The sequence below is a fragment of the Nocardia ninae NBRC 108245 genome (assembly GCF_007990755.1).
GTDB classification, from domain to species: Bacteria; Actinomycetota; Actinomycetes; order Mycobacteriales; family Mycobacteriaceae; genus Nocardia; species Nocardia ninae.
Genome location: NZ_BJXA01000041.1, coordinates 1 through 57,671, shown reverse-complemented (window position 1 = coordinate 57,671; position 57,671 = coordinate 1). Strand labels below are relative to the sequence as shown.

The 57,671-nt window shown below is 65.5% G+C and carries 55 protein-coding genes and 1 tRNA gene (1 of these 56 running past the window's edge); 25 read left to right on the top strand and 31 right to left on the bottom strand.

What is annotated here, in order from left to right:
* Positions 1-519: the 3' portion of a crotonase/enoyl-CoA hydratase family protein gene (locus tag NN4_RS26210; protein WP_147136700.1), read on the top strand. It extends 498 nt beyond the left edge of the window; 519 of the gene's 1,017 nt are visible here — the last part of the coding sequence; its start codon lies beyond the left edge, outside the window; its stop codon occupies positions 517-519.
* Positions 520-607: 88 nt separating this feature from the next.
* Here NN4_RS26210 and NN4_RS26205 read toward each other — a convergent pair whose 3' ends face one another.
* Positions 608-1,342 carry an AraC family transcriptional regulator gene (locus NN4_RS26205; protein WP_147136697.1) on the bottom strand — a complete coding sequence of 245 codons (735 nt, stop codon included), beginning with the start codon at positions 1,340-1,342 and terminating at the stop codon, positions 608-610.
* 55 nt (positions 1,343-1,397) lie between these two features.
* Here NN4_RS26205 and NN4_RS26200 point away from each other — a divergent pair, with 55 nt between their 5' ends.
* A complete protein-coding gene (locus tag NN4_RS26200; protein WP_246181084.1) occupies positions 1,398-2,561 on the top strand; it encodes an MFS transporter in 1,164 nt (387 codons plus the stop codon).
* A gap of 5 nt (positions 2,562-2,566) precedes the next feature.
* Here NN4_RS26200 and NN4_RS26195 read toward each other — a convergent pair whose 3' ends face one another.
* The gene (locus tag NN4_RS26195; protein ID WP_147136690.1) at positions 2,567-3,064 is read right to left on the bottom strand and encodes an HIT family protein; all 498 of its coding nucleotides are present in this window, start codon (positions 3,062-3,064) and stop codon (positions 2,567-2,569) included.
* Between the two features lie 49 nt (positions 3,065-3,113).
* A complete protein-coding gene (locus NN4_RS26190) occupies positions 3,114-3,584 on the bottom strand; it encodes a GntR family transcriptional regulator (RefSeq protein ID WP_147136686.1) in 471 nt (156 codons plus the stop codon).
* 273 nt (positions 3,585-3,857) lie between these two features.
* Between NN4_RS26190 and NN4_RS26185 the strand changes: the two genes are divergently transcribed.
* The 5 genes from NN4_RS26185 to NN4_RS26165 are packed head-to-tail and all read left to right on the top strand — an operon-like array spanning position 3,858 to position 6,709.
* On the top strand, positions 3,858-4,190 hold the full coding sequence (locus NN4_RS26185) for a WXG100 family type VII secretion target (RefSeq protein WP_147136683.1): 333 nt from the start codon (positions 3,858-3,860) through the stop codon (positions 4,188-4,190).
* Positions 4,187-4,654: a WXG100 family type VII secretion target gene (locus NN4_RS26180; protein ID WP_147136680.1), complete on the top strand. Its 468-nt coding sequence runs from the start codon at positions 4,187-4,189 to the stop codon at positions 4,652-4,654. Before NN4_RS26185 ends, NN4_RS26180 begins: the two co-directional genes overlap by 4 nt.
* Entirely contained in the window at positions 4,591-5,226 is a 636-nt protein-coding gene (locus NN4_RS26175; RefSeq protein ID WP_147136677.1) for a hypothetical protein, read from the top strand. Before NN4_RS26180 ends, NN4_RS26175 begins: the two co-directional genes overlap by 64 nt.
* A 50-nt stretch (positions 5,227-5,276) precedes the next feature.
* Positions 5,277-6,209, top strand: coding sequence for a lytic transglycosylase domain-containing protein (locus NN4_RS26170; RefSeq protein ID WP_147136674.1), 933 nt, complete (start codon positions 5,277-5,279; stop codon positions 6,207-6,209).
* 32 nt (positions 6,210-6,241) lie between these two features.
* Positions 6,242-6,709 (top strand): hypothetical protein, encoded by a 468-nt coding sequence (locus tag NN4_RS26165; protein ID WP_147136671.1) that lies wholly within the window; start codon positions 6,242-6,244, stop codon positions 6,707-6,709.
* Positions 6,710-6,931: 222 nt separating this feature from the next.
* Here NN4_RS26165 and NN4_RS26160 read toward each other — a convergent pair whose 3' ends face one another.
* The 4 genes from NN4_RS26160 to NN4_RS26145 all read right to left on the bottom strand — a co-directional run bounded on the left by NN4_RS26160 (position 6,932) and on the right by NN4_RS26145 (position 15,209).
* The gene (locus NN4_RS26160) at positions 6,932-8,779 is read right to left on the bottom strand and encodes a DUF262 domain-containing protein (RefSeq protein WP_147136667.1); all 1,848 of its coding nucleotides are present in this window, start codon (positions 8,777-8,779) and stop codon (positions 6,932-6,934) included.
* Between the two features lie 207 nt (positions 8,780-8,986).
* Positions 8,987-12,382, bottom strand: coding sequence for a DEAD/DEAH box helicase family protein (locus NN4_RS26155; protein WP_246181083.1), 3,396 nt, complete (start codon positions 12,380-12,382; stop codon positions 8,987-8,989).
* Positions 12,383-12,483: 101 nt separating this feature from the next.
* Positions 12,484-13,683, bottom strand: a complete 1,200-nt coding sequence (locus NN4_RS26150; RefSeq protein WP_186818643.1) for a restriction endonuclease subunit S — start codon at positions 13,681-13,683, stop codon at positions 12,484-12,486.
* Positions 13,680-15,209, bottom strand: a complete 1,530-nt coding sequence (locus tag NN4_RS26145; protein WP_147136659.1) for a type I restriction-modification system subunit M — start codon at positions 15,207-15,209, stop codon at positions 13,680-13,682. Before NN4_RS26145 ends, NN4_RS26150 begins: the two co-directional genes overlap by 4 nt.
* Positions 15,210-15,548: 339 nt before the next feature.
* Between NN4_RS26145 and NN4_RS26140 the strand changes: the two genes are divergently transcribed.
* From NN4_RS26140 to NN4_RS45175, 3 genes are all read left to right on the top strand, one after another.
* Positions 15,549-17,885 (top strand): N-6 DNA methylase, encoded by a 2,337-nt coding sequence (locus NN4_RS26140; protein ID WP_147136656.1) that lies wholly within the window; start codon positions 15,549-15,551, stop codon positions 17,883-17,885.
* Positions 17,882-18,151: a hypothetical protein gene (locus tag NN4_RS26135; protein ID WP_147136653.1), complete on the top strand. Its 270-nt coding sequence runs from the start codon at positions 17,882-17,884 to the stop codon at positions 18,149-18,151. Before NN4_RS26140 ends, NN4_RS26135 begins: the two co-directional genes overlap by 4 nt.
* 1,035 nt (positions 18,152-19,186) lie before the next feature.
* Positions 19,187-19,327 carry a hypothetical protein gene (locus tag NN4_RS45175; RefSeq protein WP_186818642.1) on the top strand — a complete coding sequence of 47 codons (141 nt, stop codon included), beginning with the start codon at positions 19,187-19,189 and terminating at the stop codon, positions 19,325-19,327.
* A gap of 67 nt (positions 19,328-19,394) precedes the next feature.
* Here NN4_RS45175 and NN4_RS26130 read toward each other — a convergent pair.
* Together NN4_RS26130 and NN4_RS26125 are read right to left on the bottom strand one after the other, a co-directional pair.
* Positions 19,395-19,467 (bottom strand) — tRNA-Asn (locus NN4_RS26130).
* 78 nt (positions 19,468-19,545) lie between these two features.
* On the bottom strand, positions 19,546-20,442 hold the full coding sequence (locus tag NN4_RS26125; RefSeq protein ID WP_186818641.1) for an endonuclease/exonuclease/phosphatase family protein: 897 nt from the start codon (positions 20,440-20,442) through the stop codon (positions 19,546-19,548).
* Between the two features lie 180 nt (positions 20,443-20,622).
* Between NN4_RS26125 and NN4_RS45170 the strand changes: the two genes are divergently transcribed.
* Positions 20,623-20,763, top strand: a complete 141-nt coding sequence (locus NN4_RS45170; RefSeq protein ID WP_186818640.1) for a hypothetical protein — start codon at positions 20,623-20,625, stop codon at positions 20,761-20,763.
* A 94-nt stretch (positions 20,764-20,857) separates the two neighbouring features.
* Positions 20,858-21,103, top strand: a complete 246-nt coding sequence (locus tag NN4_RS26120; protein ID WP_107654933.1) for a hypothetical protein — start codon at positions 20,858-20,860, stop codon at positions 21,101-21,103.
* 72 nt (positions 21,104-21,175) lie between these two features.
* Here NN4_RS26120 and dnaG read toward each other — a convergent pair whose 3' ends face one another.
* The 4 genes from dnaG to NN4_RS26100 all read right to left on the bottom strand — a co-directional run bounded on the left by dnaG (position 21,176) and on the right by NN4_RS26100 (position 26,160).
* Positions 21,176-23,101 carry a DNA primase gene (gene dnaG, locus NN4_RS26115; protein ID WP_147136646.1) on the bottom strand — a complete coding sequence of 642 codons (1,926 nt, stop codon included), beginning with the start codon at positions 23,099-23,101 and terminating at the stop codon, positions 21,176-21,178.
* 379 nt (positions 23,102-23,480) lie between these two features.
* The gene (locus NN4_RS26110; RefSeq protein ID WP_147136642.1) at positions 23,481-24,740 is read right to left on the bottom strand and encodes a deoxyguanosinetriphosphate triphosphohydrolase; all 1,260 of its coding nucleotides are present in this window, start codon (positions 24,738-24,740) and stop codon (positions 23,481-23,483) included.
* Positions 24,740-25,420 (bottom strand): YdcF family protein, encoded by a 681-nt coding sequence (locus NN4_RS26105; RefSeq protein WP_147136639.1) that lies wholly within the window; start codon positions 25,418-25,420, stop codon positions 24,740-24,742. The genes NN4_RS26110 and NN4_RS26105 overlap by 1 nt, the downstream gene beginning before the upstream one ends.
* Before the next feature lie 62 nt (positions 25,421-25,482).
* A complete protein-coding gene (locus NN4_RS26100; RefSeq protein WP_147136636.1) occupies positions 25,483-26,160 on the bottom strand; it encodes an MBL fold metallo-hydrolase in 678 nt (225 codons plus the stop codon).
* 185 nt (positions 26,161-26,345) lie between these two features.
* Here NN4_RS26100 and NN4_RS26095 point away from each other — a divergent pair, with 185 nt between their 5' ends.
* Together NN4_RS26095 and NN4_RS26090 are read left to right on the top strand one after the other, a co-directional pair.
* A complete protein-coding gene (locus NN4_RS26095; RefSeq protein WP_147136633.1) occupies positions 26,346-28,325 on the top strand; it encodes a TPM domain-containing protein in 1,980 nt (659 codons plus the stop codon).
* A gap of 45 nt (positions 28,326-28,370) precedes the next feature.
* Positions 28,371-29,189 carry a MerR family transcriptional regulator gene (locus NN4_RS26090; protein WP_147136630.1) on the top strand — a complete coding sequence of 273 codons (819 nt, stop codon included), beginning with the start codon at positions 28,371-28,373 and terminating at the stop codon, positions 29,187-29,189.
* 24 nt (positions 29,190-29,213) lie between these two features.
* Here NN4_RS26090 and NN4_RS26085 read toward each other — a convergent pair whose 3' ends face one another.
* Both NN4_RS26085 and NN4_RS26080 read right to left on the bottom strand, forming a co-directional pair.
* Positions 29,214-30,665 (bottom strand): molybdopterin-dependent oxidoreductase, encoded by a 1,452-nt coding sequence (locus NN4_RS26085; protein WP_147136627.1) that lies wholly within the window; start codon positions 30,663-30,665, stop codon positions 29,214-29,216.
* A 351-nt stretch (positions 30,666-31,016) separates the two neighbouring features.
* Entirely contained in the window at positions 31,017-32,288 is a 1,272-nt protein-coding gene (locus tag NN4_RS26080; RefSeq protein ID WP_246181082.1) for a phthiocerol/phthiodiolone dimycocerosyl transferase family protein, read from the bottom strand.
* A 62-nt stretch (positions 32,289-32,350) separates the two neighbouring features.
* Here NN4_RS26080 and NN4_RS26075 point away from each other — a divergent pair, with 62 nt between their 5' ends.
* Positions 32,351-32,959: a TenA family protein gene (locus tag NN4_RS26075; protein ID WP_147136625.1), complete on the top strand. Its 609-nt coding sequence runs from the start codon at positions 32,351-32,353 to the stop codon at positions 32,957-32,959.
* Positions 32,960-33,113: 154 nt separating this feature from the next.
* Here NN4_RS26075 and NN4_RS26070 read toward each other — a convergent pair whose 3' ends face one another.
* Positions 33,114-34,034 carry an NADP-dependent oxidoreductase gene (locus NN4_RS26070; RefSeq protein WP_147136622.1) on the bottom strand — a complete coding sequence of 307 codons (921 nt, stop codon included), beginning with the start codon at positions 34,032-34,034 and terminating at the stop codon, positions 33,114-33,116.
* A gap of 246 nt (positions 34,035-34,280) precedes the next feature.
* Here NN4_RS26070 and NN4_RS26065 point away from each other — a divergent pair, with 246 nt between their 5' ends.
* Together NN4_RS26065 and NN4_RS26060 are read left to right on the top strand one after the other, a co-directional pair.
* Positions 34,281-34,991: a DUF899 domain-containing protein gene (locus NN4_RS26065; RefSeq protein WP_222595165.1), complete on the top strand. Its 711-nt coding sequence runs from the start codon at positions 34,281-34,283 to the stop codon at positions 34,989-34,991.
* Between the two features lie 43 nt (positions 34,992-35,034).
* On the top strand, positions 35,035-35,484 hold the full coding sequence (locus tag NN4_RS26060) for a DUF1707 SHOCT-like domain-containing protein (RefSeq protein WP_246181081.1): 450 nt from the start codon (positions 35,035-35,037) through the stop codon (positions 35,482-35,484).
* 83 nt (positions 35,485-35,567) lie between these two features.
* On the opposite strand, the gene NN4_RS26055 is transcribed toward NN4_RS26060, so the two are convergent.
* Complete coding sequence (locus tag NN4_RS26055; RefSeq protein ID WP_107654921.1) at positions 35,568-36,959, bottom strand: glycine--tRNA ligase; 1,392 nt, start codon at positions 36,957-36,959, stop codon at positions 35,568-35,570.
* 223 nt (positions 36,960-37,182) lie between these two features.
* Here NN4_RS26055 and NN4_RS26050 point away from each other — a divergent pair, with 223 nt between their 5' ends.
* From NN4_RS26050 to NN4_RS26040, 3 genes are all read left to right on the top strand, one after another.
* Positions 37,183-37,533: an ArsR/SmtB family transcription factor gene (locus NN4_RS26050; RefSeq protein ID WP_107654920.1), complete on the top strand. Its 351-nt coding sequence runs from the start codon at positions 37,183-37,185 to the stop codon at positions 37,531-37,533.
* 3 nt (positions 37,534-37,536) lie between these two features.
* Positions 37,537-37,983, top strand: a complete 447-nt coding sequence (locus NN4_RS26045; protein ID WP_147136613.1) for a Fur family transcriptional regulator — start codon at positions 37,537-37,539, stop codon at positions 37,981-37,983.
* A gap of 125 nt (positions 37,984-38,108) precedes the next feature.
* Positions 38,109-39,092: a hypothetical protein gene (locus tag NN4_RS26040; protein ID WP_147136610.1), complete on the top strand. Its 984-nt coding sequence runs from the start codon at positions 38,109-38,111 to the stop codon at positions 39,090-39,092.
* A gap of 119 nt (positions 39,093-39,211) precedes the next feature.
* On the opposite strand, the gene NN4_RS26035 is transcribed toward NN4_RS26040, so the two are convergent.
* Positions 39,212-40,186 (bottom strand): hypothetical protein, encoded by a 975-nt coding sequence (locus NN4_RS26035; protein ID WP_147136607.1) that lies wholly within the window; start codon positions 40,184-40,186, stop codon positions 39,212-39,214.
* A 102-nt stretch (positions 40,187-40,288) separates the two neighbouring features.
* On the opposite strand from NN4_RS26035, the gene NN4_RS26030 reads away from it, so the two are divergent.
* Positions 40,289-40,894: a TetR/AcrR family transcriptional regulator gene (locus NN4_RS26030; RefSeq protein WP_147136604.1), complete on the top strand. Its 606-nt coding sequence runs from the start codon at positions 40,289-40,291 to the stop codon at positions 40,892-40,894.
* Between the two features lie 83 nt (positions 40,895-40,977).
* Here NN4_RS26030 and NN4_RS26025 read toward each other — a convergent pair whose 3' ends face one another.
* Positions 40,978-41,253, bottom strand: a complete 276-nt coding sequence (locus tag NN4_RS26025) for a YggT family protein (RefSeq protein ID WP_147136601.1) — start codon at positions 41,251-41,253, stop codon at positions 40,978-40,980.
* A 282-nt stretch (positions 41,254-41,535) separates the two neighbouring features.
* Here NN4_RS26025 and NN4_RS26020 point away from each other — a divergent pair, with 282 nt between their 5' ends.
* Positions 41,536-41,961, top strand: a complete 426-nt coding sequence (locus NN4_RS26020) for a hypothetical protein (RefSeq protein ID WP_135235600.1) — start codon at positions 41,536-41,538, stop codon at positions 41,959-41,961.
* Positions 41,962-42,006: 45 nt separating this feature from the next.
* Here the strand turns inward: NN4_RS26020 and NN4_RS26015 are convergent, their stop codons facing one another.
* The 7 genes from NN4_RS26015 to recO form a co-directional block, all read right to left on the bottom strand.
* Entirely contained in the window at positions 42,007-42,612 is a 606-nt protein-coding gene (locus NN4_RS26015; RefSeq protein WP_147136598.1) for a response regulator transcription factor, read from the bottom strand.
* 57 nt (positions 42,613-42,669) lie between these two features.
* Positions 42,670-43,848, bottom strand: coding sequence for a sensor histidine kinase (locus tag NN4_RS26010; RefSeq protein WP_147136595.1), 1,179 nt, complete (start codon positions 43,846-43,848; stop codon positions 42,670-42,672).
* Between the two features lie 207 nt (positions 43,849-44,055).
* Positions 44,056-44,841 (bottom strand): ABC transporter permease, encoded by a 786-nt coding sequence (locus NN4_RS26005; protein ID WP_147136592.1) that lies wholly within the window; start codon positions 44,839-44,841, stop codon positions 44,056-44,058.
* 1 nt (position 44,842) lies between these two features.
* Positions 44,843-45,808, bottom strand: a complete 966-nt coding sequence (locus NN4_RS26000) for an ABC transporter ATP-binding protein (RefSeq protein WP_147136589.1) — start codon at positions 45,806-45,808, stop codon at positions 44,843-44,845.
* Between the two features lie 82 nt (positions 45,809-45,890).
* Positions 45,891-46,319 (bottom strand): YbjN domain-containing protein, encoded by a 429-nt coding sequence (locus NN4_RS25995; protein WP_107654913.1) that lies wholly within the window; start codon positions 46,317-46,319, stop codon positions 45,891-45,893.
* Positions 46,316-47,134, bottom strand: coding sequence for an isoprenyl transferase (locus NN4_RS25990; RefSeq protein WP_147136752.1), 819 nt, complete (start codon positions 47,132-47,134; stop codon positions 46,316-46,318). The genes NN4_RS25995 and NN4_RS25990 overlap by 4 nt, the downstream gene beginning before the upstream one ends.
* A gap of 50 nt (positions 47,135-47,184) precedes the next feature.
* The gene (gene recO, locus NN4_RS25985; RefSeq protein WP_135235594.1) at positions 47,185-47,937 is read right to left on the bottom strand and encodes a DNA repair protein RecO; all 753 of its coding nucleotides are present in this window, start codon (positions 47,935-47,937) and stop codon (positions 47,185-47,187) included.
* A gap of 141 nt (positions 47,938-48,078) precedes the next feature.
* On the opposite strand from recO, the gene NN4_RS25980 reads away from it, so the two are divergent.
* Positions 48,079-48,459: an Aca2/YdiL-like domain-containing protein gene (locus NN4_RS25980; RefSeq protein ID WP_159080204.1), complete on the top strand. Its 381-nt coding sequence runs from the start codon at positions 48,079-48,081 to the stop codon at positions 48,457-48,459.
* A 15-nt stretch (positions 48,460-48,474) separates the two neighbouring features.
* Here NN4_RS25980 and NN4_RS25975 read toward each other — a convergent pair whose 3' ends face one another.
* Both NN4_RS25975 and NN4_RS25970 read right to left on the bottom strand, forming a co-directional pair.
* Positions 48,475-49,074: a TetR/AcrR family transcriptional regulator gene (locus tag NN4_RS25975; RefSeq protein WP_147136584.1), complete on the bottom strand. Its 600-nt coding sequence runs from the start codon at positions 49,072-49,074 to the stop codon at positions 48,475-48,477.
* Complete coding sequence (locus NN4_RS25970) at positions 49,061-49,927, bottom strand: alpha/beta fold hydrolase (RefSeq protein WP_147136581.1); 867 nt, start codon at positions 49,925-49,927, stop codon at positions 49,061-49,063. The genes NN4_RS25975 and NN4_RS25970 overlap by 14 nt, the downstream gene beginning before the upstream one ends.
* Positions 49,928-50,076: 149 nt before the next feature.
* Here NN4_RS25970 and NN4_RS25965 point away from each other — a divergent pair, with 149 nt between their 5' ends.
* On the top strand, positions 50,077-51,522 hold the full coding sequence (locus NN4_RS25965; RefSeq protein ID WP_147136578.1) for an amidase: 1,446 nt from the start codon (positions 50,077-50,079) through the stop codon (positions 51,520-51,522).
* A gap of 624 nt (positions 51,523-52,146) precedes the next feature.
* Here NN4_RS25965 and NN4_RS25955 read toward each other — a convergent pair.
* The gene (locus tag NN4_RS25955) at positions 52,147-52,992 is read right to left on the bottom strand and encodes a hypothetical protein (RefSeq protein ID WP_147136576.1); all 846 of its coding nucleotides are present in this window, start codon (positions 52,990-52,992) and stop codon (positions 52,147-52,149) included.
* A 336-nt stretch (positions 52,993-53,328) separates the two neighbouring features.
* Here NN4_RS25955 and NN4_RS25950 point away from each other — a divergent pair, with 336 nt between their 5' ends.
* Positions 53,329-56,433: an NACHT domain-containing protein gene (locus tag NN4_RS25950; protein ID WP_147136573.1), complete on the top strand. Its 3,105-nt coding sequence runs from the start codon at positions 53,329-53,331 to the stop codon at positions 56,431-56,433.
* Between the two features lie 32 nt (positions 56,434-56,465).
* Here the strand turns inward: NN4_RS25950 and era are convergent, their stop codons facing one another.
* A complete protein-coding gene (gene era / locus NN4_RS25945) occupies positions 56,466-57,383 on the bottom strand; it encodes a GTPase Era (RefSeq protein WP_147136570.1) in 918 nt (305 codons plus the stop codon).
* The coding region (locus tag NN4_RS25940; RefSeq protein WP_147136566.1) for a cytidine deaminase-like protein at positions 57,376-57,671 on the bottom strand (296 nt) is incomplete at its 5' end. The genes era and NN4_RS25940, both read right to left, overlap by 8 nt.

Below are 57,671 nucleotides of genomic sequence, written 5' to 3'. Positions count from 1 at the left end.
GCCAAACTGCATGGCTTCGCCGTCGCGGGCGGCACCGATATTGCGCTCTATGCCGACCAGATCATCTGTGCCGACGACACCAAGATCGGGTATCCGCCCACCCGCGTGTGGGGCATCCCGGCCGCGGGGATGTGGGCGCACCGCCTCGGTGATCAGCGTGCCAAAAGGCTGCTGTTCACCGGTGACTGTTTGTCCGGTAAGCAGGCCGAGGAATGGGGCCTCGCAGTCGAATCCGTCCCGGCCGACGAACTCGATGAGCGCACCGAGGCGTTGCTCGAACGGATCGCGCGGATGCCGATCAATCAGCTGATGATGGCGAAGTTGGCGCTCAACAGTGCGTTGCTTGCCCAGGGCGTGGCCAATTCGGGGATGATCAGCACGGTTTTCGACGGGATTTCCCGGCATACTCGTGAGGGTTATGCCTTTCAATTACGTTCGGCCACTGAGGGTTTCCGGGAGGCTGTGCGTGAGCGGGACGAGCCGTACGGGGACTGGAAGCGGGCGCAGTTCGAGAAGTAGTGGTCTTGTCGCGGGTGAGCACGCGGCGGGTTTCGATCGGGCGGCGAGCCTCTCGGGATTCGCTCGCAGTGCAACCACTTTCGGTGGCCTACTTCAAGCCTCGGCTCGCGCCCGGAGTGTGGCCGAGTGTGCGGCGGTAGACCTCGATGAACGCACTGGCCGATGACCAGCCGCACCGATACGCGACCGTGGTGACCGGTACTTGCTCGGCGAGTAGTTGCACGGCGTGGTGCAGCCGTAGCTGAGTGCGCCACTGCGGGTAGGTCATTGCGAATTCGGTGCGGAACAGGCGGGTCAGTGTCCGTTCGCCGGCACCGACCCGGCGGCCTAGTCCGGCCAGTGTCCACACCTCGGTGAGGTCGGATTCGACCAGCGCGCAAGCCTTTCGGAGTCGCTCGTCGCGAGCGGCCGGCAGCCGCAACGGTTGTTCGGGGCTGCGGCGCAGTTGATCGAGCAGGACCTGGCGCAGCCGGATCAGTTCGGCATCGGGCAGGACCTGGGCCGTCGAGCAGGTGATGATGAGCTCGCGGACCAGCGGCAGTGCCGCGAGCACCGCCGGGGATGTCCAGTCGGGGGCCAGCTCACGCGGGAAGCCCACCGTGTGGAAGCGCGTCGGGCCGTAGAAGTGGTGTTCGTGCCAGCTGCCCGCGGGGATCCAGATCGCGCGGTCCGCCGGGGCGATCCAGCTGCCCGCGTCGGTGCGGACCTCGGCCACACCGGAGCTCGGATAGACCACCTGATGCTCGGCATGCCGATGCCGATCGATGCGCGCTCCGCCGGTCAGCGTCTTCGCCACCGTGGTGTCCTGGCGGAAGATCGACATAATCAGGCAGTTTATCGGAATCCTGCTGGTGCCCGCCGTCCATAGGCTGCCGGACATGGCGAGCACAGATGTTGTGATGGTGAGGTCTGCATGGAAACGCATGCGGTACTGGGTGATTGCCCACGCGGTCGACGACTTCTATCAAGGTTTGGTGCCCGCGAGCATTCCGTTCTTCGTGCTGGAGCGGAACTACAGTTATGTCGCCGCGTCGGGACTGGCGCTCGCCGCGGCGTTGGGGAGTTCGCTCCCCCAGCCGGTGCTCGGCCTGCTCGCCGATCGGTGGCGGTTGCTCTGGCTTGCGCCCGCCGGGGTGGCAGTGGCCGGACTCGGCGCCGGATTGTCCGGGCTGGCACCGACCTACCCCATGGTGTGGATCTTGTTGCTGCTCTCCGGGATCGGCGTTGCCGCGTTCCACCCGTCGGCAGGCCGGGATGCCCGTCGGGACGCGGGAAACAGCGCGTCAGCTATGAGTTTGTTCGCCGCCGGTGGCAGCGTCGGATTCTTCTTGGCCCCCGCACTCGCCACACCGGCGCTCGTTTCCTACGGCGTCGGCGCCACCGCATTCTTCATTCCCCCAGCGGTTTTGCTGGGTTTCCTGCTGTGGCGGCACCAACTGCGGCAAGCCGTCGGCTCGATCGACCCGACTTCGACCGACGGCCACGACCGGTGGATTCCGTTCCTCGTGCTCACCGCCGTCGCCGTCGTCCGCGCCATCATCTCCTTCGGCCTCAGCACCTTCCTCGCGCTGTACTGGATCAACACCCTCGGAGGCTCACGCGCACTCGGCGGCGCCGCCCTGACAGCGTTCATGGCCGGAGGCGTGGCAGGCACACTGCTGGGCGGCCGTATCGCCGACCGCATCGGCACGCTGCGCACCATCCAAATCGGCAGTGTCGCAGCCATCCCCGCGCTGATCGCGTTACGTCTAATGCCTAGCCCGCTCCTGGGCCTAGCCCTGGCCGCGCTCACCGGCATCACGGTGAACATCCCCTTCGCAGTGCTCGTCAAACTAAGCCAAGACTACCTACCGAACCGCCCCGGCACCGCCGTCGGCGTCACCCTCGGCCTAGCGGTCAGCGCCGGCGGACTGTTCGTGCCGCTGCTCGGCATGCTCGCCGATCACCGAGGGCCACAAGCAGTCCTGACGGCTCTGTGTTTCGTTCCTGTCCTCGCGGTTGCCCTGGCCCTACTCCTCCCCCAACCCGCCCATCGCGATTGACAGTTTCACGAGAGCTCGGCCAACGCCGACCGCAGTTTCCCGGCCATCTCGATTGCTTGCGCGAGTGACCACGGCAGCACTCCGTTCTCCGACATCAGCGCGTGCAACTGTTGCTCGCGATACGGGACGCCCGGTGGGAGCGGCGCGATATGCCAGTGCAGATGCGAATTGCCCTGCTGGCTACCAAGACTCAGCAGGTAGGTGCGCTCCGTCGGCACCACCATCTCCACCGCGCGGGCGACCCGATAGACCAGCGACATCAACCGGAGATAGACATCCTCGGGCAAGTCACGCACCACATGTTCGCGATGCGCCTTCGGCGCCACGAGCACATAGCCGTCCAGCAACGGATAGCGCGGGAGGAACACGAGGTTCTCATCGTCCTCCACGACGACCTGCTCCAGGTCGGAGTCGTGCTCGCCGGCCACCATCGCGCAGATGAAACAGGGGCTCGACTGCACCCGGCGCACGTATTCGTCAACATCGAAAGGAACTCGCTCCATCCCGATGATTCTTGCCGCCGTCGCTCGGGAACACAGGGGGAACTGGTCGTTAGGCGTCCATTCGCCCCAGCCCGCCGATGCGACCGTTCGCCAGACCGAGGTGTTCGCCGATGTCGGCGATGCTCATGCCGTGGTCGTGGGCGTCTTCGATGGCGGTCTGGCGGATGCCGGAAAGCTCGGCGATACGGAGTTGGTAGTGGGTGATCAGGTTGGCGGCCAGTTGCGCTCGGCGGATCGGGTGCGCCACGGCACGAATCTCGTCGACGTCATCGTCGACCGTAGGACTCTCGGGTTGAGCCACCGGCGATTGATCGATGACGAATGTCCCGCGCCGTGGCACGGTGCGCACAAGTTGCCGAGTAGCCAACAGCTGAATGGCCTGCCGGATCACCGACCGCGACACACCATGCCGCTCAGCCAGTTCCGCGTGACTAGGCAGCTGTGTGCCGCCGGCAAGGGTTCTGTTCCGGATCCGCCGCGCATAGTCGTCCGCGATGGTGACGTAAGCCGGTTCGGCCATCGCTCGATCCCTTCATCTGCGGTCGCTCCGTTCGAGGGTACGGCGGCGAATCGGATCACGCGGAGGTCGCCGATGGAACCTGTTGTGTTTCAACGGTTCCTGAAGGTGAGGAGAACAGCTTGTTCAGCGGCAGCTAACAATGCGTCGGAAGGTCATCGGGCGGACGCAGGTGGAGTCAGTGGTGCTGGATCACAGCACCTGGTCCATACGGGACAACATCCAGCGGCTAAGCGACCTTGGACATCGCATCGGGCGCCGATAGAATCGTGTCGCATGAGTGAGAGTGGGGGGACTCCGAATATCAGTGGAGAGCCGTCCGTCGTACCCGACGAGGTACGGGCGATCGGTCGCTACGTCTACAGCCTGGCACAGACATTTCGATCGGCGCTGGACTCCGCCGGGCGTGAGGTAGACGAACTGACGTCCAGCGGCTGGAGCGATACCGCGGCAACAGCTTTCGCCGAAGGGTGGCGGGAATCCCGCGATGGCGGCGGCAAGATAGTTGACGCATTGGCGGTCATGGCAGACAAGCTCGGTGTAAGCGCCGAGAACTATCAGGCTCAGGACACCGCGGCCGCGTCACGAACGTCGAGCCTGAACCTGTGACCGACGAATTCCACGTCGATCTCGATCACCTCGATCAGCTCGTAGCACGGCTGTCGGGACTCGCCGGGTTCTTGCGCGACCACCTCGCCGAACTCGAGCGCAAGGTCGCAGACTTGGACGCCGGAAGCTGGGACGGCATCGCCGCGGCGGCTTATACCGAGGCCCACCGCCAGTGGGCGACCGGCGCACTAGAGTTCGTCGACGGAGTCAGCGATATGAGCGATGCCGCAAAACGCGCACACGGTCACTACACCGAAGCAATGGCGCTGAATTTGAACATGCTGCGGGGAAATAGCAGGCATGCCCGCAGTAGCGGTCAGGTGGCGGCCGTCATGTCCACGAAGCCCACTGCGGGCGCGCCTCCACGGCCACGCATCGACATCAGAAAGGCGGGCGTTCAGTGGCACCGATCACGATTGACCCCAACGCCTACTACAGCGCGGCCAAAGGGTTGTTCGAACTGACGACCGATTTGGTGTCCGCCGTAACAGAGACAATGACACCCGCGCTGAAGGACACCTTCGGCACGGGCGGCCACTATCCCGCAGTGGTCAACTGGAACACAGCTTACAAGCAACACACTGCTGACCTGCTCGCCACCATCACCGCCTACGCGGGCGCAACGCAGCAGCTCGGAGACGTACTCCACCTCGCCGGACACAACTGGCAAACCGCGAACTACAACGCCAACCGGGACCCCAACAAAGGCGCGGCGCCGGTGAAGCCAGCTGTGACGGCGGCACCATCGCTCGGTACGACCGGGATTCCGCCGATTCCGGGCCCAGGAACCTCTAGCCCCAGCGAAGCCCGACTGACATTCTGGCCGGACAGCGCAGAGCTTCTGTTGCTGTCGACGTTGACGACCATGGCCGTGGAAATACCGGACGGAAACACTGAGACATTGAATCGTGCAGGATCAGGCTGGCGGGCCTTTGCTCAGCATCCCGCCGTCGCCGAGGCCAACACAAGGCTGAACACCATCGCGGCGCCATTCGATAGGCTCCAAGCACCGGATGTGCCCGAATCCGCGATCTGATCGGCGCGCTGAAGACAGGCGCCAGCGCAATAGCCGCCGCAACTGCAGGCTTGGCCAGCGCCACCACCAACCATCACGACGCTCTCGCCGATCTGCGCACTCAGATCATCAATGCGACCTCACGGGCGTTCCCCGATCTGGGCGCGAAAGCCACAGTGCGCTCGATGGGGGTCAATGTCATGCCCCAAAGCGAAGCGTCCGACAGCGAAGTCGTCGCCGCTGCGGCCGTGTACCAAGACACCATCAACACTCACCCACTCTTCACACTGCTGCGCAAGGCTACCTTCGAAGGCATGGACGGACTTGGCATCAAGACGAGACTCATCGAGATCGCCGGGCTACGCGATGACGCGATCGTCCGACTGGACTCCTATTCTGCCGAGCCGGTCAAGTGCAGCTTGAATCCGAATTGCGAAAGCGAATTGGAGAAGATCGATCCAGATGTGCGGCCGTGGGTGGGATCGGCAGTGAAATATGGAAACACCGCAGGCATAGATCCCCGTCTGGTTCTGGCCATCGTGTACAACGAAGGCGGATATCGATCCGACTCGTTCATCGAGAGAGAAATGAGTTACGCGTACGACGTCTTCATTCGCGAGGGAGGGAATCTCATACGGCCGAACTCCCTAGGGTTGACCAATATGAAGGAATACACTTTCAACGAGCTCAAGAGCAAATTTCCGGCCGAGTTCGCAGGCAAGAACTGGTCCGACCTGAAGGACGACCCCGATCTTGCGATCATGGCTGCCACATACAATCTCAAGCGAATTCAAGACCAGTACGCAGGCGAAGTACCGGACGAGCTGAAGGAAAAGTACACACTCGACCAATTCCTAGCCGCCGGATACAACGCTGAGCGAAATATTCCCGACTATTTCGAGGCAGGCGACCTCGGCCCAGTGGTACAAGGGTATGTTCGGATGACGAATACTGCGCTCGACAAGGCGCAGCAGTTGCTCAGCGGGATGTACACATGCAAATAAGCTGGACACGGACCCCCTCGAAACGAGTCGCGATGCTCGTCGTCGGCCTCGTGCTGCTCGGAGCCGCCATCTGGGGCATTGCCTCCTGGCTGACCAGGCCCAATGACGCCGAGCGCTGCTTGAACCAGCTAAGCGTGCCCGGCTTCACGAAGGTGACCCAGAAAGCGGATACCGCTGACGCCGGCCCATGGGCGGAAGCAGTATTCGTGGGATCGCCGGTGCAGGACATCAAAGCAATCGTCACGGGGCCGGGACTGCAGCCCCGATTGCCGCGCTCCGCCAAACAGACCACCAGTCCGCCGCCGAGCCAACCTGCCGCCATTCTTCCGGTCGAAGAGTGGGTAGCTTACGGAGATGCTGCGGACAACTGCCATGTTTCCATATACAAAGTGCTCGACAATCGCGGCGCTTCATGGAAACTGACCGAGGCGCAGACTACGGGCATGAAGGATGGAACCATGAATGTTTTCAGGTTTCAAGTTACCTGCGGTGATGGATGAGCGCCTGCGAGGAATGACCTTCCGAAGAACCTGGTCTACCCAGCGGTATGTTCTGTGGAATACGCGCCCGACAGAGTAATGTGATCATCCCCGCTCCTTTCTGACCCCCTGCGGCGTACAACACCATTCGCAAGGTTGCAGTTCTACGGGGTCTACCGCGTGCCACGCAACCGGAACGATGTCATGCGCCGTCCGTCGCTGCCGCGCCGATGCCGCCTGTTATTACGCAGGCACGATGAGATCCTCTGGGTTCCAGATCCTCTTCGCGATGTCTCGGTACAGGTAGCCTCGTTCGAGGATGTCGGAGGCCTTGAATTCCTCGCAGGGTTTGAAGGGCAGCCCGCTACTCCCGGCGAAGGTGATGAAGCCGGGGTTCTTCTCGTAGCTCAGTGGATTCAGGCTGGCCGCCAACAAATTCTGGCCGAAATAGTGGGGCAGTTTCTCCTCGTACGGCGCATCACCGTAGCTCGCGTTGAACTGTTTTGGGAGGAGAACGAGGTCGCCGATCCGGTTGCGGTGCCCGTAGAACTCAGTCTCGTGAGTGAATTCCTCGATGTGGCGTTCGGGGTGGTTTGCCCAGATGTGCTCGACCTCATAGCGCACCTTGGTGCCGTTGATCAGTTCGACATAGTTCGGAGCCGAACCCGATTCGACGGTTATGTAATCGGTGATTCGGGCAAGAAGCTTGTGGAGCTGCCCGCGGTTCTGCTGGTGGACGTACAAGTCGTCGTTGCTGTCGAAGGTCTCGCGGATGCCCTTCAACTGATTGTACAGCGTCTCGGCCAGCGATTCGACGTCGAGCCCCCGGATATCTCGCATGACGTTAAACATGGCGTATTGCATGGTGGAGTACGCGGTGGATCGGAAATTCCAGATGCGCCAGTACAGCAGAATGTCGATGTAACGCCCCACTATCTCCAGCTTGCGTTCGATTGTCGGCCGATCGTCGCCGACTCGCAGAGGCGCGAGCAGCAACTGATCCTGGAGAGTGAAGCCCAAATCCGCGTTGTACCGGATGAATCGCAGCGCGCTGTCGGACACGAGCTGACCGGAGGCGGCTTCGAGAATTTGCTGGTATTGCCAGCTGAAGAAGTCGAAGTCGCGAGTTATGAAGTCGTAGTAGTCCTGATGTGCCCTGAGCCCTATACGTTCGTGATCGCTGCGGAGCCAGCGATGAAATTCGGTGCCGATACGGTCCCAGTCCTCCGGACGGGCGCCCTTCCTGCGCTCGCGAATTTTGGTGGAGTACTGACTACGCAGCCATGTCTTGACGAAATCCGACCCACCGTCGTCTGCCTGCTCGTCCAGATCTCGCAGTCGCTTGCGCCAGATGTCGTTCGCCTTCGTACGCGCCTCACCGTCCCTCATGTTCGCCAACAGATAGCCCTTGAGCATGTCCGCCGGCGTCAGTTTGAGACCACGATCGTTCATCGTTTCGAAAATCGCATAGGCGTCATCGTCGGTGTACGCGGTGATCTGGACGAGCTGGACCCGATCCTTGAGCCAATCGATGAAGAACGGCAGTGCCGTACTTCGCAACTCGTCGGGAAAAAGCGCGTCGAGTTCGTTGTACCGGTTCACGAGGGTGTGTACGGATTCCACAGCGTCCGTCGGCGGCTCGTAAACGCCGTTCTCGAACAGGGCCTCCATACACGCGGCCCGGTCGTGGACATCAAGATTGAAGGACTTCTCACCGAACTTCTCCGAGAAGATCAGGTTGTCGATCTCGACCGCGTCGTCACGCCCCTGTTGCAGGCGGCGAAGGAATGTGAGCAATAAAGTCAGGCTGGTCACGCGCTGCTGGCCATCCACGATGAAGGGCTGACTTCCCTTCTGTGACACGATAATCGAACCGAGGTAGTAGCCCGGGTAGCCAGCGACGTCCTTGCGTACATGGGTGCTGTCGTACAAGTCGGAGAACTTCGTCGTAAGGTCCGCGACGAGCTCGGCGAGCTGTTTGGACTCCCATTTGTACTCGCGCTGGTAGTAGTCGATGGCGTACTTCTTCTTCTCGAGGATCTCGGCGACGGTCTTCGCGACTCCATCGATGCTGCGGTCGTTCTCGATCACCCTGCGCTCCCTGCGATTTCGATATCGAACCTGAGACCCTCGACAGTCGACGCGCTGAAATGCGTTGTGTGGCGAGGCACCATCGCGCCAACTGTTCCCCCCCTATGCCGATGCCACTCGGAGATCCTACGCGGCGATCGTGGAACGCATTGCGCCACTCAGGGAGTTGTTATCCATACCTCCGAATCAGTCCTCAAGGAACTCCGTCTAGGAGGCGTGCGCATCAGAAGGTACTGCTGTCGTACGGAAATTCTTCACGATCGCAACAAGGTCCGCGACCTCGTCGCTGGTGAACAACTCTTCCGGGCCGGTCGGGGCCAGCGCCCGGAATGGTTGCTTCCACAAATCCTTCACCTCGACGATGCCGTTCCGGGCAACGACCTCGACAAGCATGTTGAGGAAATGCAACTGGTTGGCAGAGAGGTTCTTGCCGGACTGGAACTCGTCGAACGCCTCGGATGCGGCTTCACGCTCGAGGCCGGTGAGCTTGCGCAGGAAGAGCCCGAGTCCGCCGTGCTGCTGTTTGGCTTCCTCGATCTCGGCTTCCGTGCCAAAGCGGTTGGCGAGGAAGATGCCCTTGAGCTGTTCCAGATCCTCGGAGGTGATCGCGCGGTTGCGCAGGATCTTCTGCACGGCGACCAGGTCCTCGTGGCTGCGCAGATAGGTGCGGACCTTGGATTCAAAGCGCGCCATGCCCTTCCCGCCGCCGTGCACGCCCTTGATCTCGGTCACGATGATCTCACCAAGCTCGTCTTCGAAGTCGGTGTAGAGCGGATTTTGGCCGCCCTTGGGGCGAATACTCTTCACCAGGCCGCGTAGTCGACGACGCATGGTTTCCAGCATTGGCAGCGTGACGTCCTCCCACCAGGAGTCACCAGCCACGTCCTCGATGAGCTCGTACTGTGCCTTGATGGCAGCAAGGCTCTGCAAGGTGGGGTCCAGTAGGTAGGAGGCGATTTCCTGCACCTGCTCACGCAGTTTCGCGAAGCCCGGTTCGGCGGTCAGCATCGCTAATTGCAACCGCAACACCAGATAGTCGAACCGCTTGGCCTCCGGGCTGTTCTCCGGCTCCTTGAATTCAGTTGGCAGACCGGAGATCTGGGCCAAGTTAACGCGCACACCCGAAGTGAACTGCACGTCCCACCGTGCCGGTTCGCTGAACTCCTCCACCTGGCGCAGCTTTTGGCGAACTTCCACATTCTGTGGGTTCATGCTCGCCACTTCGACATGCAACCGGTCGGCCACCAGCCAGCGCAGGTCTCGATTCGACGCCGGATCATTCTCGCCGATCTCGGCGGGACGCGGGCCTGGTTGCTGCAGTTCGTCGAGATAGGCGAGCAGGTCGACGCGAGCATTGAACAACCGCTGACTCATGGACGGCTGTACCCGAGCCTCCGCGGTGGCGATGTCCTGGTTGAAGTATTCGATGTTCTGGCACAGGTCGAAGACACCGAAAGTGTCCTTGTCCTTGTTCGGGCCGAAGAGATTGGGGCACAGGCGGGTTCCGCGACCAATCATCTGCCAGTACTTAGTCTTGGAACGCACCAGCTTCGCGAACACCAGGTTCAGCACCGCCGGCACGTCGAGCCCGGTGTCCAGCATGTCCACCGACACAGCGATACGCAGTGCGCTGTCGGGCTTTTCGAACTGGTCGATGAGCGACTGCGCGTGGCTGACCTCATTGGTGATCAGCTTCGTGTGCTCACCCTTGAACTCGGGGAACAACGCGTCGAAGCGGTCGACGATGAGCTTCGCGTGCTTCTGGTTTCGCGCGAAGATGATCGTCTTACCGAGCCGTTCCCCCTCGTCGACCCGGCCACCGGTTGCCATCAACGCCTGCAACATCTTGTCGACTGTGTCGGCATTGAACAGGAAGCGGTTCAAATCATCGGCTAGGACCTCCTCGGGGACGCCGGCGTCGTCATCCCATTCGAGCTCGTCCCACTTGTCCTTCTCCGATTCCGACAGGTCGTCGTACTTGATGCCGTGCAGCTGAAACTTCAGTGGCACAGAAATGGCGGTCGGCGGCACCAGATATCCCTCGGCGACAGCCTGATCCAGGTCATAGGAGTCGGTCGGCACCCCGTCCTCGAGCCCGAACAGCCGGTAGGTGTTGCGGTCGATCTCGTCCTTGGGCGTCGCGGTCAAACCGACCAACAGCGAATCGAAGTGATCGAAGATGGCGCCGTACTTCTGATACACCGAACGGTGTGCCTCGTCGATGATAACCAGATCGAAGTAGCCCGCCCCGAAACGCCGCTCCTCCTTGTCATCCAGCTCATTGATGAGATTCAGCATGGTCGGATACGTTGAGACGTAGACGCGGGCGTCGGTCTTCTTCTCCGTCAGCAGATTCACCGTCGGCACGCCTGGCAGATGCTCCTTGAACGCGTTGACGGCCTGATTGACCAGCACCTGCCTATCTGCGAGGAACAGCACCCGCTTCACCCACCCCGCACGGATGAGCTGATCGACCAGCGCGATCACGGTGCGCGTCTTACCGGTTCCGGTCGCCATCACCAGCAGCGCCTGCCGCTGCTTATCTTCCTCGAAATGCGTGCCGATCCTCCGGATCGCCCGGCTTTGATAGTGCCGCCCCGCGATCACCTCATTGATCTTGGTGCTACCTAACGGCTTCCGGCCCGCACGACGCTGAATCAACATGCGCAGTTGGTCTTTGGTGTAGAACCCCGACACCGGCCGCGACGGATAGAACGTGTCGTCCCAGATCTCGGTGTCGTAGCCGTTGGTATAGAAGATCATCGGCCGCTGCCCGTGCTGCTTCTCCAGCGCGTCCGCGTACAGCTGCGCCTGATGCTTGCCAGCCTCAACACTCTTGGTGGTGCGCTTGGCCTCGACCACACCGAGCGGCTTGCCGTTGTCATCCCACAGCACGTAATCCACATGCCCGACACCGCTGGGGGTCGGCATGCCCGTAACCTTGTACTCCCGATCGTTCGCACCATCGAGAGTCCACCCGGCCTCCTTCAACATCATGTCAATGAGGTTCGTACGAGTCTCCGCCTCGTTGTAATCGTGGTGATCCGCGACCGCGGAGTTCACGGCCTTGGCCGCCTTCACCTCGGCGCGCAGCCCCTCCAGTTCCTCCTCGTATTCCCTACTCTTGGCCCGCGCCTCGGCCAGGGCCTTGCGCTGCGCCTCGAACTCGGCCGCCATCTGCTGAATCTCGGCCTGCTTTTTCCGCCGCACCTCTGCCGAGACCGGCTTCGGAACCAGCGCCTGGTCGAATTCCAGCCCGTCGGTCGGCTTGTGTGCCGGATCAAGCGCATACGTGCGCGCTATCCAGAACATGACCTGAAATAGTTCCGCGACCGTCGTGATCGCGTCCTGCGCCGTCACCGGCGTGCGCCGATGTACGGCGATATTTCCTTGCCGCCGAATCACATCCATCTTCGCGCAGATCTTCGCCCCCGCAACCTGACGCAAGGTCGGTTCACTGATCAGCGCTGCCAGCTCGTTCCGATACGGCCGCTTCAACAACCCATCCGCCCGGAACAGCCAATCCACCGCCAGCTCGAGCCCCCGTCGCGCCCAGAAGCAAGCCACTCGCGGGTCAGCCACCGCCAGCCGCTCCGCCCGCACCGCCTCATCGAACAGCTCGGGCCACTCGGTTCGCAGGAAAGCGAAGTTGCTGGCGATCGTCATGAAAAGCCCCTCCTTACAAGATCTTTCAGCTCATGGTGTCACAGCTCGCCACGGAAGGCGCGGGATTGCAGGGAGACGAAGAGGGTGTCGAGGTCGTCCAGCTGTGTGACATAAACATGCCGGGACCGCTCCAAAGTATCGATCCGCTTGGCAAACTCTCGCTGTAGGTCCAGAGGCGGCAACTCAATAGAGAGATTCATGAGTCGTGCCTTAGAGATGTTCGACATTGAGGCAGCACTACCGCCCGCAAGTTCTTGCACCTTTCGCCGCTTTTGCGGATTCACCAGCAACTGATGGATGTACAGCGGCACCACCTCTGCGTCGGACTTGAACCGGAACCGAAAAATAAGGTCAGGCATCAATAGCCTTGGTGGCGTATCACGCACGAACGAGCAGGCAGCGACTAGCGACGGAGTGTTCTTACGAGTAAACAGCAGATCGCCCGGACGTACTTCATCATCATACGCCGGAATCGTACCTAGTGGAATTGCCTTATTTTCAGCCGGAATGAATCGACAGCTCGTCACTGAGCTTAGCTTCAGCACGGCCCATTCATTGTCGCGAGCGGGGCGGTCTAAGCACTTCGGGCTGGTGCCACTGTCAATCCTGTCAAGAAGATCTCCAAAGGGAATACGCAGCCAATTTCGGCTATTGGCTATCGGATCGCCGAACATATCGAGGAAGATGGATCGGGCGAGGTCGTCGAGGAGGGCGATGGCCCGCCGCCGCTTCTCCCGCAACACATCCACCCCATCCAGCACTTCCGCAATCCGCCGCTGCTCAGCAACTGATGGTAGCGGAAACGTCAACTCAGCCAAGAAACTCTCGGGCACACGCCGTTGCCCCGCACTTCCGGTCATTCGCCTTTCGCCAGCGATTCGAACTTGCGGCAGTCGCAGGAAATGAAGCAAGTATCGAGAGTCGAGCTCCGATGAGTCCGGTCGGACCACATGAAACTCGGTGGAGCCAGCGCCTTGCGGATTACGCATTTTCGCCTGCGCTATTTTTCCATTCTCAAAGCACGGCGTTATTTTGGCAACAAGCAAATCGCCACTCTTAAATTGCGTGTACCCCTTAGAGACCTCAAAGAATTTCTTGTCCACCCCGGCGCCCGTAGTTCCTTCAACGGCGTCGACGTCCGCCATTCCTAGAAAGGAAACGATCGTATCCTTGTCCAGCCGGTCGATGAGGCGGGGATTGAGATGGGCGACATCGCGCAGCTTCACCGTACGGATCACCCCAGCATCCCCTTCAACTCCGACATCCCCTGCTGAATCTCCGCCTCGATCCGCTCCAGCTCCTCGATGATCTCCAGCGGCGGCCGATGCTCGACCTCCTCGTGGACGACCTCCTTGTATCGATTGAGGGACAGGTCGTAGTCTTGGTCGGCGATGTCGGCCTTGGGCACGCAGAAGCTCTGGTCGGTGCGGGCGCGCTCGCCCTCATCGGCATGGCGGCGGTTCCAGCGGGCCAGCACGTCGGGGAGGTTGTTCTTCGCATGCTCCTCGGCGGCCAGCGGGGTGCGCGGGACGACCCCGAGTCTGTCTTCACTCAGCAGCGGAGTGCGTTTGTCGTCAAGGCTGAAGCCGTCGGCGGTGACCTCGTAGAACCACACCTTGTCGGTGGCATCGCCCTTGGTGAAGAACAGGATGGCGGTGGACACACCTGCGTACGGCTTGAATACGCCGGAGGGCAGTTTCACCACCGCGTCGAGGCCGTGCTCTTCGACGAGTATTTTGCGAAGTTCCTTGTGCGCCTTGGTCGATCCGAATAGCACACCGTCGGGGACGATGACCGCAGCCCGGCCTCCGGGCTTTAGAAGCCGCAGGAACAGCGCCAGGAACAGCAGCTCGGTCTTCTTGGTCTTGACGACCTGCAGCAGGTCCTTCGCGGTGGTCTCGTAGTCGAGGCTGCCGGCGAACGGCGGGTTGGCCAGGATCATCGAATACTTCTCGGCCTCAACCGAAACCGTCTGCGCCAGCGAGTCGCGGTAGCGGATGTCGGGCTGCTCGATCTCGTGCATGAGCATGTTCATGCTGGCGATGCGCAGCATCGTGGAGTCGAAGTCGAAGCCGTGAAACATGCTGGAGTGGAAGTGATCCCGCTGCTCGTCGTCGGTGAGCACGGTGGGATGGGTGCGCTTGAGGTATTCGGCCGCGCCGACCAAAAAGCCCGCAGTGCCACAGGCCGGGTCGCAGATCTCTTCCTTCGGACCGGGGGCCATCATCTCCACCATCAGTTCGATGATGTGGCGCGGAGTGCGGAACTGTCCATTCTGACCGGCGGAGGCAATCTTGGAGAGCATGTACTCGTACAGGTCACCCTTGGTGTCCCCCTCACCGAGGGTCATGTCGTCGAGCATGTCGACCGCGCGGGTGAGCAGGTTCGCGGTGGGGATAGTGAAGCGCGCGTCCTTCATGTGGTGGGCGTAGGTGGATTCCTCCCCACCCGCGGTCCGCAGCCACGGGAACACCTCGTCGCGCACGGTCGCGAGCATGGTGTCCGGCCCCAGCTCCTTGAATACCGACCACCGGAGGTGGTCGGTATTCCGCTCGGGGTCATCGCCCTTGACGTAGATCGGGTTCTCGATCGGCTCCTCGGTGAAGTGCGCCTGCCGCTCCTTGGCCGTCTGCAACTCGTCGAGCCGCTTCAGGAACATCAGGTAGGTGATCTGCTCGATCACCTCCAGCGGATTCGAGATGCCACTCGACCAGAAGGCATCCCACAGCCGGTCGATCCTGCTCCGCAGTTCCCCAGTGATCATGCCTGAGAGGTTATCCGACCCCATCGACGTTCTCCGCGTTCTTCTCGGGGTTCGATAGCCGCGCCGTATCGTCCCCCGCCTCAAGGAAGCCACCCCACAATGCTCGCCGAGTATGAGTACTTGCAGTGCGCACTTCGTGTGGTGACCATATCTATCCATCACGACCATGTATTTCTGCTGGAAATGCCGCAAACTCCAGCTGACATCATCCGATTTACACTCCCCGATGTGCTGATGACTGACTGATGCTGACAGCTGTCATCATTGCGGGCGCCTTCACGATCGCCATACGATTCGACTAACGCAACCATCCGCGATCCACCAGCACTGTGAGGCACCATGCCGGGTTCAGCCCACCAGTCCGACAGCCTCCTCACCCTCTCCCAGCTCGCTGCTCTCACCAATGTGGAACGTTCGACTCCGAGCAACTGGCGACGCCGCCACAAAGACGCCCCGAAGCCGGTCACCCGCGAGGGCGCCCACAATCGCTATCGCCGATCGGATTGGCAAGCATGGTTGGACACGCGCAAGATTCCCGGCGATCAGTTGGACCCGGATGAACCCTCGGGCACCACCTACGGACACCGACTTCGTCACAATCTCGCTGCGTCACAGGGGGTTTCGGAACCCAGGGACACCGCCCTCAACCCCATCGAGATACGGGCGCGGGTCGCCCAACTCGAACAGCACCGCCTGCGGCTGCGCGGTTACGGGGTGTCCGATCACCAATTCTACGAAGCGGCGATGCTGTCGACCTACACCTGGACGTGCGCCCCTGATCACTGGGACCGGATCAACACCGCGAACCATGTCCGGCGAATCGAACCGCGTCGGCTTGTCGACAACATGGCTCGCCACATCGACCAGGCCCTTCGCTGCCATGGCCTGCCCACCGGCGCGAAAGCCGTTCTCGCCACAATCGCCAAGGGCAGACTCGACGAGCTGACCAGACTTGTCAGCCTGTGCTCCGAGCTCGGCGCACGTGGTTTCGATCTTCTTTTCGAGCGTATGGCCCAGTTGGTAGTCAGGGACAGCAGTGACTACATCACACCCACGCCGTTGGCGAATCTGATGGCGGCGCTCGCAACACAGGGCCGGGTGTCCGGCACTGTGCTCGACCCCTACCTGCGTGGCGGTGAACTCCTCCACGCAGTTATGACCCGCGCGGCCGACAGCGGCGAAATGACCGCCCGAGGCGTCGGAGTGAACATGGGGATGGTGCGAGTGGCTGGTATGCAGTTGGCGGTACACGGCAACGCAGCAAACCTGCGCACCGGTGATACTGCCCCGTGGACGCATCCGATCGTAGACCATGTCGACACAGTGGTGGCGAACCCGAACTTCGGTCAGCGGTCACCCCGGAATCCCGCAGGGGGCGATGCGATGTGGCCGTTCGGCGAACCCCCGGCTCACAACGATAACTTCGCCTGGTTGCAGTACGCCCTGAACCGGCTCGGGCGGAACGGGCGTGCGGTCATCCTGCTGCCCGAGCTGACGGTCGCCTCGACCGACGCGCACGAGCGGCGGATTCGCGCCAACTTGATCGACCAGGGCGCGGTGGCCGCCCTGATATCGCTCCCCTCCGACATCTTCCCCATCGCCAGCGTCCCTGTGGTCATGTGGATACTTGAGCCGCCCCGTCCGATGGGCAACAGCCGTGTGCTGCTCATCGACGCCCGGACGATGAGACGGCGTGATCCCGGCGCACCCCACAGCACGCTGATCGAAATCGACCACATCGCAAAGGCTTTCGCGGCCAGAGAAGACTTTCATGTCGGCGAGTTTCGATCACTGCCACACGGCGGACACGCTGTTGCCGTGGACTCCGAGAGAATCCGCGACGTCGACTTCCGGCTGCACCCCGGCGACTTCGTCCGCCAAGCCCTCGAACGACGCCAGAGTCAGGAAAGAGAAGTCATCGAGCCGACACTCGGCAGGTTCGACCGAACACGCGGTGCGCTTGGCCAGCTGCTCGCGGCGGCCGACGCCGGTGCGGCGGTGATCTCCGCGCGCGAATGGACCGCTCGCACCTTGTCGGCAGCCTCGGCCCATCGCGCCGAAGCCCGGTTGAAGGACATGTGCGAGATAATCGCCGGACCGTCCCACTCGCGTCTGCAAGAGATTGAATTCCTCCATGAGGACGGAGGCGATGTCGACAAGCACGGAGTAGAGATGGTGATGCCGAAGCACCTTCGCGGACAGCGGATCATCCTCGATGACGCTCCCCTGTTGTCCGACCGTGACGCCGACATGCTGTCCAGATTCACGCTGCTACCCGCGGACATCCTCATCGTTCGCACCGGAGCGGTCACCGAACCCGCCATCGTGCGACCAAGCCACGAAGGTCGCGTGTTCAATACCAATCTGCTCCGAATCAGAAGCTGGAATCAGGATGAACTCGATCCCTGGTATCTGCTCGCAGTACTCTCGGCACCCCGCACCAGGTCGCGGCTACGGGAAGTGGCGCACCGCAAACGAATTCCCTCTATCAGCGCTCCAGAACTCGGTTCCCTGCCCCTTCCGGTGCCGCCCATCACCGAACAACGCACAATCGGAACGGTAGCTCGCGCGCTCAATGTGCAGCTGGCGGCTCTGCGTGCCGCCGCCGAAGCTGCTGAGGGCTTTCGAGACGTGGCCGTAGACCGACTGATCGCCGGAACCCTGGATGTCCGATGACGATGCCCAAGCCGAGCCCTGGGAGCGCCGGCACGATGACCCTCGCGACGGCGGCAGCCACGGCCAGCACGTGGGTTACGCCGCACGTCCTCTCGATCTGCCTGATAGCGCTGGCGGTCATCGCAGTGCTGTGTGCCACCCTGCTCCATGCGATCGCCGTCATCGTCCCGCAAAAATCGAATCACCGCCTCGCTCTCCTCAGCGAGGTCCTGAAGTACCGGCGCGACACCCGCCTCAACGAAACCAAAAGTAAGTCAGCACCATAGAGCCATCATCGGCCTGTAGTACCGCAAATCGCGTCGCATCAGTTCATGACTTGCACCGACAACGACGTTCACCTGTTTGGAGTCGAATGGAGCTACCTCGTCGGTCTCCGCACCGTCCAGCCGAACCGCCTTCGAAACTCGGCGAGTGGCCCGTCCAAAGCTGCTCGATCCGCGACCACGGGATAACGGTTCTCAATGCCCCGCACTGGCGGGCGAGGTTCGGCCCGGCAGCATCGACACAGTCAGTCGCGGTACGCAACCGTACGGGCTCTTCACCCAATGCCTCTGCGAGCCAGAACAATCCGCTGCGCACTTGAAGTGGTTGTAGAAGAATCGCGCATCTCTGCCCGGCTTTTGCGCCCGTAGTATCCTGGTCCGCCGTATTCGGACAATTAGCCGAGAAGGTGGTCTCGCAGGCTGTCTGTCCCATTGCGCTGCGCACCGTGGCGTTCACGTTCGTACTCATCGATGATTAATTAGCGGTCGGTAGATTCCGGACGATATCGCCCAATTTTGCTGCCGTCAGCGATCTTTCGCGGCTCACGCCCCTTGGTCTACCATGATTCTGCATGACGGGACCAGGTCGGTGCCCGCACCGACGGTCCTGGTGTAGGGGACGCGAGACGAAGGGTCTCCTGGCTTCGCCAGCACACCCGTGCCTCCGGAGAGGTGGGTTGGCCTTCCACTACACCGGCGGCGTAGGCGGTCAAGCCGGGTCTGGCCGGAAGCCGTTTTGGGTTGCGTCCGTCAGAGTGGTGTAGTAGTTGGCCGATCAAGCCATTACTGTCGAACGACACTGTCGCCTGACCGTGCAGCAGTCCCCAGCGCTGAGCAACCTGCGGATATGGGAGGCTCATTTCAAACGCATCGTCCTCAACGGTCACCAGGAGAAGGCACGGTGATAGCGAGTCATCGACCTGGTCTTCACCAACCGCGACAGCGGCATCTGGGATCCTCACAACATCAACCGCCTGTGGCGTCAAGCACGGGGCGAGAAGTTCGCCTGGGTCACCACCGAGGCCATCCGCAAGACGGTTGCGTCGCTCATCGCCGAGCAATACGGCCCCCAAGCCGCAGCTCGGCCACGCCAACGACTCGGTCACCAAACGCCACTACATCGACCAACCCACCGAAGCATCCGACTTCACCGCCGCTCTCGGCGGCCTCGCGCGCTGAAAACAGGCCGTTCTACCACCGAAAAGCAAAAACCAGGGTCGAACGGTAGCGTTCGCCCTGGTCACTGCTCCCCCATCTGGACTCGAACCAGAAACCTGCCGATTAACAGTCGGCTGCTCTGCCAATTGAGCTATAGGGGACTATCCTCGGTCCGTCTGTGCTAGGCGGGCCGAGGAGAAACTTTAGCGTATGGGCGGGCGCCCGCCCAAATCGCGTCGCTACCTGCTGACATGTGGGGTGGGGTCGAGGGTTGCGGTGGCGGCGCGGTGGTCGCTGCCGGGGGTGTGGTGGACGGTGGCGGCGCGGGGGGTGAAGCCGCGGGTGAGGATGTGGTCGGGGCGGGTGAGGGGGAAGTCGGCGGGCCAGGTGAAGCCGAGGCCGCTGCGGACGTCGTGCAGGGCGAGGGCGGAGAGTTGGGGGTCGGTGGAGGCGGTGTTGAGGTCGCCGAGGACGAGGAGTCGGTCGGCGGGGTCGCGGTGGACGAGGTCGGTGAGGGTGCTCAGGGTGTGGTTGCGTGCGTCGGTGTCGTTGAAGCGGATGGAGCCGAGGTGGACGGCGTAGACGGTGACGTTGCCGGTGGGGGTTTCGAGGGTGGCGCGTAGGGCGCGGGCCCAGCCTTGGCCTAGGTCGAGGCGTTCGATGTCGGACAGCGGGTAGCGGCTCCACAGGCCGACGGTGCCGACGGTCGCGACGTGGGGGTGGTGTGGGTCCAGGGCCGCTGCTACGGCGGTTCGGTTGCGGTCGGTGAGTTCCTGTACCGAAATCACTGCGGCGTCGGTCAATTCGTCTGCTGTGCCGTTGGCACCGAGGTTCTGGGTGGCGACACGCAACGCGTCGGGGGACGGCTCGCCGTGTGGGCGGTCGACGAGTTCGGGGACGAAGATCACTGTCCAAGCCAGGATCGGTGCCAGGACGGCGACGAGGCCCACCTTGGAGGCCGCGCAGAGGGCGACGAGGGCGAGCAGCAGCGTCGGGACGATCAGCCAGGGCAGAAAACTGCTGACGAGCTGGCGAAACCCGCCGGTCTCGGGCAGTAATCGAGGGGCCACGAGCAGAGCGGCGAGCAGTGCGGCGGCCGACGCCAGGGTGATGTCTCGAAAGGTTCCGTGCGGCATACCGGCAACGATGGACGCGGCAGATGAGAGGTTCATGAAACCGGTTCGCGTTCCACCGTTCTCACCTGGAAGTAACGGTACGGCCGCTATCGGGGGCGAGAATGAACACAAAGCGCTGAGCGCGTGGTGAATTGGGAACTCCTTGGCAACCCCGCTGAGCAGAGGAACGAGGTGGCCGTCATGAACGAATTCGCATGCGGCGATTGCTGGCGTCGCGAGAATCTGACCTTCCGAGAACTGCTGGATCCGGCGCACATCCGCCGCGGCCAGCGACAGCTGTGTGACGAGCATCGGGCCAAGCGAGAGGAACTCGCCGCCTGAGCATCTGCCCTCCCAGCCCTAGCCGGATCGACAGGGCCACCGGCCGTCGGGCAGGATAGAGCCGCGAACAGGCAACTGGGAGGAGCACATCGAGATGCTGCGGTTGATCATCGGCGTGGCGGCCGGGTATGTACTCGGCAGCAAGGCCGGGCGGGCTCGCTACGAGCAGATCAGCGCGGCGACCCGGGCCCTCTCGGAGAGCCCGGTGACCCGCAAGCTGGTACTCGTCGGCAGGCAGAAGCTGTCGGACAAGCTCAGCACGAAACCGCGGCTGGAACCGATGGAGCCGCTGGACGAGCGCACCACCATCCTTGTACCGCAGGATCAACTGCGCCGTTGACGACGGATCGATCGGGTGATCTGATCCGTCGCCACCAATACTGAGGCCGATCCGACTGCGCTGGGTTTGTTCTCAAGCCCCGGTAGCGAAGTCGTCGTGGTTGCCCATCGCCTGCGTCAACAGGCTCTTGCGGTACTGCTCCAGCGCCACCAAATCCCCGAACAGCGCCATGTAGGCATCCGGCTGCTCGGTGGAGGACACCCGCTGCAGCTTCGACTTGAGCTCGGCGATCTGCCGCCCTACCCACGCCTCCTGCGTGCGCGCCAGCACACCGGCGACGAAACGTGGGATGCCGGCCGCGTTCTTCACCGGCAGCGGCTCGTTGGCCAGCTCGGACAGCAGTGCGCGCATGGTCAGATCGTCGGTGCGGTCCGCAACTGCGTTGACCCACTCCGCACCACCGAGCCCGGCCGAGGTGCCACCCACTTCGGCGATCAGCAGCCGAACCGCCGCATAGGCGGGATGGGTGAAGGCGTCGGCCTCCAGCGAGTCGAACACCGACCCGGCCATCGCCGGATACTGCAACGCCGCGGCGAGCACCTGCCGTTGCGGCATGAGCGTCGGATCGTTCGGATTGGGCCGTGCGGCAGGATGTTCGGCGACCACCTCGGTCTGTCGCGCGGGCGGCATCTGTCGCCCACCGGCGCTGCCGCCGCCGGTGCGGTTGCGCTTGGCTTCGTCACCGACTCGGCGGACCACGGTCTGGATGTCGTCCCAGCCGACCCACCCGGCCAGCTTCGTCGCGTACGCCTTACGCAGCGCGTTGTCCTTGATCTGCGCGACCACGGGGATCGCCCGGCGCAACGCCTCCACCTGGCCCTCTGCGGTGTCCAGGTTGTGGTCGGCGAGCAGCCCGCGAATCACGAACTCGTACAACGGAGTACGACGCGCGACCAGGTCGCGGACGGCACCGTCACCGGATTGCTGGCGTAGCTCACACGGGTCCTGACCGTCGGGCGCCACCGCGATGTAGGTCTGCCCGGCCAGCTTCTGGTCGCCCGCAAAGGCTTTCAGCGCCGCCGCCTGGCCCGCCGCGTCACCGTCGAAGGTGTAGATGATCTCGCCGCGCCAGAAGTTGTCGTCGAGCAGCAGCCTGCGCAGCAGCGCGAGGTGCTCGTCACCGAACGCGGTACCGCAGGAGGCGACGGCGGTTTTCACGCCGGCCAGGTGCATGGCCATCACGTCGGTGTAGCCCTCGACCACGACGGCTTGGTGGCCCTTGGCGATGTCGCGCTTGGCGAGATCGAGGCCGAACAGCACCTGGGACTTCTTGTACAGGATCGTTTCCGGGGTGTTGATGTATTTACCCGGCATGGTGTCGTCGTCGAAGAGCTTGCGCGCGCCGAAACCGATGACGTCGCCGCCGAGGTTGCGGATCGGCCAGAGCAGTCGACGGTGGAACCGGTCGATCGGGCCGCGCTGGCCCTGCCTCGACAGGCCCGCGCCCTCCAGCTCCTTGAACTCGAAACCCTTGCGCAGCAGATGTTTGGTCAGCGTGTCCCAGCCCGCGGGCGCGTAACCACAGCCGAACTGCTGGGCCGCGGCGGCATCGAAATTGCGGTCGGTGAGGAACTTGCGCGCCGTCTCGGCTTCCGGCTCGCGCAGCTGGGCCATGTAGAACTCGTGCGCGGCGGCATTGGCGGCGACCAACCGGGAACGGGTGCCCCGGTCACGCTGCACCGAGGTGCCGCCACCCTCGTAGTTGATCTGGTAACCGATCCGGTCGGCCATCTGCTCGACCGCTTCGACGAAGCCGACATGATCGATCTTCTGCAGGAACGCGAAGACGTCGCCGCCTTCACCGCAGCCGAAGCAGTGGAAGAGGCCATGATTGGGGCGCACATGAAACGACGGCGACTTCTCGTCGTGAAACGGGCACAACCCCTTCATGGAGTCCGCGCCCGCGCGCTTCAGCGCGACGTATTCCCCCACAATGTCTTCGATGCGGACGCGGTCACGTATCGCCGCGATATCGCGATCTGGGAGTCGTCCGGCCACGGCAGTGAGCGTACCCGCCGAGGGGCGCCTTCTTCACCCTTGGCTCCGGCTCGACAGCCGCTCCGACGACGCGACCTGGCAGAAGATGGCAGTAGCACCCGAACTGGACCGACGCGGCGGCGCGAGTTCCTGCTCCTCCGCCCGAGCGCCAGGTCGTGCTCGTCACACCGACCGAGGCAGGGCAGGCAGCGCGCTCGTCACGACGCAGTGACTGAGGACACCAGCGGCGTCTCGAAGAACCGAGCCGTCTCCCGCGCGGCGCACCATCCTCATCACACTGACCGATGGCACCGATCGCTGAGGGTACGCGCGCCGCGAGCACCGGATCGTGTGCGACGCCGCCACCCGTTCGAGTCTGCTCTCCGTAACTGATGACCGATCACTGACGCAGCGACGCCGCCACCCGCTCCAGCCTGCTCTCCGTGTACGACGCGATCTGGTCCACGATCACCCGAACCCGCGCGGTGTCGTCGCCGGCCGCCTCCCACCATGGCAGCAACAGCGGTTCGAGGCTGCGCGGCGCTTCGCGGAGCAGCCCCTGGGCGACCGCGTGGATGCGCTCGCGTTGAGCTTCTTGGCGAAGTCTGTGATCGGGGTCGGACATGACATAACGAAGGGCGACGGTTTTCAGCACCGCCACCTCGGCAGCGACCACCTGCGGAACCTCGAGGTCCGCACCGTACCGGGAGAGGGCAGTACTGCCGGCGGTCTCTCGGGTGGCAGAGATCGCGGCAGTGGCGAACCGGCCGACCAGTTCACTGGTAAGTCGTTTGAGCGCAACCGAACTGGCGAGGGTCCCGTCGTAATCGGTAACCGCAGCGACGACCGGCAACTCGGAAAGCCGCTGCGCCGCGGCGACGAGTTCGTCCGCTGACAGCGAGTAATGCTTGTGCCGACCGAGGCTGGCCAGCGCCTCCTGCTCGATCGGGTCGGCCAGCGCGCGCAGGTCGATACGGCCCGCGATCACACCGTCCTCGACGTCGTGCACCGAATACGCGACGTCGTCGGACCAGTCCATGATCTGGCATTCCAGGCTGCGACGGCGATCGGGCGCGCCTTTACGTATCCAGTCCAGACGGTCGGTGTCGATGTCGTAGGCTCCGAATTTGGTGCCGGGACCTGTTCTGCCCCATGGGTATTTGAGGGCAGCATCGAGGGCAGCACGAGTCAGGTTGAGACCAGCGCTCGCCCCGTCGGCGTCGAGCACCTTGGGTTCGAGACGGGTGAGAATGCGCAGGTTCTGCGCGTTGCCTTCAAAACCACCATGCGCGTCGGCGAAGACATCCAGGGCTTTCTCGCCGTTGTGCCCGTACGGCGGATGCCCGATGTCGTGCGCCAGCCCGGCCAAATCGACCAGATCGGCATCACACCCGAGACCGTCGGCGATGCTCCGGCCGATTTGAGCGACCTCGATCGAATGGGTGAGCCGGGTACGCGGGGTGTCACCATCGCGCGGACCCATGACCTGAGTCTTGTCGGCGAGACGACGCAGCGCCGCCGAGTGCAGCACTCTGGCCCGGTCCCGAGCGAACTCGGTGCGATGACCGGTCTCGAATTCACTGCGCGGCGGGCCGAGTCCCGCGGTTTTCGCGCGCTCGACAACTAGCCGTTCGCAATCGTGCTCGGTGTAACCGTCCACTACTGCCCTGCCGTATATCGGAAGTCCGCCGCGAAATGGGTGAGCTGGTACCAGAGCAAAGCGCCTGTCTCCCTGGCGATTCCGTGCGCCTGCGACTCACGGGTGTACACTGCGGGCCCGGTCCTGGTCGGCGCGGTCCAGGCGTCCAAGCCCTCGTCGCGGGCCATGGTGCGGGTGCGTAACGAGTGCCACGGATCGCTCACCAGCACCGCGGAGTCCATGTCGCGGGCCTGCATGGCCGTCGCGACCGCCTCGACGCTGCGCAAGGTGTCCGAACCGGTCTCCACGGCCAGGATCTTGTCGCTCGGCACGCCCCGCGATTGCAGATAGTTCTTGCCGGACGCCGCCTCGGTGTACAGATCGCCCTCCTGCTTACCGCCTACCGTGATCACCCGCGGCGCCACGCCGAGCCGGAACAGGCGATAAGCCTGATCGAGTCGCGCCTCGAACACCGAGGAGGGAGTGCCGGAGTATTGCGCGGCACCGAGCACCACGATGGCGTCGGCCGTCGCATAGTCATCGATGCGCGCCACCTGCCACACCCGGAACGCCGTCCCGCCGACCAGCACCAGTCCCATCAACACCGACCCGACGATCAACCGCCGAACCCACCGCAGCACCCCCGCGCCTTTGCCTCGCGGCAGCACGGGGTCGGGCACCGAATCGGCTCGAGCGCGCATCGTTGGCGAATCCACTCCCCAAGTCTGCCAGTACGTGTGCTTCGCCCGCGTTTTTCGCCGATCTACCAGCCGCGTTCCCGCCACTCGGACAGGTGCGGGCGCTCGGTGCCGAGGGTGGTGTCGTCGCCGTGGCCTGGGTAGACGACGGTGTCGTCGGGGTAGCGGGCGAAGAGTTTGGTGGTGACGTCGTGGTAGAGGCTGTCGAAGTCGGCCGGACCGCTGGTGCGGCCGAGTCCGCCGGGGAACAGCGAATCGCCGGTGAACAGGTGGACCTGGCCGGCGCCGTCGGTGAGGGCGAGGGTCACCGAGCCCGGAGTGTGCCCGCGCAGGTGTATGACCTCGAAGGTGAGGTCGCCGATGGCGAGGTGGTCGCCGTCGGCCAGTAGCCGGGCGGGGCGGACCGGGAGTGGGTCGGCGTCGAGTTGATGGGCGGCGGTGGGCGCACCGGTCGCGGCCGTGGTCTGCTTCAGCGCCTGCCAGTGGTCCGGATGCTGGTGCGTCGTCACGATCAGGGCGATCTGGCCGGGCGCGACGTGGTCGATGAGCGCCTCGACCCGCTCGGGATCGTTCGCGGCATCGATGAGCAGCGCGGCGCCGGTGGCCGTGCACTGCACCAGATAACAGTTGTTGTCCATGCCGCCGACGGACATCTTGACGACGCGGGCACCCGGCACGTCCCGCTGCTGCGGATCGGCACCCGGCGACACATGGCCGGTATACGGGCGATCGATGGTGATCACATCGTCGATGCTATCGACCGTCCCTGTCCCCTGCCATCCGCGAGCCCTGGGTGTTCATCAACGGCACATGGCTGCGGCATCTCGCGAGTAAAGCTCACCACCATGTGCCGATGAGCCGCGCCGGAACTTCCGGTTGTGGCGTTCACCAGCGGCCCAACGGCTGGGCCACGCGATAGATTCGTGCCATGCCGCTTCCGAATCGTGTTGCCCGCTGGACCTCCCGGATGGTGCTCGGCACGCTACTCGCCGGGACCGTGCTGCTGGGTGCACCGACGGGGTCGGCCGAGGCACCGCTGCGCATGGACACCTACGTCGTCGACTCGGCGCAGGCGCTGAACGGCGGTCAGCTCGACCGGGTGCAGTCGGCGGTCGACGAGCTGTATGCCGATCAGCAGGTCCGGCTGTGGGTGGTTTACGTGCGCGATTTCGGCGGGCTCGGGCCGGAGGCGTGGGCGCAGCGCACGGCCGCGGAGTCCGGGTTCGGCAGCCGCGATCTGCTGCTCGCGGTCGCCACCAAGGATCGCGCGTACTGGTTCTACGGGGAATTGCCCAGTGGCGTCAGCGATTCCGAGTTGAACAGCCTGCTGACGCGCCAGGTGGAGCCTGCGCTGCGCGACGGCCGGTGGGCCGATGCGGGCGTCGAGACGGCGGACGGACTGAAGACAGCCAGGCAGGGCGGCGGCGTGCATGTTGGCTTCCTGCTCGTCATCGCCGCGCTGCTGGTGCTCGTGGTGGGCGGGCTGGTGTTGTTCTCCCGCAAGCGACGTCGTGACCGGGCAAAGGGTGAACTCGCGGCCGCGCGGCAGGTGGACCCCGGTGACACCACCGCACTCGCCGCCCTCCCGCTGGAGGCACTGCACGCACGTTCGCGGGAGGCACTCGTCGAGATCGATAACGCGATCCGCACCAGCGCCGAGGAACTGGAGCTGGCGACCGGTGAGTTCGGCGCCACCGCCGCTCTCCCCTTCCAGACCGCCCTCGATCACGCGAAAGCCGCAGCCGCCAAAGCCTTCTCGATCCGGCAGCGGCTCGATGACGACATTCCGGAGACCCCGGACGAACAGCGCACGTTGCTGGTCGACCTGATCGGCACCGTCGGGCGCGCCGATCGCGAACTCGACTCCCAGGTCGCCGAGTTCGACGCCATGCGCAACCTGCTCATCAATGCCACCGACCGATTGGACGGGCTGACAAGGGATCTGGTCGAGCTGAAGAGCCGCGTGCCCGCCGCCGAGGCGGAGTTGTCCCGGCTCACCGCCGCGCACCCGGCCAGCGTCCTCGCCCCGATCCACGACAACGCGACCATGGCCGGCGAACGAATCAACTTCGCGGAGCAGAACATCGACGCGGGTCGTGCGGCGCTCACCCAGCCGGTGGGCAAGCAGGGTGGCGCGGTCGCCGCGATCCGCTCGGCGGAGGCGGCGGTCGGCCAGGCCCGCACCCTGCTCGACGGCATCGACAACGCGTCCGCCAACATCCAGCAGGCCCGCGACGGCCTGCCCGCGGTGCTGGACGAGTTGCGCCGCGATATCGCCTCCGCCACCGAGCTTTCCGGCTACGGCGGCCCGGACCTGGCCGCCGCGACGGCCAGCGCGCAGACCACGTTGGACGAGGCCGAGGCCACCGCGAACGCCAACCCGCTCGACGCCTTCCACGACGCGGTCGCCGCCGACGGCGAGCTGGACCGCGCCATCGCGGCGGCCACCGACCGCAAACTCGCCGCCGAGGACCTACGGCGCAGGCTCGACCAGGCGCTGACAGCTGCTGGTTCCCGAGTGAGCGCCGCGTCGGACTACATCACCACCCGGCGCGGCGGCATCGACGCCGAGGCCCGCACCCGGCTGTCCGAGGCGCAACGCAATCTCGATGCGGCACACCAGCTCAGCGCGACCGATCCCGCGCGGGCCCTGATCAGCGCCCAGGCCGCCGCCGACCTCGGCGGACGCGCATTGCAGGCCGCCCAGGCCAGCGTGCAAGCCTGGGAAACGCGCCAGCCTATGTCGGGTTCCTCGCATGCCGGGGCGGTGCTCGGCGGCATCCTCATCGACGGATTGCTGCGCGGCGCGGCCAGTGGCGGCCGCCGATCCGGTTCGAGTGGCTGGAGCACGGGCTCATACGGCGGCTCGTCGGGTTCGCGGCGGATCAGCCAGGGCGGGCGGTTCTGACCGCTTGACCCTGACACGGTGTGAGGTCATAGACCAGGAGTCGTTATGTTCACCATCGGAGACTTCGCCAGGCACGGACAGGTGTCGGTACGCATGCTGCGTCACTACGACGCGATCGGGCTGTTGCGCCCGGATCGGGTCGACGAGCACAACGGCTACCGCTTCTACTCCGGCGGACAGCTGGCCCGGCTCAATCGCCTTGTCGCACTGAAGGATCTCGGCTTCACGCTGGAGCAGGTCGGCCAGATCCTGGACGACCAGGTGAGCGGCGCGGAACTGCGCGGCATGCTCACGCTGCGCCGCGCCGAGCTCGAGCAGCGCATCGCGGGCGATCGCGCCAGACTCTTCCAGGTCGAGACGAGGCTCCGCATCATCGAGAAAGAGGGCGTCATGCCTGTCCATGATGTGATGATCAAATCCCTGCCTGCGGTTCGGGTTGCCGAATTGTCCGCTGTCGCCGACGATTTCGAGCCGAGCTCGATCGGGCCGGTGATCGGGCCGCTGTTCGAGGACATCTGCGCGCGGCTGGAGAAAGCTGGTGTGCCGATCGTCGGATGCGGGATCGCGTACTACGAGCACCGCGACGACGGCAAAGTGCTCGCACACGCCGCGATGCCGGTCGACGTCGACCCCGACGAGGCGCACGATTTCACCGTCATCGATCTGCCCGCCGTCCCGCAGGCCGCCACGGTCGTCCATCGCGGCAGCATGAACGAGGTGCTGGGACCGTGGCAGACGCTGGGGCGCTGGGTCGAGGACAACGGCTACCGGCTCAGCGGGCCCAGCCGCGAGGTGACGCTGGTCTACACCGAAGACTCGAGCGGCTGGGTCACCGAACTACAGGAACCCATCGTCGCGAAGTAGGCCGCGGCGTACTACCTCGGTTGCTCAGACCTGAACAGTGACCGTATGGAATCCGGACGGGCCGGTGGGGAACGACGGGCGATGACGCCCCTCCTGAACCTCACCGGACCGGCTGATCGTCCTCGCCTGCACGCGGTGCTCGCCCGGCGGTAGTTCCACCGTCGTGCGCCAGCGACGCCATGCGGCCGGAGCGAGCTCGGCGCCGAGATCGGCTGGGCGCCAATCACCTTCGCCGACCCGCACCTCCACCCCCGCGACACCGTGCGGCGGCGCCCACGCGACCCCGGCCACAGTGGTGGTACCCGCGGCGGAACGGCCCGGTGCGGTCACGTCGATGCGGGCCTGCGGCGTCACCCACAGCGGGCCGGATGGCCAGCCGCGCCGCCACCAGTAGTCGACGTGGTTGTCATCGGTAAGTTCCAGTTCGCCAAGCCATTTCACGCCGGTGTACTGGCCGTAGAGGCCGGGGACGAAGACGCGGGCCGGGAAACCGTGTGCCGGGGTGAGTGGTTCACCGTTCATGCCGATCACCACATAGCCGGGCCATTCCCCGGAACGCAGGGGCTCGATCGGCAGCGAGATCGAATAACCGTCCACTGCTCTGGTTACCAGCCGGGTCGCATCGGATTCCGGGATGGCATGCTTCAGCAGATCCGACAGCGGCACCCCGTACCAGCGCCCGTTGGCCGCGCGGCCGTCCCCGGCATGGTTGTGCACGCATACCATGACTGCGTCGAATTCCACCGCATCCTCGGCCAATTCGTGCAGCGACAACCGCAGCGGGTGCGCCACTTTGCCTTTGACCGAGAGCCGCCAGTGGCTCGGATCGACCCGCGGCGCACGCAGATTCACGTCGGCGACATACATTCGGCGCGCGGCGGTGACCAGAGGCGACAGTCCGGGCTCGTCTTCCAGACCGTCCTGCGGCACCACACCAAGCGCACCCATCGGGCCTATTCGGCGAATCTCGTTGTCGTGCTTGCGGTCCAGATCGTGCTGCAAGGTATGCGCAGCCGCGAACATTCCGGCGCCGGTCGCCGCCCAGGCCAGCGTGCCGAGCACGCCGCGCGGTCGCCTGCGCAGACCGGCGGCGAGCACTCCGGTAGCGGCGACGGCACCGGCGACGGCGGACGTCGAACGCGTCGGCAACCGCATGGCCAACGCGCCCGCACCCACGCCGAGCGCAGTGGCCGCGGGTGTCCGCAACCGTTCGGGCAGGGCACCGAGCCCGACGACGGCCGCGATCACCCCCGCACCGATACCGGACCGCGTAATGATCTTGTCGTGCCTGCCGGACATAGCCACCGTGGTCTCGACGACCGGTACCGGAGCGACATCGATGGCCGCCCGCCCCAGCGTGTCGATCAGCGAGCCGCCCCTGGTCGCCGCGATCGCCTCGCCGACCCCCAGCGCCGCCACGCCCACCGCGGCCGCCGCCACCCGTCCGCCGCGTTTCCGGTCTCCGTTTGTCACCACCGCCGGCACACCCGCTTCCGCCTATCGTCCGCTGTCACCCAGCATTCTGCCCGACCAGCGCCATCGGCCAGCCGGTTTCCCCCGCAGCACGGCCAGGTCGACGCGCGGCGCACGGCCGCCGAGCAGCTGGATTCACCTGCCGCTGTAGTCGACCAGCCCAGACGCCGGTGCCGATGCGGTGGCGCAGAATCCGATCCGAACTCGGCTTCTCCGATGGGCGCACTCGGCGCCACGCCCGTACCGAAGGGCCGCACCCGTCATGAGCCGCGCCGGCGCACCGCCGGCGGCGAGGAGCTGGCGTAGTGCAAGTGCTGGACATACAACCCAGCCGCACCGGCTACGAGTACCGGCTCACTCCTCGCTCGTCTCGGCGGCCAACGCGACCAGTTCTTTGCGTACCGCCGCGAGCAGCCGGTCGGCGTCGGTGCCGCCACCGAGCAGGCCGACGGCCAGGCGCCCGTGGAAGGTGTACACGAGGAAGGTGACTGCGGCGGATGCGCCGGTTGAGGGGCGAGGGTGCGCGGAGAGGTAGACGATTTCGTAGTCGGTGAATACAAGACCCGCAGGTGTTCGGAAACGCGGCACGGCCCCGGTGTTGGTGATCGCGACATGACCGGCGAGGGAGTGAATTCGGCTGGGGCCGAAGAAGTCGGGAAAGTGCAGCACCGACTGTTGCACGACGCCTTCGGCCAGGTCGTCGCGGAGCCGTTTCGAAACCCGCTGGGCCAGTTCCAGAATGCTCTCCGAGAAGTCGATGTCGGCGGCGAAGGACGCGAGTCCGGCCATGTTGGTGCCCTCGGCCGGTGCCACCCGCGGATCGAGTCGCGGGCGCATGTCCACCGGATACAAACACCCCAACGTCACCGAACCACCTGCGGCGTCGGCACTTTCGGAGGCATACGCGCGCAGCAACGCGGCGGTGATCAACCCGTTGACGCTGACGCCCCGCTGATGGCCGAGCCCGACGATCCGCGCTGTCAGCGCCTCATCCAGCAGAGCACGCGTCGGCCGGGCAAGCGAAGCAGGTGCCCGTTCACCAGCCGGGACAGCCTGCGCTTCCGGCGGCAGGGGCCGCGTCACATCCTCGAAGCCGGTCACCTCTCCGGCAGCGATGCCACGTTGCGCCACATGCCATTCCAACGATTGCGGATAGTCCTGTGGCACCACACTTATCGGTGTGGATTCGACGATGTCGGTGTAGAAGCCCCAGAACCGCGACAACAGTTCGACGCAATGCCCAGCGTCGGCGATGCTGTGGTGCGCATACAGCGTCACCCGCCACCGATCGCCCTCAGCCACCACCGCATCCAGATAGGCCAGCTGCATCGCCGGGTCCGCCGCAGTAGCGGGCAAACCCACAGTCTGCACATCACCCTCGACCACCGACGCCGCGACGTGCGAATCCTCCGGGCGCAGTAGATAACCCGCCCCGGCCTCGTCCTCCACGATCCGGCAGAGCACCACCGGATACGCCAGCTGTAATGCGGCGAAGGCCTCTTTCAACGCCGCCGCATCGAGCTTCCCCGTCACCGACACCGACCGGCCCGTGTAGGTGCCGTGCCGAACAAACCGCTGTTCCGACGGTGCCAGCACGCGCACCACCGCATCCTCATCCCGCAACACCTCGCAAGCGTGCGGCAACACCGGCGGACGCGCAAACCGCAGGATGCGCCAGACTGGCAGGCATGAGTCTCGCCGCGCATCTGGAAGAACTCGGCCGCCCCCTGGTCGAGCATCAGCTCGACCACCCCACGGTCGCGGGCATCGCCAAGGGCGACCTGCCCGAGCCGATCTTCCGCTCCTGGCTGGAGCAGGACTACCTCTTCCTGCTCGACTACGTTCGTGTCTTCAGCCGCCTGGCCTGGCAGGCTCCGGCGGCCCATCTCGGCGATCTGGTGGACCTGGCGCACGCCACCTACCACGACGAACTCGCACTACACCGCTCGCTGGCCGCGGAGTTCGGCGCCGACCTGGGCGGTGCCGCCAAAGGCCCTGCCTGCCAGGCCTATACGACGTTCCTGCTCGACTCGGCCGCCAGCTACGCCGAGGGTCTCGCCGCCCTGTACCCGTGCATGTGGGGCTACTCCACCCTGGGTGCCCGCCTCGCCGAGAACCCACCCGCCGAACCGCGCTACCGCCGCTGGGTCGACACCTACGCCGACCCCGGCTTCGCCGACCTCACCCGCCGCTGCGCACAGATGATCGACGAAGCGGGCGCTGACCCCGCCAGGGCCGAGCAGCTGTTCTTGGAAGGCATGCGCCACGAACTCGCTTTCTGGGACGTTCCCGCCTGAGCCTGTGCGAGATCAGCCGCGCGGCTGAATCGGCTGCGCAGGTGCGAGCAGCCCGACGCTGAGCGCCTGCCCCGCATGCCTTTTCAGCCGCGCTGCTGACCGCCTATGCCACACCGTTGGTTCGTCGCACACCTTCAGTGCGGCAAACCGAGGTTCAGGGACGCAGAACAATCTTGCCGCGCGTGTGCCGCTGCTCGAGCTCCCGGTACGCCTCCTGCACCTTGTCGAGCGGATACGCCCCGGCGATCGGCACTTCCAGGGTGCCCGCCGCGGCGAGGTCCGCCAATTCGGTGAGCACATCGATGGTCCCCGCGGCGGCATTGCCGTCGCCTTTCACGCCGTACTTCTCGACGGCGGCAAAGTTGATGATGGTGTCGATCCGCTCGATCGGCACGCCGAGTTCGACGGCGATGTCCACGTAGTCGGCGCCGAACGTATCGATGAACGCGTCCACACCCTTCGGCGCAGCGGCCCGGAGGCGCTCGATCAGTCCGTCGCCGTACGCGACCGGTGTCACGCCGACCTTCCGCAGCCAGTCGTGGTTGGCCGCGCTCGCGATACCGATCACCTCGGCCCCGCGCGCACGCAGCAGCTGCACCGCGATCGAGCCGACGCCGCCCGCGGCGCCGGACACGGCGACCGTATCGCCCGCGTTGGCCTCCACCGCCCGTAGCGTCGCGAAAGCCGTTGTCCCCGCGACATAGAGGGCACCCGCGACATCCCAGTCCAGTCCGGCGGGCTTGGGCGTCACCTGGTCGACGGGCACCACCACATGCGTCGCGTGGCTGGCCCGATTCTCGGTGAACCCCAGCACCTCATCACCGACCTCGACTCCGCCGACGCCGTCTCCGATCTCGACGATCCGCCCGGCGAAGTCGCTCCCCTCCCCCGAGGGAAACGTCGCGGGCCATTGCTCGCGGAACACCCCGCTGCGGATGTACGCCTCACCCGGATTGATGCCCGCCGCGACCACCTCGACCACCACCTGCCCGGGCCCGGCGGTCGGCGTCGGCACCTCGACCACCTTCAACTCTTCGATTCCGCCATATCGATCGAACTGCACCGCTCTTGCCATGCTCGGCTCCTCGTTTCGGTGACTTACGGCATTTCGAGCGTCAACCGCGCGCCAGGACCGGTTCATTCCCATCGGCCCGCGCCCGAAATCGATCGTTCCGCACCGGGACTCTGCGCGCACCCATGTCGTCAAGCCCGCTGAACGCACACGCACCGCGTCGGCCGATTCGTTGCGCTCCGGCAGCCGGTCTACACACCTGGACCGCTGTTCTGCGAATCAAGGGAGACCCCTATGTACCGTCCCGCCGTGACAACCCGCGACGAGTGGCTGGCCGCCCGCACGAGCCTGCTGGCCGAAGAGAAGGCGCACACGCGCCGACAGGACGAGCTCGCCGCGAAACGCCGCGCCCTGCCGATGGTCGCGGTCGACAAGGACTACGTATTCGAAGGCCCCACAGGCGAACTCACGTTACGAGACCTGTTCGAGGACCGCCGCCAGCTCATCGTTTATCACATGATGTGGCGGTGGGATCTGGATGCGGGCTGCCCGAGTTGCGCGGTATTGCTCGACAACGTCGGGCATCTGGCGCACCTGCATGTCCAGGACACCAGCTTCGCCGCGGTGTCGCGCGGCCCATGGGACACGCTGAGCCGATATCACGAGCGGATGGGCTGGCAGTTCCCGATGTACTCGTCGTACGGCAGCGACTTCAACTACGACTACCACGTCACCATGGACGAGTCCGTGCGCCCGGTCGAATACAACTATCGCACCAAGGCGGAGATCGAAGCCAAGGGCAATACCTACCAGATCGACGGCGAACAGCCGGGCACCAGCGTCTTCTGGCGCGACAACGACGGCGCCGTCTTCCACACCTATTCGGCCTACGCTCGCGGCGGCGACGTCCTCATCGGCACCCACAACTACCTGGACTTCACCCCGCTCGGCAGGCAACGGCACGTCGGCGAGGCGCTGCATCACGACAGCTACGGCACCGATGCCGCGCACTGCCACTGAACAATTGCGGCGCGATCACGCACCACCGCCTACTCTGACCAGTGTGGGTGCGGAGAATGTGCGGGCGTCTGATGCCGACCGCGAGAAAATCGTCGAACGACTGCGTTGGGCGATGGACGAGGGCAGGTTGACCCTGCACGAGTACGACGACCGGCTGCAACAGGTGTACGCCGCCAAGACCTATGGCGAGCTGACACCCCTGCTGTCCGATCTGCCCGCGCACCGCGGTTCGCGCGCGGCGCAGGCGAAGCCGGTGCCGCAGTGGGTCGTCATCATGTGGACGCCCTGGGTGTTCGTGAACATGCTGTGCCTGCTGATCTGGGCGGCCACCGGCATGGGCGACTTCTGGCCGTTCTGGGTGGCGGTGCCGTGGGGTTGCGCACTGCTCATCCCGACGGCGATCGGAATCATCGTGCGCGGCAACGGTTCCGGACCGCAGCAGCCACCGATGCCACCGATGCCGCCGCTGCCACCTGTCCCGCCGAGGCGCTGAAACCGAGGCGACGGAGGGCGCAACGACAAACGACCCGCACCGATCACTCGGTGCGGGTCGTCCATTCGAGTCTCGCGAAAGCCTCAGGACCCCAGCAGATGCTGGGCCAGGTAGCCTTCGACCTTGTCCAGCGCGATCCGCTCCTGCGCCATCGAATCCCGCTCGCGGATGGTCACCGCCTGATCGTCGAGCGTGTCGAAGTCGACGGTGATGCAGAACGGGGTGCCGATCTCGTCCTGGCGCCGGTAGCGGCGGCCGATCGCGCCCGCGTCGTCGAACTCGACGTTCCAGTTCCGGCGCAGTTGCGCCGCAAGGTCTTTGGCCTTCGGCGTCAGATCCGCGTTGCGCGACAACGGCAGCACGGCCGCCTTGACCGGGGCCAGCCTACGGTCCAGCCGCAGCACCGTGCGAGTGTCCACGCCGCCCTTGGCATTCGGCGCCTCGTCCTCGGCGTAGGCGTCGACCAGGAACGCCATCAGCGAGCGGGTCAGGCCGGCCGCGGGCTCGATGACGTAGGGGATGTAGCGCTCGTTGGTGGTCTGGTCGAAGAAGCTGAGCTCGGTGCCCGAGTGCTCGGAGTGCGTCTTCAGGTCGAAGTCGGTGCGGTTCGCGACGCCCTCGAGCTCACCCCACTCGTTGCCCTGGAAGCCGAAGCGGTACTCGATGTCGGTGGTGCCTGCCGAGTAGTGCGACAGCTTTTCCTTCGGGTGCTCGTAGAGCCGCAGGTTGTCCGGGTTGATGCCCAGATCGGTGTACCAGGAGAAACGGGTCTCGATCCAGTACTTGTGCCACTCCGCGTCCTCGCCCGGCTTGACGAAGAACTCCATCTCCATCTGCTCGAACTCGCGGGTGCGGAAGATGAAGTTGCCGGGGGTGATCTCGTTGCGGAAGCTCTTGCCGATCTGGGCGATACCGAACGGCGGCTTCTTGCGCGCGGTGGTCATCACGTTGGCGAAGTTGACGAAGATGCCCTGCGCGGTCTCGGGACGCAGGTAGTGCATGCCGTCCTCGGACTCGATCGGGCCGAGGTAGGTCTTGAGCATCATGTTGAAGTCGCGCGGCTCGGTCCACTTGCCGACGGTGCCGCAGTTCTGGCACGCGAGCAGTTCCATCGAGACGGTGTCCGGGTCGTCGATCTTGTGCTTGAGCGCGTACGCCTCCTGCAGGTGGTCCTGCCGGAAACGATGATGGCAGTTCAGGCACTCCACCAGCGGATCGTTGAACACACCGACGTGGCCGGAGGCCACCCACACCTGACGCGGCAGGATCACCGACGAGTCGAGGCCGACGATGTCCTCGCGGCTGGTGACCATGGACCGCCACCACTGCCGCTTGATGTTCTCTTTGAGCTCGACACCCAGCGGACCGTAGTCCCACGCCGACTTGGTGCCTCCGTAGATCTCACCGCTCGGGTACACCAGACCCCGGCGCTTGGCGAGGTTGGCAACGGTGTCCACCTTCGACTTGGGTGCCACGCGAGAATTCTCCATCCACTACGAGTCGGATTGTGCGTTCAGGCTCTTGTTTTGCGTGTACGCAACGATACGAAGACAGACTATCGGCCCTGCCTGACCGACTTTCCACCGCACGCCCAACCTCCTGCGCTTCGCGGAAAATCCCGCTCCCCCGGCGCGCCCGTTTGACATGCGCAACTATGCATATCAAAATGGGATCGCTTTCCAATAAGGAGTTGGTGCCATGACCGCCGAGACCGCCGCCGCCCATCCACACAACCCGTACCGCTCGCCCGCGCCCGCGCTGGTCCCGGCGCGGACCGTCCTGGAGGACGCAGGCGAGTTACTTCGAGCCCTGGCCGCACCCGTCCGCATCGCCATTGTGCTGCAACTGCGCGAGTCACCGCGCTGTGTGCACGAATTGGTGGACGCGCTCGGGGTGACCCAACCGCTGGTGAGCCAGCATCTGCGCATCCTCAAGTCCGCGGGCGTCGTACACGGCGAGCGGTCCGGTCGCGAGGTGCTGTACGAACTCGTCGACGACCACCTCGCACACATCGTGGTCGACGCCGTCGCGCACGCCGAGGAAGGGTAATTCGTGTCAGAGAACACTGTCGTTCCGCAGAAGCCGGTCGGCATCCGCAGCACCAGACAGCGCAGTGCGATCGCCGCACTGCTCGGTGATATCGAAGAGTTCCGCTCCGCGCAGGAACTGCACGACGAGTTGCGCAAGCGTGGCGAGGGCATCGGCCTGACCACGGTCTATCGCACGCTGCAGTCGCTGGCCGACGCGGGCATGGTCGACGTACTGCGCACCGACACCGGCGAATCGGTCTATCGACAGTGTTCTACCGGACACCATCATCATCTGGTGTGCCGGCATTGCGGGCGCACCGTGGAGGTGGAAGGCCCGACTGTGGAGGCGTGGGCCGGTGCCATCGCGCGCGAACACGGTTTCACCGAGGTCAGCCACACCATGGAAGTGTTCGGCACGTGCCGGGCCTGTGCGACCGCGGGCAATGGCGACGGCCGCGTGGTCGAGTAGTCCGCTCAGCGGACCGCGCCCTGGTTAACACCGCCCCTCCCCGGACAGATTTCAACGCGAGCCCGAGAACGCCCGGACTGAACCGGGTGTCGAACGCTGGGTTCGCACATCTTCTGGGAGGCAGCGTGCGCTCGATTCCATCTGCGGTCGCGGCGGGTAACCGTCGAATCCGCACCGCCGCAGGAACGGTCGCGCTGATCGGCGCGACCGCGCTCGTGCTGACGGCATGCAACGACAAGGCAGGCACCGCGACACCGACCTCGGCTGTAGCCAGCAGTGCCGCAGCCACCAGCGTCGTCACCAACGGTCAGCCGGGCGGCAAAAGCGGGCAGTCGACGGTTCGGGCGGTCGGCAAGACCGGCTGGTTCGACGGCTTCGCCATCACCGTCGACACGGCCACCCTCGTGCCCGACGAATACGGCGGCGCCAAGGTGCTGATCGACATCACCTACAAGAACACCACGCTCGACAACAAGACCATGGGCAACAACACCTCACTGCTGGTCGACGACGAGGTCGACGGCGGAGCGAGCTGGGACAACCCCACGGTGCCCGGCGGTGGATCGGCGACCGGCAAGGTGACCACACCGGTCGAGTCCGCCAAGGACGCCGAGCACCTGCTCGACACGATGACCGTGGTCTACGGGCAGGCCTCGGACAACCAGACCAAGATTCCGCTCAGCGCCGCAGGCAAAGTCGAGAGCGTGCAGCCGAAAACCCTGCCCATCACAGGCACGCTGGTGCAGGGCCACACCACGATCGAGGTGACCGCGGGCAAGCTCGACCCGAGCTACGCCAAGAACGAGCGCGGCAAGAACGAACTCGCGTTGCACATCAAAATTACTGGCGGACAAGGGGTTCCCGCCGGCGGGGCGAACATCTTCACCGAGTACTTCTCGTTGAAGACACCGGACGGGAAGACCGTCGTCGCCGACGACCGCAGCCCGATCAACGAGTTGCTAGACGCGGGCAAGACCATCGACAATCCGAAGAACTACGTCGTGTTCGTCTTGCCGACACCCACCACTGGCGACTACGTGCTGAGCTACAACAGCCAGAAGGAAGAGGGCGCGGCCACCGCACCAACCTTCGCGTTCACGGTGAGCTGAGATTCGCCACACTGACGTCGAAGTCGGCCGGCGGCGCAATCGCTGACTGAAACTCGATGAATGCAAACCGTCGAGAGCCACCTCCTGAATGGAGGTGACTCTCGACGGTGCAGGCTTACTCAGCCCGCGGCGACGGGAACCGGTGCTGGGCTTGCGGTTTCAGCGGTGTGGCGACCACGCAGTGCGCCGACGCCCAGTAGTGCGAGTGCAGCGACGGACCAGATCAGCAGCACCGCAAGGGGACTCGCAGCGCCCGCGCCGTCGAAGAAGGCGACGGAGCGAAGCAGGGAGGCGGCGGCGCCGGGCGGCAGGAACTGGCCGATGGCGCCCCACGGCTGCGGGAGCAGTTCCGGGGCCGAGGTGGCGGCGGAGAACGGGTTGCCGATGAGCAGCATGGTCAGTGCGGCAATGCCGATGCCTGCTCGGCCGATTACCGCGGCGAGTCCGACGACCGCGCCGGCGACCGCGAACGAGACGAGTCCGGCGACTGCGGACAGTTCGAGGTAGGAGCCCGGCACTACCGACATCCAACCGTGGATGATCTCCATGCCCAGCAGACCGCCGACTACGCCGAAGGTGAGCAGCCCCAACGCTTTTCCGGCGACGGTCGGGATCACCAGGCTCAGCAGTACGCCTGCTGCGATGCCCGACATCACCAGCGGCAGCACCATGGCGCCGAACGCGGTGCCGCGCGGGTCGTCGGAGTCCGCGGCAACCACATCCTCGACCCGAGGCGCCGGGGCGCCGGACAGCTGCTGGCCGATCTGCGTGAGTTGTTGCGCGACAATCGGACTCGCGCCGGAGGCGATGAGCACTCGGGGCGGCCCGTCGCCGGTCACGATCGCGCCGTAGACCTCGCGGTCCGCGATGGCGGCGCGGGCGGCGGCCTCGTCGGCCGGGCGGGAGATGTCGAAGGCGCCGGGGCTGTGCTCGGCCAGCCGGCTCGTCGCCATCTCGGCTTGCGGTCCGGTGACGGCGATGGGCAGATCGCGTGGGTTGATATTGGCGGCGGGCCAGGCGAATGCAATCAGCATCAGGGCCTGGAGCAAAGCGGCGCCGACACCGACGGCGAGCGCTCGCTGCATCGTATTCATGACGTTCTCCCGTAAATCGAATGATCGTTCTCTTTCGATGCGGATATCGTCGCGCGCGGCCACGAACTTGTCAAGAACGGATGTTCGTTTTACTTTGGAGGCATGCCAAGAGTCAGCGAAGAACACCTGGAACGTCGCAGGCAGCAGATCCTCGAGGCGGCCCGCCTCTGCTTCGCACGCAAAGGCTTCCACGAGACCTCCATGCAGGACGTCTTCGCCGAATCAGGGCTGTCGGCCGGGGCGGTGTACCGCTACTTCAAGAGCAAGAACGACATCATCGCGGTCTTGGCCACCCAGACCACACTCCCCCTGCGCGCGCGGATGACCGAACTGATCCGCGCCGATCCCCTGCCCACGCCGGACGTGCTGGTCGCCACCCTCGCCCGGCACATGGTCGCGAACAGCGGACCCGACGGACCGCTGCGGCTGGCCCCCCAAGCGTGGGCACTGGCGCTCATCGACCCCGACGCGGGCCAGTACGTGAAAGAGGCGATCCTCGGCCTCCGCGACCGCTGGTACGAATACACCGAGCGCATGCGCGACGCAGGGTGGATCCCCGCCGACGCCGACATCCACGCGGTGGCCACCGCCATCATGGGCGTACTGCCCGGATTCATCTTGCAGCACTTGATAATCGGGGATGTCGACCCCGAAACGCTGGCCCGCGGGATCCGCACGCTACTGCCCTACGGGATCCCGGACGCCTGACAAAGTACGCGGCATCCACCCTGCCTGTGCGCGCGGGGAGGTCGGCCCGCCATCGGCGGCGCCAGTGCGGGCTCGCCGTCCGATCAGAGGCTGAACGCGATCCCGCGCAGGATCAGCGCGACGATGAATACCACGGTGAATGCCAGATCGATCGCCATCCCGCCGGCGCGGATCGGCTTCAACACCCGCCGAACAGGTGCGATCACCGGCTCGGTCGCGGCGTGCGCCAGCTCGCGGGGACGGTTGGCCCAGCTCGGATTGTTGCCGAGTGCCGTCATCCAGTCGAACACCATCCGAGCCAGCAGCAACACGATGAACACCGTCAAGGCGTACCCGAGCAGGGTCCCGATGAGGCTCATGTCCAACTCCTTCGTGGTGGCCGCGTTGGCCCTCTCACCAGTCTCAACGCGGCAGACGGGGTCAAAAGTGTCGCGTTTGCCGGGTTCTCAGCCGACTATCAGGTCGGTTCCGGCAAGCACTGTGGACAAGGGGCCTGAACGGCAACGACTCGTTCGCCGACGGGCCCGTCCCCCAGAAACTACCGGCAGTCCGATCCGTTCCAGGCCATTGATCGCGGACTACACCTGTGTAAGTGTCGGAACCTCATGGGATGAATCTGTTCGTCGAAAGGGAAAACCGCAGTGACCGTTTCGAAGAAGACCGCCGCCACCGTGACCACGCTCGGCGCGTTGACCGCCGCGATCGCCCTCGCCGCCCCCACCGCGGGCGCCGCGGTCACCCGCATCGATATCGCACCCGGCCTGAGCTTCGGTAGCTCCGGTTCCTACGGCACCGGCTGCTCCTACACGGTCACGGCGACCGCACGACCGGGCGTCGCGGTGGTCTTCCTCGACGAGGTCGACGGAAACCGGACCGACACCACGTTCAAGCCGGTCGGTCCGGTCGCGGACGCCTCCGGCAAGGCCAGCACCACTTGGACCCCGGCCAAGAAGGGTGAGCACAAGATCTGGGCGGCCGAATACATCGCGGGTGAGACCTACTTCCTCACCTCGGTGACCGTCGGCACCGGCATCAACGCCGGCCCCGCCTGCGTCGTGCTGCCGTAATCAACCAGCGCACAGCCGCAGTCGAAAAACCCTTGCGGCGCAGAGTCACAGCCATCCGAGCCGTTCGGCGGCACGAACGGCTTCGGCGCGGGTAGTGGTGCCGGTTTTGCCGATAGCGGCCGACAGGTGGTTGCGGACAGTGCCTTCGGAGAGGTGCAGCTGTTTGGCGATGGCGCCTGCGGTCGCCCCGTCGGAGGCGGCGGACAGGACCTCGCGTTCGCGTGCGGTGAGCGGAGAGGTACCCGCGGTGAGGGTTTCGGCGGCCAGGGCGGGATCTACGACCCGCAAGCCCAGGTGGACGCGGCGAACGGCATCGGCGAGCTCCCTCGCTGGGGTGTCCTTGACGACGAAGCCGCTCGCTCCCGCGTCGATGGCCCGACGCAAATAGCCGGGCCTGCCGAAGGTGGTCACCATCAGGACACGCACACCGGGATGAGTGGCGTGCAGCCGCGCGGCGACCGAAATGCCGTCCAGGCCGGGCATTTCCACGTCCAGTAGCACCACATCGGGATTCGTGCGCGCGACCGCGTCGGGCACCTCGTCGCCGCGACCGACCTCCCCGACCACCTCCAGGTCGGATTCCAGCCCGAGCAACGCCGCGAGCGCACCACGCACCAGCGCTTGATCGTCGGCGAGCAACAGCCGGATCATCTGGCCCACTTCCTGTTTCGATATCGCCCCGCGCTCGGGGACGGTGACTCGACGGCCTTACTCGGGGACCGTGGCACGAACACGCACGCCCCCTTCCGCAGGCGCGGACAACGTCAACGTTCCGCCGACGGCCATGACGCGCGCGCGAAGACCGGTCAGCCCAGCGCCGGACGCCGCGCTCACCCCCAGGCCACGACCGTCGTCGACCACCTCGATGCTCGCCGCCGTGACCGTCACCGTGCAGTGCCGGGCCGCGCTGTGCCGGATCACATTGGTGATCGCCTCGCGCAGCACCCAGCCGAACAATTCACTGTGCGGTACGTCCGCTGCGTCCGGCAGCTCGGCGGCGATGTCCGCAGCAGCCAATGCCGTTCTCGCATTGGCGAGTTCGCCGCGCAGCGTGACCTCACGCAACCCGCCGACGGTATCGCGCACCCCCGCCAGCGCCTCCCTGGCGAGTCGCTCGATATCGGCGAGCTCGGTCTTCGCCCGACTCAGGTCGAGATCGATGAGTCGTTGCGCGAGTTCGGTTTTCACCGTGATCACGGTCAGCGAGTGGCCGAGGATGTCGTGCACGTCGCGGGCCACGCGGTTGCGTTCGGCCACCAGCTCGAGTTCGGCGCGCTGGCGCCGGGCCAGCTCCGCGAGTCGCTCGCCGCGCAGCCCGAGCTGCCTGGCCACCCAGATGCCCGCGGGGATGAAGGCCAGGTAGAACGTCCCATCGGCCAGCCTCCGGCCGGGCGCGAGCACCGGAAGCAGCAGCAGCGCGGTCATCACGAGGAGGACGACGTAGCCGGATTCGCGCTGGGTCAGGTGAAATATTCCGATCACCGCGACGTAGATCACGGTGGGCAAGGCGACGGCACCGAGCAGCAGCACCAACGCCACGTGCAGTGCCACCAGCGCCGCGAGCACCAGCCAGATCCGCCGGTCGGTCGGCTGCTCCTCGAGGAGATCGCCGGGACCCGATCGTGGGAAACCTCGGATAGAACCGACGATGAGCGCCGCGAACGCGAGCAGACATACCGCCGCGAGGCCGGCGGTGGCCGCCTCCCCGCGCGACCACCGCTGCACGATCGGGGCGATCAACCACCCCAGCCACACGACCGCGAGCAGCACGCCGAACCAACCGCGTCGGCCGGGACGCACCGCGAACGACTGATCCTCGAGCGCGCGGTCGATCAGGCTGGACACACCGCCCGCGCGCAGCTTGGCGAGCCCGGACTTCACGCCCATCCCGCACTCCTGGCACGCGACAGGACGCGCCGGCTAGCTCGCGGGCCTCGGTCGATCACGAGGACAGACGGTACCGAACCCGGCTCGGTCAGCCTCGGCACAGTCCGTCCCGGGACCGACGCGAGAACTGTGCTCCGCACCGATCCCGGGATGGCGCGTCGCGGCCGTCCACCCCGCGAGCGGGACGGCCGTGCCACGCCCGATAGTTCAGCGTGCGGTGTCACGGCGGAACAGCATCGCCGATCCCCCGACGAACACCGCGGCCCAGCCGACGACATTCAGCACCGCCAATACGATCGACCCCGCACTGGTGTCGCCGAACGGCACCCGCGCCAGCGTGGCGACGCCGTTGGTCGGGAACACCTTCGACACCGTGCCGAACCACCCGTGCAGCGGAACGAACAACCCACCCGCGAAGGACAGCGCCGCGAGCAGCGGGCCGAGCAGTTGCATGACATTCTCCGACGGCAGCAGATAGCCGACGAACAGCCCGAAGGCCGCGAAGACCAGCGAGGTGAGCCAGGCGAGCAGAAAGCAACTCACCCACGCGACCGGTGTCAGCTGGGCGCCGAGCGCGGCACCGACGACGAACACTGCGGTGACCGACGCCAGCCCCAGCACCATCGCGACGGCGACCTTGGTGGCGATGTAGGCGACCGGACGCAGTGGGGTGAGCCGCAGTTGGCGACTCCAGCCCTGCGCACGCTCGATCGCCACCATCGCGCCACCGCTGGTGGTGGCCAGCAGCGCGCCGTAGACGGCCATCGACACCATGACGTAGCCGGTCACGTTGCCGGAGCCGAAAGACTGTGTCCGGAAATCGGATTGCAGGCCGAAGATGACGAAGAACAGCGGCGGTAGGAGCAGCGTGAAGATCAGTGTCCGGCGGTTGCGCAGCACGCGGCGCAGTTCGACGCGCAGGAAGCCGACGCTGAAGCCGCCGAGCGGGGTGCGCCGGTGCCGCGATACGGCCGGTGGGGTAAGGGTTGTCATCTCAGTTGTCTCCGGTGGTGAGCGCCAGGAACGCGGATTCGAGGTTGTGCGAGGTGATTTCGAGGTCGGTCGCCATGGTTTCGGTGAGCAGGTAGCGGGCTATCGCATCGGAGTCCTTGGTGTGCACGACGATTCGCTCGCCGCGCACCTCGACGTCGTCGACGCCGGGCATGGCGAGCAGCGCGGTGGGCACGGCGCCGGGCAGGGTGGCAGTGACCGAACGGCCCGCAGCCAGGTTCTTGATCTCGGCGGCGCTACCGTCCGCGACCACCCGCCCGGCCCGGACCAGCACGATCCGGTCTGCGTAGGCGTCGGCCTCGTCCAGGTAGTGGGTCGCGAACACGACGGTGCGGCCGCGCCGAGAGTCCTCCCGCATCGCGTTCCAGAAGTCCCGGCGCCCTTCCACGTCCATGCCGGTGGTCGGCTCGTCGAGCACGATGAGGTCGGGATTCGGCAGCAGCGCTAGTGCGAACCTCAGCCGTTGGCGCTGCCCGCCGGAGCATTTGCCGACCATGCGGCCCGCGATCTCGGCGATGCCCGCCCTGGCCAGCACCTCGTCCACCGGACGCGCGCACGCGTACAACGCGGCGACCATCCGCACGGTCTCCCCGACGGTGAGATCCGGTAGCAGCCCGCCGGATTGCAGCACTGCCGAGATCCGGCCTACCGCAAGCGCTGCCGCGGGCGAGCCACCGAACACCTCGACCGTGCCGGAGTCCGGCATCGCCAACCCGAGGATCATGTCGAGGGTCGTGGTCTTACCGGCCCCGTTGGGCCCGAGGAACGCGACGATCTCGCCCGGCTCGATGACGAGATCGAGCCCGTCGACAGCCCGGACCGCGCCACCATTCGGTACCGAGAAACTCTTACGCAGATCGTGCAGTTCGATCGCCGGCGTCGCCGCGTGCCTAGGCCGCGAACCGCCGGCCGCGGCGAAGACGGCCGCGGTCGTCAGTGCTGATGTCATGCCCTAACGTTCGCGCACCAGCGCTCCGAAAACCCCGCACGCATGTCACGAGAATCCCATGACAGTTGTCATGGGGCGGGGATCAGGGCAGCAGACCCTGGCGAGCCCGCCCGGCGCCGGACAGCACGAGGACCAGCATGGTGGCCAGCGCTTGGTCGTCGAGTCCGGCGGCGGGGAAGGTGTAGCGCAGGATGATGTCGGCGAGTTTGTCGTGCGCGATGACGGTGAGCGAGCCGAATTGCAGCGCGTTGTTCCGCTCGGCTACCCGCTTGTGCAGCTGGGGTTTGATCGGGCGGTCCCAGGCGAGCACGCAGGTGAGCGTGAGCACGTCCAGGCCGGGCGCGAGACTCACCGCGCGCAGCGAGCACAGCGCGCCCTCGTACTCGAAACCGATCGAGCCTTCGGGGTCGACGCGCACGTCGATGTCGTAGAGCGACAGACAGGCGCCTGCGCGGGCTTGCAGTTCGTGTTCCGGGGTCACCGATGATTCCATGTCCGCGCCGCCGTTCATTTCGTGCCGCCGAAGCGGCGGTCCCGCGAAGCGTACTCGAGGCACGCGGCCCACAGGTTGCGCCGGTCGAAATCGGGGAACAGGGTGTCCTGGTAGACGTATTCGGCGTAGGCGGACTGCCAGATGAGGAAGTTCGAGCTGCGGAACTCACCGGAGGGGCGCAGGAAGAGGTCCACGTCCGGCATGTCCGGCTCGTCCATGTACTTCGCCAGCGTCGCCTCGGTGACCTTCTCCGGATCGATCTCCCCCGCCGCCACCCGTCGCGCGATTTCCCTTGCCGCGTCGGCGATTTCGGCGCGCCCACCGTAGTTGACGCACATGGTGAGGGTCATCACCGTGTTGTCCTTGGTCAGCTCCTCGGCGACCTCGAGTTCGTTGATCACGCTGCGCCACAACCGAGGTCGCCGCCCGGCCCAGCGCACCCGTACGCCCATCTCGTTCATCTCGTCGCGGCGGCGCCGGATCACGTCACGGTTGAAGCCCATGAGGAAGCGCACCTCCTCGGGGCTGCGCCGCCAGTTCTCAGTGGAGAAGGCGTAGGCCGAGAGCCACTTCACGCCGATCTCGATACACCCCTCGACGGTGTCCATCAGCACGGCCTCGCCGCGTTCGTGGCCCGCGGTGCGCGGCAGTCCGCGTTCCTGTGCCCACCGGCCGTTGCCGTCCATCACCAGCGCGACGTGGTTGGGCACCAGCACGGCCGGAATTTCCGGCGGACGCGCGCCCGAGGGGTGCTGCGAGGGCGGACGAACAGTGCGGGGTGCGCCCGACTTGGTCGCGGTGGAGGAGTCTCGGCGGAGGATCACGGCCCCTATCCTGCCTGATGGTTGTGGAGGCCTTGTGAAGGTCTCCGCCCACCCGGGGATCAGGCGGGCGAGCGCACCGGGCTCGACCGCTCGATCAGCGGCAACGTCCGCAACTGCCGTTCCAGGTGCCATTGCAGATGCGCGGCGACCAGGCCGCTGGCCTGCCTGCGCACCCCGTCGGGCACCGTCTCGATGTAGGCCCATTCCCCGCGCAGCAGCGCGACGAGCAGATCGAGCACCCCTGCGGCCGGTGTCGCCGCACCCGGCGGGCGGCAGTGCACGCACACCGCTCCCCCGGCCGCGACGTGGAACGCCCGATGCGGGCCCGGCGTCGCGCACTTGGCGCATTCGTCCAGTGCGGGCGCCCAGCCCGCGAAACCCATGGCGCGCAACAGGAATGCGTCCAGGATCAACTCATGGGGCCGTTGCTTGGCGGCGATGGCGCGCAACGCGCTCGCGGTGAGCGCGTGCAGTCGCGGCGCCGGGGCGCGCTCCTCGCCTGCCAGCCGTTCGGCGGTTTCCAGCACCGCGCAGGCTGTGGTGTAGCGACCGTAGTCGTCGATGATGTCGGCGGCGAACGCCTCCACGGTGTGCACCTGGGTGACCACGTCCAGTGTGCGTCCCGGATGCAGCTGCACGTCGATGTAGGCGAACGGCTCCAGCCTGGCCCCGAATCTCGATTTGGTGCGGCGCACCCCCTTGGCCACCGCGCGCACCAATCCGTGCTGGCGCGTCAGCAACGTGACAATGCGGTCCGCCTCGCCCAGCTTGTGCTGGCGTACCACCACCGCCACATCTCGATACAAACGCACGACTCATCCTCGCACGAGGACCCGACAGCCTTCGGCAGGCGCGGCATCACCTCTGCCACTTCCCCGACGAATCCCCCATGCGGGTCGGCGCACTGACCTATTCTTTTTCTCTACCGCACTGCTCGGGAGGGGTTTTCGGATTTGGACGACCTACTTGGTACCGGAACCGCCGCCGGGTTCCGGGCCACTCGCGAACTACTCGGCCTGCCGGTGCCCTGGTGCGCCCGGCTCTTCGCCGTCGCCGAACGCACCGTGGAACGGTGGGAACGGGGCGCCTTCCAGATCCCGGACACGGCGGCCCGCGAGCTGGCCGAGATCGCCGACGAGACCGAACAGGTCGTCGAGGCGATGGTCGACGCCATCGGCGCCGGCGAGATCTCCCCGCGCCTGCACACCTATCGCACCAACGACGACTACTGCAGGCACGAGCCGGACACCCGCTATCCGGCCACCTGGCACCGGGCCGTCTGCGCCCGGGTCATGGTCGAATTACCGCAGGTAGAGCTGCAATTCGTGGAGTAAGAACGTGGTGCGGATTCAGGTCCGCACGATGCCGGAGATGAGCAGCAGCACCGACTGCTGGGCTTCGGCGCGGGCACGGTCCGGGTCGTCGGCGTGCGCGACGATCAAGGCCGACTCGGTGAGCGCGCTGAGCAATAACTGGGCAAGAACCTGAATGGGAGCGTCGGCGATCAGACCCGCGGCGCGGGCACGTTCCAACTGCGCGGTGATCATGCCGAGGCCGTGCTGATTCTCGAATTCACGCCAGGCCTGCCAGCCCATCACGGCAAGCGCGTCGGTGAGCGCGATACGCAGCATGGCGGGGCGCTGGCAGATCTCCAGGAAAACGCTGAGGCCCACTGCCATCCCGGCCATCACATCATCGGGATCGACTGCGGCGATGGCTTTTTCGATCTCCTCGGTGGTCTCCACCTCGATCTGTTCCAGCACCGCGAGGAACAGGCCGCGTTTGTCGCCGTAGTGGTGGTGCAGCGCGCCGCGGGTGACCCCGGCCTCGGTGACGAGCTCCTCCGCCGAGGTGGCCGCGAAGCCGCGCTCGGTGAACAGCCGCCGTCCGGCCTGTTCGAGCGCGGCCCTGGTGGTGCGGGAACGGTCCTCCTGGCTACGGCGTCGCATGCAGCCGAGTGAACTCCAGGATCGACTCGGTGAGCAACTCGGGCTGGTCTTCCGGCAGGAAGGTGTACGAGTCGTCGATGACCTTCAATGTCGCGTGTGGCAGGTCCCTGGCCAGGCGTTCGGCGTACGACATCGGGAAAATCTTGTCCTCACGCGCCCACACCAGCAGCACCGGGATATCGACCGACGGGAAGCGGGACGCGGCTTCCAGCGTGTAGCGCCGGTGCGCGTTTTTCAGGAACAGGCGCAAATCTTTTCGGACGGCGCCGGACTGCTGCGGGCCCGCCAGATAGGAGTCGGCGATCTCCGGCGGTACCCGGCGCTTGGCGACCATCCCGAACACCAGTGGCGTCTGGTGCAGCGCACGAATGCGCGCCAACTCGATGACCGGCCGCATCGAACCCGGGATCCGCGCCAGCCAGGACAACAGTGCGAACGGTTTCGGGAGGAAACCCTCATAGCTGTCGACCGCGGCGAGCACCACGCGGCCGATCCTGGCCGGGTGACGGGTCATCAGCACCTGGGTGATCGCGCCGCCGGTGTCATTGGCGACCACGGTGACGTCTTGCAGGTCGAGACGCTCGAGGAAGGCTGCGATGAGATCGGCGACGCCGGATGGGGTGAGGTCCGCATCGGGCATCGCGATCTGGTGGGCGCCGAGCGGCCAGTCGGGGGTCAGGCAGCGGTGGCCTGCGGCGGCGATGCCGGGGACGACTTTGCGCCACAAATCGGAGTTGACGAGCAGGCCGTGCACGAAAACCACCGGGGAGCCCTGGCCGGTGTCGTGGTAGCGGATGCGGCCGCCGGGCAGGTCTACCTCGCGGGCGGGGCCGAGTTCGGTGCTGATTCCCATCGTTCCTCCAGAGCGTTGCGGTGGGTTCACTTTTACATACATTCGGTATGTATGTCTATTGTCCCGTCCATCGGCCCAGATAGACGAACTAGTCACTTGACCAGGTGCGCGATACCGTCTTCCGAAAGTGCGACGAGAGGGAGCTCACGATGACGGTGCCCGACCCCACTCGGCAGGCGGCCGAGACGCAGACCGGTGATCTCGGACTGGCCGATCACGCCGCCGCCCTCGCGCAGGGCACGCTCAGCTCTGTTGCCGCCGTCGGCGCCGCTCTCGATCGCATCGAGGCCGCGCAGTCGACACTCAACGCGTTTCGGATCGTGCGCCGGGAGCGCGCGCTCGCCGAGGCGGCCGACGCCGACCGGCGCCTCGCGGCAGGCGAACGGTTACCGCTGCTGGGTGTGCCGGTCGCGGTGAAGGACGACACCGACATCGCCGGTGAGCCGACCGCATTCGGTTGCGGCGGCAGCTTCGCCCCGAAAACCGAAGACGCCGAATCGGTTCGGCGGCTACGCGCGGCCGGCGCGGTGATCGTCGGCAAGACCAACACCTGCGAGCTCGGACAACTCCCGTTCACCAGCGCGGCCGCCTTCGGCCACACCCGCAACCCGTGGTCGGCCGACCATACGCCCGGCGGCTCCTCCGGCGGATCATCGGCGGCGGTCGCGGCCGGATTGGCCCCTGCCGCACTGGGTTCCGACGGTGCGGGCTCCATCCGCATCCCCGCATCATGGACCAACCTCGTCGGCATCAAACCGCAGCGCGGCCGGATCTCCACCTGGCCGCATGCCGAAGCGTTCTACGGACTCACCGTCAACGGGCCACTGGCCCGCACCGTCGCCGACGCGGCCCTACTGCTCGACGTGGCCGCAGGACCGCACGACGGCGATTTACACACTCCCGCACCGATTTCCGCAAGCGCGGCCATCGGCCGCGATCCCGGCAGACTGCGCATCGCACTCTCGCTACGCACCCCGTTCACCGCGACACGGACCGCACTGGACCCCGAGGTAGCGGCAGCGGTGCGACGCATCGGCGACACCCTACGCAAGTTGGGCCACACGGTGACCGTCGCCGACCTGCACTACGGACTGCTGATCGGCGCGTCTTTCCTGCCGCGATCGATGGCCGGTATCCGCGCGGCACACCAGAAATTCCCTGGCGCCCAGGTGGATCCGCGCACCATCGCCAATACCCGGCTGGGCAGACTCCTCGACGGACCCGTCCTGTTCGCCGCCCGCCAGGCAGAACCCTTGCTGCACAAGCGCATCGGCAGCTTCTTCCACGACTACGACCTCGTCCTAGCCCCCACCACCGCGACACCTCCCCCGCGTGCCGAGGACATCGACGGCATCGGCGTGCACGCCACCAACAACCTGATCACGGCCGCCTGCCCCTACACTTGGCCGTGGAACGTCCTCGGCTGGCCGAGTGTGAACGTGCCCGCCGGGTTCACCGAGGCTGGACTGCCGGTCGGCGCCCAGCTGATGGGCACGGCGGCCACCGAACCGTTGCTGATTTCAGTTGCCGCGCAACTGGAGTCGGAATTGCACTGGGAACGGGAACGCCCCACCCCGTGGTGGCTGTCTCGCTGAAGCCCGCCGCCGGTCTTGCCGGACCCCATGACCGCACACAGCCGCAGCCCAAACCATGGTAGCTGCCTCGCTGACGCCCCGCCGGCGGTCATGCACGGCCCACGGCAGCACGCAGGCGCGGCCCAACCCATGGTGGCTGTCTCACTGCGGAGGCACCCCCGCCTCCGCCCTCGAAGCGAGAACACCCCGCAGGCCGGCACAGCACGGCCCACCGGATTCGCGATCCACCGCGGGCCCTCCGTCGAGATGAAATGCCGCACCTTCTTTCGGGACCCGCACTCGCTCTAGGGCCCTGGAGTCAGTGCAGATCCCGAGAAAGGGTGCGGATTTCGGGGTTCGGCGGTCATGCTGGGGCGGGTTCGCTCGCGGTACCGCGGCCGACACCCGCACCCGTACCCGCTGCGCGCAGCCGCACCTGCACCTGCATCCGCACCTGCACCCGCAGCCCGCAGCCGCACCTGCACCCGCAGCCCGCAGCCCGCAGCCCGCAGCCGCATCGCACCTGCACCTGCACCTGCAGCGCGCAGCCGCACCCGCGCCGCGCCCGCACCGAAAGCCTGGGACCCATCGGGACGAATTTTGTGCGGCTCACGCAACGCGACCATGACAAATTCCACCGGCGCGTCAGCGCGGGCTGACGAGGACTCGGACGAAACCTCGACCGTCGGCCAGCGAGGTCAGCGCTTTGCCGATCACCGCGCCGAATGCACGTGCGGGTTCGGTGACCCGGCGGCAGTGGCCGGGCGTCGCCGATGTGGTGAGTAGGTCGCCGGGGCGGATGGGTGCGCTGTCGGCATCGGCCGCACACCACACCTTGCCCATCAGCGCGATATGCGCGCTGTTGTCCTGCCGGTCCAGCACGATGGCCGGTTTCACACCGCCCGCGCCGGATACGATGCCTGCCACGGCCGTGTCGTAGTCGCGGGTGCACGGGTGAACTTCGCCGTCCGCGCCGAGCACGACGACCAGCCCCTCCGCCACGGTATCGTCGGTCGTGGTCAACGCCTCCGCGTAGTCCGCACCTTCGAGCATGAGATCGCCTCTTACGGTGACCTTTCCGGTGATGTAGACATTGCCCTCGAAGAACCCCGCATCACCCCCGCCGGTGTTGACGCCAACCACCGCGCCATGGTTCCGGTTCTTCGACCACCCCCGGACACCCTCGCCCTCAGCACTTTCGAAGAATCCCGCGGTGCCGCCGCCAGTGTTGACCCCGACCACCGCGCCATGGTTCGGATTCTTCGACCAACCCCGAACCCCCTCCCCCTCAGCACTTTCGAACCACCCACCATTCCCCCCAGGAGCAGCCGAATTGTTCACCCCGACGACACCGGCACCCGGACCCTGGCCATCGCCACGAACACCGAATCCGGTACTACTGGTTCCCAGCACACCGACCCCGTCCGCCGTATGCGCACCGGCCACGGCAGGCACATCGGTGACCGTCGAATCCCCGTTGACATTGCCCATAACGAATCCTCCCCATCTGACATGACTTACGGATCGAGCCATCCGACTTGTCGCGTCGGCGGAACACGCCTCCAGACTGGCGGCCGACCGGCCTCGGAGGACACGGTTCGGTCCGTCCAACGGACCCCGGAAGGTTGTTGCGCGAACACTGGAGCAGCGCGACGGGCAACCGGCCGTCGATTCGGTCGTGTCCGGTGTGCCCACCGTCTGACTCGGGGCGCCGAAAGAACTGGTCTGGCCGCGATTATCCGCAGTTTGCGCGAGGTGTCGGACAGCGGTGGCATCATCGAGGGCTACGAGGTGGATCGGACAGCGCATCCTTGCGACAGGGGGCACATGAGCGCGGAACTCGTTGCGGTCAGGCTCGGTACCGCGCTGGTGGGGCGGGCGGCGCAGCTGCTGCTGGCGAAACAGCAAAGCGACCAAGCTCGGCGCTCCGATATGGACGACCTGATCCGGCAACACATTCCTGGCTTTCGCCCGCAGCGCAGCGTCAAGCGACAGTTCGAACAGATCGCGGACGCGGTGGCCGAACGGCTCGAACCCATGCTCGCCCATGAGTTTCGCGGGATGAATGAGGGTGAGCACACGGCGGTCGTCGATGCGGTGGTGGACACCTTCGAGCAGGCCGATCTGTCCGATGCCGCGATCTTCGCGTCGAATGCCGATCCGGCGCAGTTGGCCCGGCGAATGCGCGAAACGGTACGGACGCCGGATTGGCTCAGCGCCGCGGGATCGGCGCTGTACGAACAGCTCGTCGCGGAATGCTGCGACTGTTATGTGCAGATCGTGCGCCACCTGCCGGTGTTCGTCGAACGGGCGGTGCCCGAGTTGCTCAGGCGCGTCGACAGATTGGGTAGTGAGGTCGGGCAGGTCCTCGAGCGACTGCCCAAGCGCTCGCTGTACGCACCGGACGGCAGCGACCACGACGCCGCCTTTCGCCGCGAGTATCTCGAGCTGATCAGCCGGACACTCGACGAGGTGGAACTATTCAGTTTCGCGGTCGAACAGCCTTTGCGGACAAAGCTTTCCGTTGCCTACGTCAGTCTGCGAGTGGTCGGCCAGAACTACCTGTGGTTCGGTGACAGGCGCCAGGCCGATGAACAAGGACTCGGCGGCGGACGAGTCGAGGCAGCTTTGAGCCGAAAGCTGCGAATCCTGCTGCGCGGCGAAGCCGGATCCGGCAAGACGACACTGCTGCGCTGGTTGGCGGTCACCGCGGCTCGCGCGACGTTCACCGGCGACCTCGCCGGATGGAATGGGCTGGTCCCGGTGCTGCTCAGGCTGCGCAGCTACACCGCTCGCGAGCTACCCAAGCTGCACGAGCTGCTCGATGACGCGGCGGGGCCACTGACGAGCCACATGCCCGACGCCTGGGTTGATCGTCAACTGGCGAGCGGCCAGATCTTGTTGCTGGTCGACGGCGTGGACGAACTTGTTCCCGCAGATCGCGACAAGGTCCGGCAGTGGATCACTCTGCTACTCAACGCCTACCCGCTGACCAGGATGGTGGTTACCTCCAGACCAGCTGCCGCCCACCACGATTGGCTCGCCACTACCGATTTCACGCCGGTCGAGCTCGAGCGAATGACACAGTCGGATCTGAATGCCTTCGTCCGCCAATGGCATCAAGCCGTCGGCGAGAGTGGACAACGTCTGCCGTGCGCACCGACGGAATTGCCCGACTACGAACGCGCCCTGATCGCCAGTATCCGGGATCGCCCACATCTGCAGGCGTTGGCCGCGAACCCGCTTCTTGCCGCGATGCTGTGTTCGTTGCACCTGAGGCGTAAGCGACAGCTGCCGCGCAATCGCATGGAGCTGTATCAGATCGCGGTTGATCTGCTCGTGCAGCGGCGCGATGCGGAGCGGCATATCCCCAGCGCGCAAGGGGCTTCGCTCAGCTTGACCGACAAGGTCACCGTGCTCCGCGATCTGGCCTGGCGTTTGTCGGACAACAATCTCAACGAAGTCGACATCGGCAGGGCCGCAGGATATGTCGCCACGAAGATCGCGTCCATGCGCCATCTGGAGGTCGACCCGCGGGACGTATTGGACTATCTGCTCAATCGATCGGGCATCCTGAGATCCCCTGCCGACGGCCGAATCGACTTCGTGCACCGAACCTTTCAGGAATATCTCGCGGCAGCGGAGGCCGCCGCGCAAGATCGCATCGGCAACCTCGTCGGACGCGCTCATCTGGACGTATGGCACGACACGGTCATCATGGCAGCCGGCCACGCCAACAGCAGCCAGCGCGGTGAGCTGATCACCGGCCTGCTCGACCGCGCGACCGACGACGACCGTAACGAGCGACACCTACGGCTGCTGGCCGCGTCGTGCTGGGAAACGATCGAGTCGCTCTCGGGCGAACTGGCCCAGCGGCTGGACGAGACGATCGCCGGGCTCGTCCCGCCGCAGGACCTCGATGAGGCTGCTTCGCTCGTGGCCGTCGGCGAGCCGTTGCTGCGATATCTGCCGAAGAATCTCGAGGAGGTTCCCGACGTGAGCGCGATGACGACGGTGCGGACGGCAGCACTCATCGGTGGGCCTGCCTCATTGCGGTTGCTGGGCGGCTACACCGAGGACACGCGAGAAGAAATACGGCAGGAGCTGATCGCCACCTGGGACTACTACGACCCGACCGAATACGCCGATGAAGTACTCGCCAACTTCCCGCCGGAGCCCGGTCTCGACCTCTGGCTGTTTCGCCCGCGCCAGTGGAAGCCCACCGTTCGGCTCGACAACCTCCGATCCTTGATCGTGGAATTCCCCTCGAGCATCGGCACACTGGCAGCCGACGGACTACCAGCAGCCCCTCTGCTCTCGTTGTTCCGGCTGACCGGAGTCAATGATCTGCGGGCGCTGGCCGCTGCACGCGACCTCGGCTACCTCCGCAAGCTGGTGCTCGCCACGAATGACCATCAGGCAGTGCTCGACGGCCTGGACGGGCTGGCAGCATGCACCGGCCTTCGCCACCTTCAGTTGGTGGGCTGGAAGTCGCTGCCGCAGTTGACCGCAGCATCGCTACCTGTTCAGCTGCGATCGCTCGGCCTCGAGCCGGTTCCGGCGGAATACGATCTGACCTGCCTCGTGGATCTGAGCGAGCTCAGTCTCAGCGGCGAGGGCGCACCCACCGCACTCACCACAGTCGGCGGAGCATTGCACCTCGAAAGCCTGACCCTGGCCGATTGCGATCTCGTCGACAACCTGCCCACACTGGCCGCCACGCTGCCCCAGCTCCGATCACTGGAGTTGGCTGCGGTCACTCTCCCGGATGACCTCACACCCTTCGGCGATTTCCCACTGCTGGAGACGATTTCGCTGAAGGACTGTGCCGGGGTGGATGGCCGCGCGGTTGATCTGGCTTCCATCCCAGAGCCGAAGGCGCCCCGGCGATTGATCGTGACGCCCATGGCACGGCGACGACGGGAACGGTGATGCCGAAGGCGACACCGTTAGTCGCCCGACTCTCAGAACCCCAGCTTCCCCAACTGCTTCGGATCCCGCTGCCAATCCTTGGCCACCTTCACATGCAGGTTCAAATAGATCCGCGTCCCGAGAATATGCTCGATTTGGTGGCGAGCATTCGTCCCGACCTCTTTCAGCCGAGCCCCACCCTTACCGATGATGATGGACTTCTGGCTGGGCCGTTCGACGTAGAGGATCGCATGCACATCGAGCATGTCCTCCCTCTCCTCGTACGGCAGGATCTCCTCGATCACCACCGCCAACGAGTGCGGCAGTTCGTCCCGAACACCTTCCAGCGCCGCCTCACGAATGAGCTCGGCCATGAGGGTTTCCTCGGGCTCGTCGGTGAGCTCACCATCGGGGTAGAACGCAGGCCCCTCAGGCATTTTCGAGGCGATGACGTCGACGAGCACCTCGATCTGCTCGCCCTTGACCGCGGACACCGGCACCACGTCGGCGTCGGGGCCGAGCAGGTTCGACAGCGCGAGGAGTTGTTCGGCGATCTGGTCCCGGCCCACCTTGTCGATCTTGGTGACCACGCCGAGCACGGTGGTCTTGGGCGCCATCTGCTTGATCTGCGCCACGATCCACTTGTCGCCGGGACCGATCTTTTCGTCGGCGGGCACGCACAGCGTGATCACGTCGACTTCCGAATACGTATCGCGCACAAGGTCGTTCAGCCGCTGGCCGAGCAGGGTGCGCGGGCGGTGCAGGCCGGGGGTGTCGACCAGGATGAGCTGGGCGTGGTCGCGGTGCACGATGCCGCGGATGGTGTGCCGGGTGGTCTGCGGGCGCGAGGAGGTGATCGCGATCTTCTGGCCGACCAGGGCATTGGTCAGCGTCGACTTGCCGGTGTTCGGGCGACCGACGAAACAGACGAAGCCGGAACGGAATTCGGCGTTACCCTGGCCGTCAGCCACCGTGCACCTCGGCCGACTCCGCGTCGACGGCGAGCTGCGAGTCGTCGACGATCTCGAAGACCGCACCGTCCCGGTCGGTGAAGATGATCTTGGCTTCGGGCGACACTTCGCGGACCGCCGTGACCCCGTAATCGGACAACCGTCCGCCGACCACCACGGCCGCCTCGAATCCCTCTGCGCCACTGGAGATCGCGGCCGCGACCGCCGACTGCAGGGCGGTCAGGCGCAGCGCCGTCAGGCTCACCTCGCCCGCCGCGTAGGTGCGTCCGTCGGTGTCGCGGATGGCCG

Excerpts from the sequence above, each read along its gene's own strand:
- NN4_RS26205 (WP_147136697.1), bottom strand. The coding sequence starts at position 1,342 with ATGTCGATCTTCCGCCAGGACACCACGGTGGCGAAGACGCTGACCGGC.
- NN4_RS26200 (WP_246181084.1), top strand. The coding sequence starts at position 1,398 with ATGGCGAGCACAGATGTTGTGATGGTGAGGTCTGCATGGAAACGCATG.
- NN4_RS26195 (WP_147136690.1), bottom strand. The coding sequence starts at position 3,064 with ATGGAGCGAGTTCCTTTCGATGTTGACGAATACGTGCGCCGGGTGCAG.
- NN4_RS26190 (WP_147136686.1), bottom strand. The coding sequence starts at position 3,584 with ATGGCCGAACCGGCTTACGTCACCATCGCGGACGACTATGCGCGGCGG.
- NN4_RS26185 (WP_147136683.1), top strand. The coding sequence starts at position 3,858 with ATGAGTGAGAGTGGGGGGACTCCGAATATCAGTGGAGAGCCGTCCGTC.
- NN4_RS26165 (WP_147136671.1), top strand. The coding sequence starts at position 6,242 with ATGCTCGTCGTCGGCCTCGTGCTGCTCGGAGCCGCCATCTGGGGCATT.
- NN4_RS26145 (WP_147136659.1), bottom strand. The coding sequence starts at position 15,209 with ATGATCACTGGGGAACTGCGGAGCAGGATCGACCGGCTGTGGGATGCC.
- NN4_RS26140 (WP_147136656.1), top strand. The coding sequence starts at position 15,549 with ATGCCGGGTTCAGCCCACCAGTCCGACAGCCTCCTCACCCTCTCCCAG.
- NN4_RS26135 (WP_147136653.1), top strand. The coding sequence starts at position 17,882 with ATGACGATGCCCAAGCCGAGCCCTGGGAGCGCCGGCACGATGACCCTC.
- NN4_RS26125 (WP_186818641.1), bottom strand. The coding sequence starts at position 20,442 with ATGCCGCACGGAACCTTTCGAGACATCACCCTGGCGTCGGCCGCCGCA.
- NN4_RS45170 (WP_186818640.1), top strand. The coding sequence starts at position 20,623 with ATGAACGAATTCGCATGCGGCGATTGCTGGCGTCGCGAGAATCTGACC.
- NN4_RS26120 (WP_107654933.1), top strand. The coding sequence starts at position 20,858 with ATGCTGCGGTTGATCATCGGCGTGGCGGCCGGGTATGTACTCGGCAGC.
- NN4_RS26105 (WP_147136639.1), bottom strand. The coding sequence starts at position 25,420 with ATGCGCGCTCGAGCCGATTCGGTGCCCGACCCCGTGCTGCCGCGAGGC.
- NN4_RS26095 (WP_147136633.1), top strand. The coding sequence starts at position 26,346 with ATGCCGCTTCCGAATCGTGTTGCCCGCTGGACCTCCCGGATGGTGCTC.
- NN4_RS26090 (WP_147136630.1), top strand. The coding sequence starts at position 28,371 with ATGTTCACCATCGGAGACTTCGCCAGGCACGGACAGGTGTCGGTACGC.
- NN4_RS26075 (WP_147136625.1), top strand. The coding sequence starts at position 32,351 with ATGAGTCTCGCCGCGCATCTGGAAGAACTCGGCCGCCCCCTGGTCGAG.
- NN4_RS26070 (WP_147136622.1), bottom strand. The coding sequence starts at position 34,034 with ATGGCAAGAGCGGTGCAGTTCGATCGATATGGCGGAATCGAAGAGTTG.
- NN4_RS26050 (WP_107654920.1), top strand. The coding sequence starts at position 37,183 with ATGACCGCCGAGACCGCCGCCGCCCATCCACACAACCCGTACCGCTCG.
- NN4_RS26035 (WP_147136607.1), bottom strand. The coding sequence starts at position 40,186 with ATGAATACGATGCAGCGAGCGCTCGCCGTCGGTGTCGGCGCCGCTTTG.
- NN4_RS26030 (WP_147136604.1), top strand. The coding sequence starts at position 40,289 with ATGCCAAGAGTCAGCGAAGAACACCTGGAACGTCGCAGGCAGCAGATC.
- NN4_RS26025 (WP_147136601.1), bottom strand. The coding sequence starts at position 41,253 with ATGAGCCTCATCGGGACCCTGCTCGGGTACGCCTTGACGGTGTTCATC.
- NN4_RS26015 (WP_147136598.1), bottom strand. The coding sequence starts at position 42,612 with ATGATCCGGCTGTTGCTCGCCGACGATCAAGCGCTGGTGCGTGGTGCG.
- NN4_RS26010 (WP_147136595.1), bottom strand. The coding sequence starts at position 43,848 with ATGGGCGTGAAGTCCGGGCTCGCCAAGCTGCGCGCGGGCGGTGTGTCC.
- NN4_RS26005 (WP_147136592.1), bottom strand. The coding sequence starts at position 44,841 with ATGACAACCCTTACCCCACCGGCCGTATCGCGGCACCGGCGCACCCCG.
- NN4_RS26000 (WP_147136589.1), bottom strand. The coding sequence starts at position 45,808 with ATGACATCAGCACTGACGACCGCGGCCGTCTTCGCCGCGGCCGGCGGT.
- NN4_RS25995 (WP_107654913.1), bottom strand. The coding sequence starts at position 46,319 with ATGAACGGCGGCGCGGACATGGAATCATCGGTGACCCCGGAACACGAA.
- NN4_RS25975 (WP_147136584.1), bottom strand. The coding sequence starts at position 49,074 with ATGCGACGCCGTAGCCAGGAGGACCGTTCCCGCACCACCAGGGCCGCG.
- NN4_RS25970 (WP_147136581.1), bottom strand. The coding sequence starts at position 49,927 with ATGGGAATCAGCACCGAACTCGGCCCCGCCCGCGAGGTAGACCTGCCC.
- NN4_RS25965 (WP_147136578.1), top strand. The coding sequence starts at position 50,077 with ATGACGGTGCCCGACCCCACTCGGCAGGCGGCCGAGACGCAGACCGGT.
- NN4_RS25955 (WP_147136576.1), bottom strand. The coding sequence starts at position 52,992 with ATGGGCAATGTCAACGGGGATTCGACGGTCACCGATGTGCCTGCCGTG.
- NN4_RS25950 (WP_147136573.1), top strand. The coding sequence starts at position 53,329 with ATGAGCGCGGAACTCGTTGCGGTCAGGCTCGGTACCGCGCTGGTGGGG.